This is a genomic window from Variovorax sp. CCNWLW186 (assembly GCF_037203865.1).
Lineage (GTDB): Bacteria > Pseudomonadota > Gammaproteobacteria > Burkholderiales > Burkholderiaceae_C > Variovorax.
Map to the genome: position 1 here is coordinate 1 of NZ_JBBCBO010000028.1, position 53,792 is coordinate 53,792.

Consider the following 53,792-nt stretch of genomic DNA (forward strand, 5'->3'; position numbering starts at 1 on the left):
GAAATAAAGGAGGAGCCGAAGGCGGGGGACATTCGCGGAGGGGAGTACCCGGTGGCCTTTGCACAAGCCCTGAACAAGAACAACAGCGCCAAAAACGAAGAGCAATGAGCCCTTGACATGCCCCATCTCTCTTACGTCAACGTCTTCGCCAAAGACGTGGTCGCACTCAGCGGCTTCTACCAGCGCGTGTTCGGATTCCCCGAGATCGAGGCCATCCGCTCGCCGATCTTTCGCGGGCTCGACACCGGCAAGTCGAGCCTCGGCTTCAACGCGCTAGACGCCTATGAGCTGCTGCACCTGGCCGAATTTTCCGACACGCGCGGCGTCAAGTTCTTGCTGAACATCGACGTCGACAGCAAGGACGACGTGGACCGCATGGTGCCCGTCGCGCTCGAGGCCGGCGCCACGCTGGTGAAGCCGCCTTACGTCACCTACTACAACTGGTACCAGTCGGTGCTGCTCGATCCCGAAGGCAACGTGTTTCGCATCAACTTCATGATGTGACGCGCGCGGCACCTCCGTCTTCAACGCTTCTTCCCTGACTTGCTTCTCACGAAAGGTCGCTCCATGCTGCGCACTCCCACCCACGGCTTCACCTCCGGCCTTGCCCTGGCCCTTGCAGCCGGCGGCGCATTCGTCTCGCTGCCCGCGGCAGCCGCCGACGGCTTCACGCTCAAGGACAAGCCCAAGATCGCGATGCTCTACTTCGGCCCGAAGAACGACGGCGGCTGGACGCAAGCCTTCGACGAAGCACGCGTGAAGATCGAGAAGGAAATCGGCCAGAAGATCCAGTTTGTTGAGAACGTTCCCGAAGACGCCTCGGCCATCAAACCTGCGGCCGAGAAGTTCATCCAGCGCGGCGCCAACATCGTGATCGGCACCGCCTTCGGCTACTCCGACAGTTTCAAGGACCTGGCCGCCAAGTACCCGGGCGTGGCCTTTCTCAACGGCTCGGGCACCACCAACGGCAGCAACCTCGAATCGTTCTACGGCCGGACCTACGAGAGCCAGTATCTCTGCGGCATGGCAGCGGGCGCAGCCTCCAAGACCGGCAAGCTCGGCTTCGTTGCGGCCAACCCTTTCGGCGTGGTGAACTGGACCATGAACGCCTTCGCGCTCGGTGCGCAGAAGATGAACCCCAACGCCACCGTCAACGTCATCTACACAGGCGCGTGGAACGACCCCGTGAAAGAACGCGCCGCTGCGGCCGCGCTGATCGACCAGGGCGCCGACGTGATCGGCCAGCACGTGGACTCGCCCACGCCGCAGATCGTGGCGCAGGAGCGCGGCGTGTACGGCACCGGCCACCACCGCGATCTGCGCCAGTTCGCACCCAAGGCCACGCTGTGCTCGTCGGTGTGGGTGTGGGACCGCTTCCTGACGCCCGAGCTCAAGAAGATCATGGCCGGCAACTGGAAGCCCGGCCAGTACGGCGCCTTCATCGAGATGAAGGACGGCGGCACCGACATTGCAGGCTTCGGCCCCGCGGTGCCCAAGGACAAGGCCGCGGCCATTACCGCCGAGCGCGACGCGATCATGAAGGGCAAGCACGTCTACGCCGGCCCGCTCGCCGACCGCGACGGCAAGGAGCGCGTGGCCAAGGGCGCGGTGCTGTCGGATGCCGATCTGTGGAAGATGGACTGGTTCGTCAAGGGCGTGGTCACGCAGAAGTAACCCGAGAGAAAAAAAACAAGGCGATCCGGCATGCCCAACGCGCTCGAACTCACCGGCATCCGCAAGAGCTTCGACGGCTTTGCGGCGCTGACCGACGCACACTTTGCCGCGCGCTGGGGCGAGGTGCATGCGCTGCTGGGCGAGAACGGCGCGGGCAAGTCGTCGCTGATGAACATTGCGGCCGGGCTCTATGCACCTGAAGCCGGCCAGCTGCTGGTCGACGACAACGTGGTGCGCTTTGCCGGCCCGGCCGACGCCGCAAGGCAACGCATCGGCATGGTCCACCAGCACTTCAAGCTGGTGCGGCCGTTCACCGTGGCAGAGAACATTCTGCTCACCGCACCGCCCGCGCCCGAGTTCCAGAGCCACGGGGAACGGCTTCGCGAGATCACGCGCAGCATCCGCAACAAGGCCTCGGAGCTGGGCTTCGACATCGACCCCGCCAAGCGCGTCGATTCGCTCTCGATTGCCGAGCAGCAGCGCGTGGAAATTCTCAAGGTGCTGCTCGCGGGCGCGCGCATCTTGATACTCGACGAGCCCACCGCAGTGCTTACCGACCAGGAGGCTGCGCGCCTGCTGCAAACCGTGCGGGGCCTCGCGCGAAGCGGCTCCGCCGTGGTGCTGGTCACGCACAAGATGGCCGACGTGAAAACGTATGCCGACCGCGTGACCGTCATGCGCGGCGGCCGCACGGTGGCCACGCTGGCGCCAGATACAGCATCGGTGGCCGAGCTCGTGAAGCTCACGGTGGGCGAATCGATTGCCACGCAGGGCTTCCAGGCGGCAAAGTCGCCGCGCGGCGCTGTGCGGCTCGCGGTGCGCGGCCTGCGCTCTGCGCCGTCGCCAGAAGGCCGCCGCGTGCTCGACGGTGTCGACCTCGAACTGCATGCGGGCGAAATCTATGGCCTGGCCGGTGTCGGCGGCAACGGACAGGGCGAGCTGGCCGGCGCCATCATGGGGCTGCCTGATGCGGGCGGCCCGCTCGAAGGCGAGATTCACCTCAGCGGCCATGGCGACCTCAAGACCATGAGTGCACCAGAGCGCCGCACCGTGGGCATTGCCGCGATACCGGCCGACCGCTATGGCCTTGCGCTGGCCGGTGGCCTCTCGGTGGCCGAGAACTACGCCATCGGCCGCGTGCACACGGGCCGCTACGGCCCGGCATGGCATCTTCGGCGCAGCCGCATCCAGGCCGATACGCAGGAGGCGGTTCGCGCCTTCGACGTGCTGGGGGTGCGCTCGGTGGCGCAGAAGGCCGCGCTGCTCTCCGGCGGCAACGCGCAGAAGCTGGTGCTCGCGCGGGAGTTCGGCAAGTCGCCCTCGCTGGTGCTCGCGCACAGCCCGAGCCGCGGGCTCGACGTGCGCGCGAGCGCCGAGGTGCATGCCCGCCTGCGCGCGGCGCGCGACGGCGGCGCCGCGGTGCTGCTGATCAGCGAAGACCTCGACGAGGTGCTGCAGCTGGCCGACCGCGTGGGCGTGATGACGCGCGGGCGCATTGCCGGCGAATTCGCACAGCCTGCCGACCGGCAGGCGATTGGACAAGCGATGGTGGACCATGGTTGACGCAACGCTTGCGGCCATCGCCCAGCCGGCGCAAACCGATGCGGACGCCGCTCACCGGGCGCGGCGCCAGCCGCTGGCGCAACGGCGCTACGCGCTCGAGATCCGCCAGCACATGGGGTGGCGCCTGCAGGCGCTGATCCTTGCGGCGGCGCTGTTGGTCGGCCTTGCGATTTCCGCTGCGATTCTGGTGGCGGCCGGCGTTCCCGCGGACGAACTCGCCAACGAGTTCGTGACGCAGACTTTTTTCGACGGCCAGAACTTTCGCGCCGTGCTGTTCCAGGCCGCGCCGATGATCCTTGTCGGCCTGGCGGGCTCGCTGGCGTTTCGCGCACGCTTCTGGAACCTGGGCCTCGAGGGACAGATGATCTGGGGCGCCATCGGTGCCACGGCCGTCTCGATGTGGCAGGTCGGCCCCGAGTCGCTGCGCCTGCCGCTGATGTTCGCGGCCGCCATCGGTTGCGGACTGCTCTGGGTGCTCGGCCCCGCATGGCTGAAGATCAGGCTCGGCGTGAACGAGATCATTTCCACGCTGATGCTCAACTACATGGCGGCCAACTTTCTGCTGCACCTGGTGTACGGCAGCTGGAAAGACCCGAAGGACAACTTTCCCTATTCACCGCAGTTCCGCGCCTTCGAGCGGCTGCCCGAACTTGGCGCCGGCGTGAGCAGCGCCATCGTGCTGGCAGCCGTTGTGGCGCTCTTCGCATGGTGGCTGGTGGGCGTGAGCCGGGCCGGGCTGTACCTGCGCTTTGTCGATGCCAATCCGCGCGTGGCGCATGCCAATGGCGTGCCGGTGCGCCGCACCATCTATGGCGCCGTGCTGCTGTCGGGCGCGATGGCCGGGCTCGCAGGCTTTGCGGTGGCCTCGGGGCAGGAAGGGCGGCTCACGCAGGCCTTCTACCAGGGCTATGGCTTCTCCGGCATCCTCATCGCCTTTCTCGCGCGCAACAACCCGCTCGCGGCCACTGTGGTGGCGCTGCTGGTGGCGGCGCTGTTCGTCACCGGCCGCAGCCTGCAGGTGTTCTACCAGGTGCCGTTCTCGATGGTGCAGCTCATCCAGGCCATCATCGTGGTGAGCGTGGCGTCGAGCGATTTCTTCATTCGCCACCGGCTGCGGCGCGTGGGTGGGGAGCAAGCGGAATGAGCGGAAGCATCGTTCTCAACTGGCTCGCGAGCACGCCCGACTTCGCGGTGCCCTATGCGCTTGCCGCGCTGGGCCTGATCATCAGCGAGCGCGCAGGCGTGCTCTCGCTGGGCGCCGAAGGGCTGATGCTGGTGGGCGCGCTCGCGGGCATCGGTGCGCAAATCGCCCTGGGGCAACCGGGCGTGTCGCTGGTGCTTGCCATGCTCGCGGCCAGCGCGGTGTCGCTGCTGTTCGCGGTGATGGTGATCTGGCTGCGCGTGAACCAGGTGATTGCGGGGCTGGCACTGGTGTTCTTCTGCCAGGGCTTCACGGCACTGGTCGGCTCGCTGGCCGAATGGACCAACCACGCCACCGAAGGCATCGGCTCGATGGCGCTGTGGCCGCTGTCCCTCTTGCCCGGTGCCGGCCGCCTGTTCGAGCAGAACGCAATGGTGTGGCTCACGCTGCCGGTTTTTCTTGCCGTGGCCTGGTTTCTCTCGCGCACCTCGGCCGGGCTGCGCTTGCGCGCGGTGGGCGAGAACCCGCAGGCGGCCGATGCCGCCGGCATCCGCGTCACCCTGTGGCGGCTTGCCGCGGTGCTCGCAGGCTCGGCGCTGGTGGGCCTGGCCGGCGCGTACATCTCCGTGGTCAGCACCAAGCTGTGGATCGCGGGCATGACCGGCGGGCGCGGCTGGATCGCCGTGGGGCTGGTGATCTTCGCGCGCTGGTCACCTTGGAAGGCGCTGGTGGGTGCGCTGCTTTTCGGCTGCATCGAGGCGCTCATTCCCCAGCTTGCGGCGGCCGGGGTGCAGCTGCCGCAGTACTTCGTGATGATGACGCCCTATACGGTGACGCTCGGCGTGATGATCTGGGTCGCAGTGGCCCGGCGCGGCGGAGACGATGAGCCTGGTGCTCTGGGCCAACCCTATGTCCGGGAGGAGCGGCGATGAAGGCCTGGGTGTACGGCGAAGAGCGCGAACTCGGCGCGGCGCAGTTTGCAGACTACCTCGATCCGGCCACCACGGCGGTGGTTTCCATTGACATGCACCGCGGCCATCTGGACGACAGCCCCGACTGCCCCTGCCCCGCGCCGCGTGCGCGCGACGTGGTGGCGCCCATCGACAGCTTTCACGACGATGCCCGCGCGCTGGGCGTGCGCATCGTGCATGTCAAGTCGGTGCTGCGGCCGGGCGGCGAGGACGACATCCACGGCATTCCGGCGGCGTGGCGCCGCACCTTTCCGCTGCACGTGGGCGCCATACCGAATGCCGACGCGCACGCCATCGAAGGCTCGCGCTGGACCGAGTGGGTGACGCGCGTCGAGCCCGGCGACATGCGCGTGGAGAGCAAGCGCCGGCTGTCGGCCTTCTATCCGACAGACCTCGACTTTCTGTTGCGCAACCAGCGCATCGAAACCGTGGTGCTCAACGGCGGGTTTACCGACTGCTGCGTGCTCAATACGGCCTTCGATGCCAACAACCACAACTACCGCGTGATCGTGCTGCGCGACCTGGTACGCGGCACCGATGCGCATCTGGAGAACGCCGCGCTCAGCATGGTGTCGCTGCATCTGGGGCTGGTGGTCGACTCGGCCGAACTGCTGCGCCAGTGGCGCGGCACCGCCGCAAGCTAGTCGGCAAGACCCAGCCAGCGCCGCAGCACGGGCTGCATCTCTTTCTGCGCCGCCTCCCACACCAGCTCCGGCGCGGCCACGTGCACGCCTTCGGGTGCGATGCGCAGCGCCAGGTCGACCAGCTCGGCCACCTTGGAGGGCCGCACCGGCTGCTCGCTCGTCGGCACCATGAAGCGCATGACCGACAGCATCCACGCGGCCAGCCTTTCGGCGGGGTTTGCCAGCTTGGCGTTGAGCGGCTTGCGGGCGGAACGCAAGAGGATTACGCGCTCGAAGCCGCTGGCGACCACGGCCTGCTCGTCGAGGCTCGCGAGGCCGCGCTTGAGCGCCTCGGGCAGGCGGCCCTGGTCGTGCGGCTGCACGATGGCGAGCGTCTGCACGCCGCAGGCGCGCAGCCAGCGCGAGAGCTCGGGCAAATCGGAAGGCTGCGGCACCCACAGCGCGCGCTCGCGGCCGTGATAGAGCCGGGGCGGATCGAAGGCGATGACCGCGGTATCGGCGGACGTGGGGCCCCATTGCGCGATCGGCAGGTCGGGGCAGAGGCAGGTCTCGACCCCGCGCATGCCGTCGCGCATGGGTTCGCGCGACAGCACCCGCACGTGGGCAAAGCGGTGGCCGCCCGCGAGCCGGCGCAGCAACTCCTGGCCCAGGGCGCCGGTGGCGCCGGCAATCAGCAGCGTTCCGGCCGTTGCGGCGGAAACGGCGGTTGCAGGCGGCACCGCGCGGTTGGCAGCCTGCAGGGCTTGAAGGGGATCGAGGGCCATGGAGACATCTATGCTAACTTCCGGCTCTTCTGCGGAGGTAATGCAAATGATGATGAAACGCTGGCTCTTGATTCTTGCTGCGGTCCTGTCCCTGAGCGGATGCGGCTACAACCAGTTCCAGTCGCTCGACGAGACGAGCAAATCGGCCTGGAGCGAGGTGCTCAACCAGTATCAACGGCGTGCCGACCTCGTGCCGAACATCGTGGCCACCGTGAAGGGCGAGGCCAGCTTCGAGCAGGACACGCTCACCAAGGTGATCGAGGCGCGCGCCAAGGCCACGTCGATCCAGGTGACGCCCGAGACGCTGAACAACCCCGAGGCATTCAACAAGTTCCAGCAGGCGCAGGGCGAGCTCTCGTCGGCGCTGTCGCGGCTGATGGTGGTTTCCGAGCGCTATCCGGAGCTGAAGGCCAACCAGGCTTTCCGCGACCTGCGCGTGACGCTGGAAGGCACCGAGAACCGCATCACCGTGGCGCGCAACCGCTACATCCAGACGGTGCAGGAGTACAACGTGCTGGCGCGCAGCTTCCCGACGAACATCACGGCCAAGATCTTCAGCTATGAGCCGAAGCCCAACTTCTCGGTGCAGAACGAAGCGCAGATTTCGACGCCCCCCACCGTCGACTTTTCTACTCCGAAGAAGTAAGACGCTCGATCGATGACCGTTGCCCTGATACGCCGCGTGCTGGCCGCCGTTCTGCTGGCGGGCACGGCGTGGGCCGGTCTTGCGGCAGGTGCATGGGCGCAAGACCTGCTGCCGGTGCCCACGCTCACGGCGCGGGTGATCGACCAGACGCAGACGCTGGCTGAACCGGAGCGCGCCGACCTCGAGGCCAAGCTGGCCGCCTTCGAGCAGCGCAAGGGCTCGCAGATGGTGGTGCTGATGGTGCCCACCACGCAGCCTGAAGACATTGCAAGCTATGCCAACCGCGTGGGCAACGCCTGGAAGATCGGGCGCAAGGACGTGGGCGACGGCATCCTGGTGATCGTGGCCAAGAACGACCGCAAGATGCGCATCGAAGTGGCCAAGACGCTCGAAGGCGCGGTGCCAGACCTGGCAGCCATTCGCATCATCGACGAGGAGATGAAGCCGCGCTTTCGCAACAACGACTTTGCAGGCGGGCTTAACGCGGCGGTCGCCCGGCTCATCGGGCTGGTCGACGGCGAGGCGCTGCCCGCGCCTTCCAGCGGCGGCGACGAAAGCGCCGGTGACGGCATCGACTGGGAGAACCTTGCGATCTTCCTGTTCGTCGGCGTCTTCGTGGCGGCGCCCATCGTGCGATCGGTGGTCGGCAAGAAGCTCGGCTCGGTGGTCATGGGCGGCGGCATCGGCGTGACCGCGTTCTTCATCACGACCAGCATCGTCATTGCGGTGCTCGCGGGCTTCGTGGCGCTGATGGTGTCGCTGTTCTCGGCGGTTGCGGCAACCGCTCCCGGGCGCCGGGGCGGCGGTGGCGGCGGCTTTGGCGGCTGGAGCGGCGGCGGTGGGGGTGGCGGCTGGAGCAGTGGCGGCGGTGGAGGCGGCGGTTTCAGTTCCGGCGGCGGCGGTGATTTCGGGGGCGGCGGCGCCTCGGGGGATTGGTAGGCATGGCAACGCTTTTCTCCAGGCTTGGCCGCATCTGGCGCCACCAGTGGATGGACGAGGCCGATGTGCGCCGCGTGCTGCCCGATGCCGCCATGGAACGCCTTGCCGCGCGCGTGGCTGCAAGCGAGCGGCGCCACAGCGGCGAGATCCGCATCTGCGTCGAGGCGGGCCTGCCCCTGTCTTACCTGCGGCGGGATGCCTCGGCGCGCGAGCGTGCCGTCACCATGTTCGGCAAGCTGCGCGTATGGGACACCGAGCACAACAACGGCGTGCTCATCTACCTTTTGCTGGCCGAGCATGCGATAGAGATCGTGGCCGACCGCGGCATCAGCGCGCGGGTCAGTGCCGCCGAATGGTCTGCGATGACGCAGCGCATGGGCGCGGCATTCCGCGAAGGGCGCTTCGAGGACGGGCTCACGCAGGCGCTGGAAGAAATGTCGGCCTTGCTGGTTGCGCACTTTCCGCTGGCGGACGACCAGCCCGACACGAACGAGCTGCCCGACGCACCCGTGGTTCTTTGACTTTTTTTTCTCCCTCCCCTTCCGGGGGAGGGTTGGGGTGGGGGCAAGCGGCGTTGGCATGGGCACGCCCTGCCTGCCCCCATCCCAGCCTTCCCCCAGAGGGGGAAGGAGCCGCCCCCTCAATCCGGTGCGGGCAGCGCCCACACGGTTTCGCCACCTACAGCGTAGAAGCGCCTGCCGGGCGCCCGCTCCACCAGCCACCCGCCCGTGAACTCGCCGAAAGCCGGTAGCACCGCCTGCTGGTCGTCGCTCATGAAACACGGCAACCGCACGCTGTCCCGCCCCAGCCCGTAGAGCCGGCACACCGGATGCAGGTGCCCGGCGAGCACGAAGTGCGTGGAATGCGATTGCGGATGGTGGCAGCAGGCGAAGGGCCCGAGCAGATAGGGCTCGTCGACCACCTCGATGTCCAAGGCCGCAGGCGGATCGCCCGCGCGGCTGTCGTGGTTGCCGCGCACCAGTGTCATGCGGACGGCCCCATGCGCCGTGCGCCAGTCGGCGAGCGCGGCCAGCACTTGGGGTGTGCGCGCCTGTGCCGCATGCATGAAGTCACCGAGAAACACGATGCGTTGCGGCGCATGCGCGGCAATCAGCGCATCGAGCCGCGCCAGGTTCTGCTGCGTGGTGCCGCCCGGCACCGGCTGCCCCAGCGCGCGGTAGGTCGCGGCCTTGCCGATGTGCAGGTCGGCGATGAAGAGCACACCGCTCGCCGGCCACCAGATGGCGCGTTCGGGCAGCAGATGAACCCACTCGCCGGCCCATCGGACCGGCAGGGCCGATGCGGAAAGTTGCGGGGAAGTCACTGGCACCAAGTGTCGCAAAAGCCGGTGCGCATGGGCGGCCGTCACTTGCAATTCACCCCTGCGGACCCCAGTTCTTCGGTATGACCGAAACGCCATCGCTGCACATCGTCTGTCCGCACTGCCACACGACCAACCGCGTGCGCGCGGCACAGCTGGGCAGCGCGCCCGATTGCGGCAGTTGCCACCGCCCGCTGTTCGCCGGCCACTCGACTGCGTTGCCGGACGAAAAGACCTTCGACCGCCACATTGCACGCAATGAAATTCCGGTGCTGGTGGACTTCTGGGCACCGTGGTGCGGCCCGTGCCGCCAGATGGCGCCGGCCTATGAGCAAGCCGCGGCCCAGCTGGAGCCGCGGGTGCGGCTGGCCAAGGTCGATACGGAGGCCGTGCCCACCCTGGGCGCGCGCTTCAACATCCGCAGCATTCCGACGCTGGCGTTGTTTCGCGGCGGCCGCGAGGTGGCACGGCAGGCCGGTGCCATGGGTGCGGCGGACATCGTGCGCTGGGTCAAGGCGCACGGCGCCGGCTGAGCCGGACGGCTCACTCCTCACTTCACAGCGGCGGCAACGGCCGCGAGCGGCGCGAGGGCGGCCTGCGCTGGCGCTGCGGCGCGGGTGGCTTGCCCGGCCCTTCCTGGCCGAACGCGAGCGTGCTCTTCACGCGTTCGATCCCGCCAGCGGTGACGATGCCGCCCGCGGCTTTTTCGAGCTGCTCGACCATGCGCGCGATGCGGTCGGCCACGTTCTCGTTCGACAGTTTTTCGCGGAACAGCTCGACCATGAGCGGGAACGAAAAAGGCGTCGGCCGCTCGAGCGGCTTCAGCACCAGCTGCTGAGTCGCCATGCGCGCGAGGCTGGCGCGCAGGCGGCCTATTTCGAGCTCCTGCGCGAGCAGTTCCTGCTCGGCCTGCAGCAGCAGCTTGTTGGCCGGGTCGTACTTGCGGAACACCTCCCAGAACAGTGCCGACGAGGCCTGCAGCTGCCGGTTGCTGCGCTTCTCGCCGGGGTAGCCCTGGAAGATGAGGCCCGAGACGCGCGCAATTTCCCGAAAGCGGCGCTGCGCCAATTCGCCCGCGTTGAGCGAAGCCAACGCCTCGTGCAGCAGTTCGGCATGCGCATCGTCGCCTTGCGGCAGGCGCAGCACCTGCGGCAGCAGCGTGGGCCAGTCGACCGGCACGGCACTCAGCAGTTCGAAGCCGTAGTCGTTCACCGCAATGGAGAAGGTGCGCGCATCGTGCTGCGCCACGCGCCAGGCCAGCAGGCTTGCAAGCCCCAGGTGCACGTGCCGCCCCGCGAAGGGATAGAGAAACAGGTGCGAGCCTTCGCGTGTCGTCAGCGTTTCGGCCAGCAGGGTTTGCGGCGTTGGCAGGGCCGACCATTGCTGCTGGATCTCCAGCAGCGGCCGCACGCACTGCAGTTCGGGTGAGTCATAGCGGCCTTCCCCGGCCAGCGCGAGCTGCTGCACCACGGCATCGGCCAGCGTGGTCGACAGCGGCATGCGCCCGCCGTTCCAGCGCGGCACCGCGGCGCGCTTGCCGGTGGCGCGCCGCACCCAGGCCGTCATGTCGTGGATGCGCACGAGCTCCAGCAGCCGGCCGCCGAACAGAAAGCAGTCGCCGGGCTTCATGCGCGCAACAAAGCCTTCTTCGACGCTGCCGATCTTCGCGCCGCCCATGTACTGCACCGCCATGCTGGCATCGCTCACGATGGTGCCGATGTTCATGCGGTGCCGCCGCGCGAGCCGCGCGTCCGGCACGCGCCAGACGCCTTCGGCATCGGGCACCGCGCGGCGGTAGTCCGGGTAGGCGGCCAGCGAAGGGCCGCCCTGCGAGACGAAGTACAGGCACCACTCCCAGCTCTCCCGCGACAGCCCCGCATAGGCCGCGGTGCCGCGCACCTCCGCATACAGGTCTTCGGGCACGAAGCCGCCGCCGAGCGCCACCGTGACGAGGTGCTGCACCAGTACGTCGAGCGGCTGCACCGGCGTATGCCGCGCCTCGATGTGGCCTGCCGCAATGGCCGCGCGCGCCGCGGCGCCCTCGACCATCTCGATGCTGTGCGTGGGCACGAGCGTGATTCGCGACGGCCGGCCGGGTGCATGGCCCGAGCGCCCCGCGCGCTGCAGCAGCCGCGCGACGCCCTTGGGCGAGCCGATCTGCAGCACGCGCTCGACCGGCAGGAAATCGACGCCCAGGTCGAGGCTCGATGTGCAGACCACCGCCTTGAGCTCACCGCTCTTCAAGCCGAGTTCCACCCACTCGCGCACCGCACGGTCGAGCGAGCCGTGGTGCAGCGCAATGGTGCCCGCCCATTCGGGCCGCGCCTCGAGCATGGCCTGGTACCAGATCTCCGATTGCGAGCGCGTGTTGGTGAACACCAGCGTGGTGCTGCTGGCGGCAATTTCATCGAGCACCTGCGGCAGCATCGTGAGGCCCAGGTGGCCGCCCCACGGAAAGCGCTCGGCGCGGCCGGGCAGCAGCGAATCGACCACCAGCTTCTTGGGCACCGCGCCCTGCACCAGCACGCCCTCTTCATCGCCGAGCAATGCGCGCATGGCCTCCTGCAGGTTGCCCAGCGTGGCCGACATGCCCCACACCGCGAGCCCCGCATTCCAGCGCCTGAGCCGCGCGAGGGCCAGCTGCACCTGCACGCCGCGCTTGTTGCCGAGCAACTCGTGCCATTCATCGACCACCACCATCTTCACGCGGCCGAGCACCTCGCTGGCATCGGCGCGCGCGAGCAGCAGCGAAAGGCTCTCGGGCGTGGTGACGAGCACGGTGGGCAGGCGCTCGTTCTGCGCCGCGCGCTCGGCCGACGAGGTGTCGCCGCTGCGCGCGCCGGCGCTCCACGGATGCACCTCGGCGCCCAGCGCTTCGAGCGGCTGCTTCAGCGCGCGCAGCGTGTCGGCCGCAAGCGCGCGCATGGGTGTGAGCCACAGCACCGTGAGTGGCGGCGCGGCGGGGCGCGCGGTTTCTTTTTTGGCTTGCGAGAAGACCTGCAGCGCGCCGAGCCACACGGCGTAGGTCTTGCCCGCGCCGGTGGTGGCGTGCAGCATGCCGGACTTTCCTTGCGCGATGGCTTTCCACACATCGCGCTGGAACTTGAAGGGCTTCCAGCCGCGTGCGGCAAACCATGCATCGAGCGCCGCCTTGACTGCTGTCCTGCTCCTTCCCCCGCTGGGGGAAGGCTGGGATGGGGGCACGCGGCCTTCGACAGGCAGCTGATCCTTGATACGCCGCTTGCCCCCACCCCTGCCCTCCCCCGGGAGGGGAGGGAGAGATGCGGGGTCCACCGGCGCAGTCATGACGGCAGCAATGCGGCCAGCGTCTGCAACGTATCCGCCTCCGCCACCGGCTTGTCCTCGCGCCAGCGCAGCATGCGCGGAAAGCGCACGGCAATGCCGCTCTTGTGGCGCGTGCTGCGCGCAATGCCCTCGAAGCCGAGCTCGAACACCAGCGTCGGCTCCACGCTGCGCACCGGGCCAAAGCTCTCCACCGTAGTCTTGCGGATGATCGCGTCCACCCGCGCCATCTCGGCATCGGTCAGGCCCGAATAGGCCTTGGCAAAGGGCACGAGCTTGCGGTCTTCCTGCCCGGGCGGGCCGTCCCACACCGCAAAGGTGTAGTCGCTGTAGAGGCTCGCGCGTCGGCCGTGGCCGCGCTGCGCGTAGATGAGCACGGCGTCGATGCTGAGCGGGTCGATCTTCCACTTCCACCACACGCCAACGTCCTTGGTGCGGCCCACGCCGTACTGCGCGTCGCGGCGCTTGAGCATCATGCCTTCCACGCCCATGCTGCGCGCGGCTTCGCGCTGGCGCGCCAGGTCGCTCCATTCGATGCCGGTGAGCATCGGACTCGGCAGCAGCGACGGGTGCTGCATGCGCGTGACGAGCTCGTCGAGCAGCGCGCGGCGCTCCCACTGCGGCAGCGCGCGCAAGTCGCGGCCTTCCCATTCGAGAATGTCGTAGGCCAGCAGCACCACCGGTATTTCGCGCAGCAGCTTCGCGCCCAGGGTCTTGCGGCCGATGCGCTTTTGCAGTTCCGCAAAGGGCTGCACCTTGTCTTCGCGCCAGACGGCGATCTCGCCATCGAGCACCGTGCCGTCGGGCAGCGCCTCGCCCAGCACGGCGAGCTCGGGAAAGCGCTCGGTCACCAGCTCTTCGCCGCGCGACCACAGCCAGACCATGCCCGCGCGCTTCACGAGTTGCGCGCGGATGCCGTCCCACTTCCACTCGACGACCCAATCGGCCGGCAGACCGAGCGCCGCATCGAACTCTTCAAGCGGCAGGTTGAACGCATGCGCCAGAAAGAAGGGGTATGGCTGCCCGCTGGTCTTTTGCACCTGCTCCGCACCCGACTCCGGCGCGATGAGCGCGCGGTAGTCGTCGGCCCGCGGTCGGCCGCCGATGTGGGTGTAGCCCATGAGCCGCTGCGCCACGCGCTTGGGGTCGATGCCGCCCACCGCCGCGAGGGCCTGCGTGACCTGCAGCTTCGACACGCCCACGCGAAATGCGCCGGTGATGAGCTTGAAATACACCAGCCGCTCTTCGGCCGCAAGCTGGCGCCATTGCGCGCGCAGCCGTGCGGGCAGTTCATCGGGCGCCGACTTGCCGGCTTCGCGCAGCGGCAGCAGATGCTCCTCGACCCAGCGCGCCAAGCCGAGGTCGTGCGCCTCGGTGGGCGGCGGCAACAGCAGCGCGATGGTTTCTGCAAGATCGCCGACCGCTTCATAGCTTTCGTCGAACAGCCATTCGGGAAGCCCCGCGGCCTCCTGCGCAAGCAATCGCAGCAGCTTGGTGGGCACGAGCTGGCGCGGCTTGCCGCCGGCCAGGAAGTACACGGCCCAGGCCGCATCGGCAGGATCGGCTTCGCGCAGGTAACGCTGCAGCGCGGCCTGCTTGGCAAGGCTCGAGGTGCTGGCGTCGAGCTCGCGGTAGAGCGCGGCGAAGGCTTTCATGTATCGGCTCCTTCCCCCTCTGGGGGAAGGTTGGGATGGGGGCTGGCAGCGTCCCCATCGGGCGCCGCTTGCCCCCTCCCCGGCCCTCCCCCGGAAGGGGAGGGAGTCTCCTGGTCGTCCTCATCGCCGTATTCGGTCTTGAAGCCCTGCGCCTCCAACCCGTTCTCGGTGAGCCAGCGCACCATGACCGCCACGCTGCCGTGGGTGACGAACACCCGGCTTGCGCCCGTGCCCGCTATGGCCTGCTGCAAGCCGGGCCAGTCGGCGTGGTCGGACATCACGAAACCGCGGTCCACACCGCGCCGGCGCCGCGTGCCGCGCAGCTGCATCCAGCCGCTTGCGAAGGCGTCGGCGTAGTTGCCGAAGCGGCGCATCCACGGCGTGCCCTGCGCCGAAGGCGGCGCCAGCACCAGAGCGCGCTTCAAGAGCGCGGCGTCCACGCCCGGGTCGGTCACGCGCAGCGTCTCGGGCAAGGCCACGCCCGCCGCGCGGTACACCGCATTGAGCGGCTCGACCGCGCCGTGCACCACGATCGGCCCGATGGAGGCATCCACACCGTGCAGGATGCGCTGCGCCTTGCCGAACGCATAGCAGAACAGCACAGATGCGCGGCCGGCCTCCGCGTTGGCGCGCCACCATGCATCGATCTCCGCGAACAGTGCCGCCTGCGTGGGCCAGCGATAGATCGGCAGCCCGAAGGTCGATTCGGTGATGAAGGTGTCGCACGGCACAGGCTCGAAGGGCGTGCAGGTTCCATCGGGCTCGGTCTTGTAGTCGCCCGAGGCCACCCACACGCGCCCGCCGTGTTCGAGGCGAACCTGCGCCGAGCCCAGCACATGCCCGGTCGGATGCAGCGAGACGCGCACGCCATGGTGCTCGATGGTTTCTCCGTAGCCGAGCGTCTGCAGCGCGATATCGCTGCCGAGGCGGGTGCGCAGCGTACCGGCGCTGTCGGTATGCGCCAGGTAGTGCGCATGGCCCACACGCGCGTGGTCCGAATGGGCGTGCGTGATGACGGCGCGCGCCACCGGCCGCCACGGGTCGATGTAGAAATCGCCCGGCGGGCAATACAGCCCCTCCGGGCGTGCGACGACGAGATCTTCTTCCTTCGCGGCCATGGCCGCATCGTAGGCGGTGGCTGGCTTTCGCGTTGCCGAACGCGGGCCGCGAAGCGCTGTGGGCCGGCGCCTACTTCTTGCGCCCGCCCGCCATTTCGAGCACGTTCATCTTCATGCCGTTGGACATGATCATGTCGCCGGGCTTCTGGCCGGCCTTGCAGGGGCCGATCCACTTGGCCTCGATGACAGCGGAGCCTTCGGCGCGGCCCATCAGCGGCGGGCTGTAGGTCGACTTGCTTTCCATGCGATAGGCCGAGCTGAAGTCGCCGCTCATCACGGCGTGCGAAGTGGCGGTGGTGGAGCCGATCTTGCAGACCGAATCGATGACCAGCTTGCCGCCCTCGTTGCGCAGCTCCTGCTTGGAGCACGTGTCCTTGCCCATGCCCTGGCCCATGTCGCGCAAGGCCTTGTCGCTGGCCGCGTCGATGCACTGCTGGATGGTCTGGCTGGCCCCCTTGGCGGCGGTGCCGTCGCCGGTCTGGATTTCCCAGAGGCCGGGCTTGCGCGCGGGGTAGTCGATGGCCATGGCGGGCATGGCGGCCGCGCAGGCCAGCGTGAGAAAGGCAATGGCGGTCTGGCGAATCTTCATGGCGGGCTCCGTGTCGGTTCGAGAGAACGATGCCCGGTTTTTACCGCAGGCGCCGGCCGTGAGGAATAGCGCAATCGGCCTACGCCGGCTCCGCCTGCACAGCCGCTGCCGCAACGGCTTGGCGTGGCCGCGAAGCCAGCCCGGACCCGATGCCCAGTGCCAGCCCGCCGAGCACGTCGATCAGCACATGCTGGCGCACCGCCATTGTCGAATAGACGATTCCGAATGCCCATGCGATGTTGAGCATGCGAAGCCACGTGGGCGCCGCCACGTCGCGCAATTGCCTCGCAAGCACCACGCAGGCAAACACCGAGAACGACACGTGCAGCGACGGAAACGCGTTGCCGGCCGCATCGATCGTTTTCAGCAAGTGAAGCGACGTGCCCGGGCTGGTGTCGATGGTGAAGTTGGGTATGGCCGTGGGCATGAACCAGAACACCGCGAGCGCGATGCACGTCATGAAGGCGCAGCCCAGCGCAAAGTTCGAGAGCTCCCGCCGGTCCTTGGCCAGGAACACCGGCAGCGCGATGTAGAGCCAGAGCGAAAGATAGACCGGCAGCAGCGCCGGCCAGAACGCGATCAGCCGGTCGAACGCGGTAAGCGGCAACGTCCAGGGCTGGCCGGCGTTCTTCATGATCCAGAAGTACAGCGGGAAGAAGCCGATGGTGGCCACCGTGTTGCCGACGAGCTTCAGCGGCCAGAGCGCGAGGCAGCGCCGGACCAGGGCGCGAAGCCACGGTGGTGGGCCGGAAGGCGGCAGGTCTCGAAAGGAAGAAGGTGTCATGGGCGCCAGGCGCCGTGCGTTGCGTGCCCGCGGGTGCGGGCATGCGGCACGGCTACCAGGGCGTCCACTTTAATTCGCTTTTCGACGATGCCACCGTGCGCTCGATGAAGCGGACGCCGCGGGCGCCGTCTTCCACGCGCGGATAGTCGGCCGCGATGGCGTCGGCCTGCTGGCCCGCGATGCGTGCGCGGATGTCGGCCGCTACGCCGCCATAGATGTTGGCAAAGGCCTCGATGAAGCCTTCGGGGTGCCCCGCGGGCAGGCGGCTCGCGCGCTGCGCCGATTCGCACAGCCACGGAGAACCACGCGTGAGAGTGCGCTTGGGGCCGTCGTGCGGCAGGTGCAGCAGTTCGCTCGGCCGCTCCTGGCGCCATTCGAGCGTGCCCAGCGCGCCGGAGATGCGCAGCCGCAGGTCGTTCTCCAGCCCGGTGTTGATCTGCGAGGCGATCAGCACGCCGCGCGCGCCGCCCTTGAAGCGCAGCAGCAGGCTGCCGTCGTCGTCGAGCATGCGGCCCGGCACCAGCGCGCTCAGGTCGGCGCAGAGGCTTTCGATTTCCAGCCCGGTCACGCTTGCGACGAGGTTCTCGGCATGCGAGCCGATGTCGCCGATGGCGCCGGCCGCGCCGCTGCGCGCCGGGTCGGTGCGCCAGTCGGCCTGCTTGTTGCCGGCGTCTTCGAGCTGGCTCGCGAGCCAGCCCTGGTTGTATTCGACGGCCACTTTGCGCAGCTCGCCGAGCTGGCCCGAGCGGACCATCTCGCGCGCCTGCCGCACCATCGGGTAGCCGGTGTAGTTGTAGGTCACGCCGAAGACCGTGCCTTGCTTTTTCACGGTGGCCACGAGCGCATCGGCCTGCTCGCGCGTGTGCACCAGCGGCTTGTCGCACACCACGTGAAAGCCCGCCTCGGCAAAGGCCTGCGCCACCGGAAAGTGCACGTGGTTGGGTGTGACGATCGAGACGAAGTCGATGCGCTCCTCGGGCGGGCGCTTCAGCTCGTCAGCCAGCAGCGACTGCCAGTCGCCGTGGTTGCGGTCGTCGGCCAGCCCGAGATCGCGGCCCGAGGCGCGCGCCTTCTCGGGGCTCGAAGACAGCGCGCCGCCCACGAGTTCGATCTGCCCGTCCAGCGCCATGGCCTTGCGGTGCACGGCGCCGATGAAGGCGTCGCGCCCGCCGCCGACCATGGCGCAGCGGAGCTTGCGAAAAGCGTTCTCGGTCACCTTAGAACGGCGAGTTCGGGTGGTAGAAGTCTTTCGCGTTTTCCTTGGTGATCAGCACCGAAGGAATGATCGTCGTCGCGGGCAGCTTCTCGCCCTTCAGCCGCGCCTCGGCCGTGAGCTTGATGGCGTCGTAGATGAACTTGGGCGAGTAGCTCACGTCGGCGCCAATGCGCTTGTCCTTGCCGTCCATGATGGTCTTGACCATGCCCTTGGCGCCCGCGCCGCCGAAGACGATCTTGATGTCGTCGCGCTTGGCCTGCTCGATGGCCTTGAGCACGCCCACGGCCATGTCGTCGTCGGCGGCCCAGATGGCGTCGATCTGCTTGAAGCGCGTGAGGTAGTCCTGCGTGACCTTGAAGGCGTCGTCGCGGTTCCAGTTGGCGTACTTGGCGTCGAGCAGCTTGATGTCCGGATGGTTCTTGAGCACCGCGTTGAAGGCGTCCATGCGCTCGTTGTCGAGCGTGGTGGCAATGCCGCGCAGGGCGACCACGTTGCCCTTGCCGCCGAGCTGCTTCGCGATGTACTCGGCCGGAATGCGGCCGAACGCGGTATTGTCGCCGGCCACGTACGCATCCTGCGCACTGGTGTCCGTCAGGCCGCGGTCGACCACGGTCACGTAGGCGCCCTTGGCCTTGACTTGCGCCACCGGCTTGGTCAGCGCGGCCGATTCGAACGGGAAGACCACGAGCGCGTTGATCTTGGTGACGGTCGAAAGGTCTTGCAGCTGGTTGGCCTGCTCGGGCGCGTTGGCCGCGGTCTTGATCGTGATCTTCAGGTCCTTGTGCTGCTTCTCGAGGTCCTTCTTCGCCTGGTTGGCCCAGTAGTTGATGCCGCCCATGAAGCTGTGCGTGGCCGCGGGAATCGAAACGCCGAGGTTCACTTTCTCGGCGGCGAGCGCGGGCAGGCTCGCGAGCGCTGCTGCGGCCACGGCCGTGAGTGCGATGCGGCGGGTGAAGCTTGTCATGCTGGATGTCTCCTTGTGGTTGATGGTGAAGCGGAACGGGAACGAACTAGCGGCGCCCTCTTTGGAGGAACGCAACGATGATGATCACAAAGCCCTGCACCGCGGCGTTGAGGTACACGCTGATGATGCTGGTGAGATTGAGGATGTTGCTGATGACCGAGAGCAGGATCGCGCCCACCACGGTGCCGGTGATGCTGCCTGCACCGCCCTTGAGCGCGGTGCCGCCGACGATGACCGCGGCAATCGCCTCGAGCTCCCACAGGAGCCCCGTGGTCGGCGACGCCGAGCCCAGGCGCGGCACATACAGCAGCGTGGCAATGCCCACGCACACGCCCAGCAGCACGTAGGTCAGGATCTTCACGCGGTCGACGTCCACCGCCGCATAGCGCGCGACCTGTTCGTTGGAGCCGATGGCCTGCACATAACGCCCATAGGCCGTGCGGTTCAATATGACGCCGCCGATGATCGCGACGATCACGAACACCCACACCGGCACCGGAATGCCAACGAGGCTTGCGTAGTACACCGGCGCGTAGAGGTCCGACAGGTCGTTGTCGAGCGTGAGCGCGCCGCCGTCGGCAAAGTACGTGAGGTAGGCGCGAAAGATGCCGAGCGTGCCCAGCGTGACGATGAAGGGCTCGATGCGCCCCTTGGTGATGAGCAGGCCGTGCGCCAGGCCGAACAGCGCGCCCAGCACCACCGCGAGCACCGCGCCCATCACCACCGCCATGAGCGGCGAACCCGAGGCCGGCCCGGCCCAGTTGATGAACATGATCACGCTGCCCGCGATGAGCGCCGCCATCGAGCCCACCGACAGGTCGATGCCGCCCGAGATGATCACGAAGCACATGCCCACCGCAATGATCCCGATGAAGGCCGTGCGCGTGAGCACGTTCATGGCGTTGTCGACGGTGGCAAAGTCGCTGTTCAGCAGCGTGCCGCCGATGCACAGCAGCACAAGGCCGATGACGGGGCCGAGGCCGTGCAGGCGCTCGGTCCAGCGCGGCTTGCTTTCGCTGCGGTGCTGCGCGGCTTCAGGCTGCGGCATGGGTGTCTGCTGTTCCGGTGGCATGAGCGATGAGCTCCTCTTCAGTCAGGTTGTCGGCGTTGAGCGTGGCGACGAGGCGCCCCGCGCGCATCACCGCCACGCGGTGGCACAGGCCGATGAGTTCCATCAGTTCCGACGAAACGACGATCACCGCGAGCCCTTCACGGGCGAGTCGCTGGATCAGGAAATAGATGTCGCGCTTGGCGCCGATGTCCACGCCGCGCGTGGGCTCGTCGAGCACCACCACCTTGGGCTTGGGCTGCAGCACCTTGGCGAGCGCGAGCTTCTGCTGGTTGCCGCCCGAGAGCGACGATGCGCGCACGTCGAGCGAGCCGGTGCGAATGCCGTAGTCCTTCACGGCCTCGGCCAGCGCGCCGCGTTCGGCATCGGGCTGGAGCCATGGGCGGGTGTAGCGCTCGAGCGCCATCAGCGTGAGGTTCTGGCGCAGCCCGAAGTTCACGTGCAGGCCCTTGCCCTTGCGGTCTTCGCTCAGGTAGGTGAGGCCGTGCTTTGCGGCGTCGCGCGGATTGCGCCAGCCCTTCTGGTCGGGCACCGCCTTGCCGAGCATCTCGACCTGGCCGCTGGCCGGCCGGAGTCCCAGCAGGCCTTCGAACAGTTCGGTGCGGCCCGCGCCGACCAGGCCCGCAAAGCCGAGGATCTCTCCGGGGCGCACTTCAAAGCCGACGTCGTTCGCCCAGCCGGGCACGCTGAAGTTGCGCACGCGCATGGCGGGCGCGTCGGCGGCCACCACCACATCGCGCGGCGGGTACAGGTCGGCCAATTCGCGGCCCACCATCAGGTTGGCCATCTGCTGGCGCGAGACCTCGGGCGTGGGCGCGCGGGCGACAAAACGGCCGTCGCGCATCACGATCACCTCGTCGGTCACCTGCTCGACTTCGTCGAGCTTGTGCGAGATGTAGACGATGGTCACGCCGTCGGCGCGCAGCTGCGCAATGAGCTTGAAGAGCCGCTCGGTCTCGCCGGGCGTGAGCGTGGCGGTCGGCTCGTCCATGATGAGCAGTCGCGCGCGCCGTGCGATGGCCTTGGCAATTTCGACGAGCTGCTTCTCGGCGACGATGAGCCGACGCACCTTGGTGCGCGGATCGACCTGCAGTCCGACGGCAGCGAGTGCTGCTGCGGCGTCACGCTCCATCGACGTGTCGTCGAGCAGCCAGCCCTTTTTCTTCTCGTGGCCGAGGAAGATGTTCTGCGCCACGCTCAGGTCTTCGGCGAGATTGAATTCCTGGTGAATCAGCACGATGCCCAGCGCCTCCGCATCGCGCGAGCTCGCGAAGTGCCGGGGCTCGCCGTTGATGCGCAGCGTGCCGCCGGTCGGCTGTTCGTAGCCCGAGAGAATCTTCATCAACGTGGACTTGCCCGCGCCGTTTTCGCCGAGCAGCCCGTAGACGCGGCCCGGCTGCAGCGCAAAGCTCACGCCGTGCAGCACCTGCACGGGGCCGAAGGCCTTCACCACATCGGCAAACTCGACTGCAACGCTTCCCTTGGTTTCTGCTGCGGTCATGGCGCCACTCCGCGGACTTTCAACGTTTCGTGCATCGCGAGCACGCCGGCGCCGATCAGCCCGCCCTGCACGCCCAGCGGCGTGTACTGGATCTCCAGGTGCCGGGTCGAGAGCGCGAGCGAGCGCTGGTAGACGCTCTGCCGCACGGCCGCCAGAAACAGCGGCCCGATGCGCGTGATGCCGCCGCCGATGAACACGTGCGACGGATTGAAGAAATTCACCACCGACGCCAGCATCTGGCCGATGAGGTTGCCGGCGTTCTGGATGATGCCGTTGGCCGCCGTGTCGCCCGCGCGGCTCGCCTGGCCGACGTCGACGGCCTCGATGCGGCCATGCACCCGCAGGCATTCGGCGAGCATGGCGCTTTCGCCGGCTTCGGCCGCCTGCACGGCCATGCGCGTGATCGCCGGCCCCGCCGCCATGGCTTCCACGCAGCCCACATTGCCGCAGTGGCAGCGCGGGCCTTCCTGGTCGACGCAGATGTGGCCCACGTCGCCGGCCGAGCCGGCGGCGCCGCGGTAGACCTCGCCGTGGCAGACGATGCCGCAGCCGATACCGGTGCCGATCTTGATCACCAGAAAGTTGTTGAGCGAGCGCTTGAGCCGCCAGAGCTCGCCGAGCGCCATCAGGTTCACGTCGTTGTCGACGAAGACGGGCGCCGCGTAGTCCTCGCGCAGATAGTCGCGGATCGAGAAGCTGTCCCATGCGGGCATCAGCGGCGGGTTCACGAGTTGCCCAATCTCGAAGTTGACGGGGCCTGGCACACCGATGCCAATGCCGAGCACGTTCCTGGCGCTGCTGTTGCAGCGTGCGAGCAGCTCGCGCATCAGCACGCGCACGCGGGCCAGTACCACGGCGGGGCCTTCGCGCACGTCGGCGGGTTCGTCATGCTGAGCAAGCACGGTGAGGTCCGGGCGCAGCACCGCAACGTCGAGGCTGGTGGCGCCAATGTCGATGCCGACCAGCACGCCCAGGCCGGCATGCAGCTGCAGGTTTTCGGCACGCCGCCCGCCGGATGAGCGCTGGAGACCAGCTTCGGCCAGGAGGCCTTGTTCGACGAGGCCCGCAATCAGCGCATTCGCCTTGCTCTTGGAGAAGCCGAGCTGTTCGGCCATGGCATGGCGCGAGCCGCCGGCCGACCAGAAGGTGGTCTCCAGCAACCGCATTTCGTCCGCAGTGATGCCGCTCCAGCGTGTCACGCGTTGTTGTCTCCGTCTTTGTTGCCTGCTGCCCCAAGGCTCGCCGCAGGTGAATGAACGCGAATACTAGAGGCAGGTCTTCAGCCGGACAAGGCTGAACTTCGACCAAATTCAGATCGAAGACATCGGGAGGTCGAACTTTGCGGACGAAAAAAAGCCGCCCGGAGGCGGCGTTCTTCTGGCGGAGCCCTGTGGGGGCTACCGCGGTATTTACTTCTTCTGGCGGTACTTGCGAAGCGCCGCGATCTGGGCAGCCATGACGGCGAGTTCGGATTGCGCCATGGCAATGTCGATGTCGCTCTTGGCATTCTTGAGCGCTTCCTCGGCGGCGGCCTTGGCCTGGTTGGCCTTTTCGTCGTCGAGGTCCTTGCCGCGAATGGCGGTGTCGGACAGCACGGTGACGGTGTCGGGCTGCACTTCGAGAATGCCGCCAGCCACGAAGACGAACTCTTCGCCGCCGTCGGCCGTTTCGATGCGCACTGCCCCCGGGCGGATGCGCGTGATCAGCGGCGTGTGGCGCGGATAGATGCCGAGCTCGCCGGCTTCACCGGGCAGCGCGACGAACTTGGCCTCGCCCGAGAAGATCGACTCTTCTGCGGAGACCACGTCGACGTGAATGGTGTTTGCCATCTTTTTTCCTTTGCCGTTCTATGGAGAACTTCGGAAAGCAAGCAGTCGGCCGGCTGGTGAGGCGCCGCGCGCAGCCGTACAGAAGTACGGCGAGCACGGCAACGAAGCCAGACGGTCGAATGCGCCGCTTTACGCGACCTTCTTGGCCTTCTCGAAAGCCTCGTCGATCGTACCGACCATGTAGAACGCTTGTTCCGGCAGGTGGTCGGCTTCGCCGTTCACGATCATCTTGAAGCCGCGGATGGTTTCGGCCAGCGGCACGTACTTGCCAGGCGAGCCCGTGAACACTTCGGCCACGTGGAACGGCTGCGACAGGAAGCGCTGGATCTTGCGGGCGCGGGCCACGGCAAGCTTGTCTTCCGGTGCGAGTTCGTCCATGCCCAGAATTGCGATGATGTCGCGCAGTTCCTTGTAGCGCTGCAGCGTGCCTTGCACGGCGCGGGCCACGTTGTAGTGCTCTTCGCCGACCACGTTCGGGTCGAGCTGGCGCGAGGTCGAGTCGAGCGGGTCCACAGCGGGGTAAATACCGAGCGAAGCGATGTCGCGCGACAGCACCACGGTGGAGTCCAGGTGGGCGAAGGTGGTGGCGGGCGACGGGTCGGTCAAGTCGTCGGCTGGCACGTACACGGCCTGGATCGAGGTGATCGAGCCAACCTTGGTCGAGGTAATGCGCTCTTGCAGGCGGCCCATTTCTTCGGCCAGCGTCGGCTGGTAGCCCACGGCGGACGGCATGCGGCCCAGCAGTGCCGACACTTCGGTACCGGCCAGCGTGTAGCGGTAGATGTTGTCCACGAAGAACAGCACGTCGCGGCCTTCGTCGCGGAACGACTCGGCAATGGTCAGGCCGGTCAGGGCCACGCGCAGGCGGTTGCCCGGGGGTTCGTTCATCTGGCCGTAGACCATGGCCACCTTCGAGTCCTCGAGCTTCTCGAGGTTCACGACGCCGGAGTCGGCCATCTCGTGATAGAAGTCGTTGCCTTCGCGGGTGCGTTCACCCACACCGGCGAACACCGACAGACCCGAGTGAGCCTTGGCGATGTTGTTGATGAGTTCCATCATGTTCACGGTCTTGCCCACGCCGGCGCCGCCGAACAGGCCCACCTTGCCGCCCTTGGCGAACGGGCAAACCAGGTCGATCACCTTGATGCCGGTTTCCAGCAGGTCTTGCGAGGGCGACAGTTCGTCGTATGCGGGTGCCTTGCGGTGGATCGAAGCGGTGAGCTCCTGGCCGACCGGGCCGCGCTCGTCGATGGGCGCGCCAAGCACGTCCATGATGCGGCCCAGCGTGGCCTTGCCGACCGGCACGGTGATGGGCGCGCCCGTGTTGGTCACGATCAGGCCGCGGCGCAGGCCGTCGGACGAGCCGAGTGCAATGGTGCGCACCACGCCGTCGCCGAGCTGCTGCTGGACTTCGAGGGTCAGCGCGCTGCCTTCGAACTTCAAAGCGTCATAGACCTTCGGCATCTGGTCGCGCGGGAACTCCACGTCGACCACAGCGCCGATACATTGAACGATCTTGCCTTGCACTGCGTTTGCTTGAGCCATGTGTGCTCCGATAAAAATTGTTTGTAGGGGGACGACCGTGAAACTGGCTTACACGCCCGCGGCTGCCGCCGCGCCCGAGACGATCTCGGAGAGTTCCTTGGTGATGCCGGCCTGACGGGTCTTGTTGTAGACCAGCTTGAGCTCGCTGATCACATTGCCGGCGTTGTCGGTTGCAGCCTTCATCGCAACCATGCGGGCCGAGTGCTCGGACGCCATGTTCTCGGCCACGGCCTGGTAGACCAGCGACTCCACATAGCGCACCAGCAGCTCATCGATCACGCTTTCAGGATCGGGCTCGTAGATGTAGTCCCACGAGTGCTGGCCCTCTCCGACCTGCAGCGATTCGGCCGCGAGCGGAAGCAGGGGCTCGACGATCGGCTCTTGCTTGATGGTGTTGATGAACTTCGTGTAGCACAGGTACACCGCGGACAGCTTGCCTTCGGCATAGGCGTCGAGCAGCGTCTTGACCGGGCCGATGAGCTTGTCCAGGTGAGGCGTGTCGCCCAGATGGGTGACGTGCGCGACCACGCGGGCGCCGATGCGGTTCAGAAAGCCCAGGCCCTTGCTGCCGATGGCCACCGACTCGATGGCCGTGCCGGCCGCCTGCGCTTCGCGCAGCTTGGTGGTCACGGCGCGCAGCAGGTTGGTGTTCAAGCCGCCGCACAAACCTTTGTCGCTCGTCACGATGATGAAGCCGATGGCCTTCGCCTCGTTCGTCTTCATGAACGCGTGAACGTATTCGGGGTTTGCACGGCCCAGGTTGGCCGCGATGTTGCGAATCTTCTCGCTGTAGGGGCGCGCGGCGCGCATGCGCTCCTGCGCCTTGCGCATCTTGGAGACCGAGACCATTTCCATGGCCTTGGTGATCTTCTTGGTGTTTTCCACCGATTTGATCTTGCCGCGGATTTCCTTACCAGCTGCCATGGGGGCTCCTTGTCAGGTCGATCAGGCGAACGACTTCTTGAACGCGGTGATCGCGCTCGTCAGTTCGGCCTCGGCGTCCTTGTCGAGCGCCTTGGCTTGCTCGATCTTGTCGAGCAGGGGGCCGTGGCTGGTCTTCAGGAACTGGTGCAGGCCGTGCTCGAAGGACAGAACCTTCTTGATGTCCAGGTCGTCCATGAAACCCTTGTTCACGGCAAACAGCGTGGCACCCATCAGCGAGATCGGCAGCGGGCTGTACTGGGCCTGCTTCAGCAGTTCGGTCACGCGGGCACCGCGGTCGAGCTGCTTGCGGGTGGCTTCGTCCAGGTCGGAGGCGAACTGCGCGAACGCAGCCAGCTCGCGGTACTGCGCGAGGTCGGTACGGATACCGCCCGACAGGCCCTTGATGATCTTGGTCTGGGCCGCCGAACCCACGCGCGACACCGAGATACCGGCGTTGATGGCGGGGCGGATACCTGCGTTGAACAGGTTGGTTTCCAGGAAGATCTGGCCGTCGGTGATCGAGATCACGTTGGTCGGCACGAAAGCGGACACGTCGCCGGCTTGCGTTTCGATGATCGGCAACGCGGTGAGCGAGCCGGTCTTGCCCTTGACTTCACCCTTGGTGAAGGCTTCCACGTAGTCGGCGTTGACGCGCGCGGCGCGCTCGAGCAGACGGCTGTGGAGATAGAACACGTCGCCGGGGTAGGCTTCGCGGCCTGGCGGGCGGCGCAGCAGCAGCGACACCTGGCGGTACGCAACGGCTTGCTTGGAGAGGTCGTCATAGACGATCAGCGCGTCCTGGCCGCGATCGCGGAAGTACTCGCCCATGGTGCAGCCCGAGTAGGCCGACACGTATTGCATGGCTGCCGATTCGGAGGCCGATGCGGCCACCACGATCGTGTAGTCCATGGCGCCCACTTGCTCGAGCGCGCGCACCACGTTCTTGATCGACGAAGCCTTCTGGCCGATCGCGACGTAGATGCAGGTCACGCCCTGGCCCTTCTGGGCAATGATCGCGTCGATGGCCACGGCCGTCTTGCCGGTCTGGCGGTCGCCGATGATCAGCTCGCGCTGGCCGCGGCCGATCGGCACCATCGAGTCGATGGACTTCAGGCCGGTTTGCAGGGGCTGGTCGACCGACTTGCGGGCGATCACGCCCGGGGCGACCTTTTCGATCACGTCGGTCATCTTGGCGTTGATCGGACCCTTGCCGTCGATCGGCTGGCCCAGTGCGTTCACCACGCGGCCGATGAGCTCGGGGCCGACCGGCACTTCCAGGATGCGGCCGGTGCACTTGACCGTGTCGCCTTCGGAGATGTGCTCGTATTCGCCCAAGATCACGGCGCCGACCGAGTCGCGCTCGAGGTTCAGCGCCAGGCCGAACGACGGCGTGCCGTCAGCGCTCGGCGGGAATTCGAGCATTTCGCCTTGCATCGCGTCGGACAGGCCGTGCACGCGCACGATGCCGTCGGTCACCGAAACCACGGTGCCTTCATTGCGGATGTTGGCACTGACGCCGAGACCCTCGATGCGGCTCTTGATCAGTTCGGAAATTTCTGCGGGATTGAGTTGCATGACTCTTTCCTTCTTTCTGTAAATGGGGCCAACTGGCTGCCGGCCGCCGTCAGGCGGTCAGCGCCGCTTTCATTTGTTCGAGGCGCGCCCTGACCGAGGTGTCGAGCACTTCGTCGCCAACCACGGCACGGATGCCGCCGATGAGCGAGGGGTCGAGTTCGACCCGCGTCGTGAGCTTGCGCGCAAAGCGCCGCTCCAGCGCCGCGCCAACCTCTTGCAGCGCCGCGTCGTCGATCGGAAAAGCGCTGTAGATCACGGCATCGGCAGCCCCGCTGCGCGCATTGCACAAGGCACGGAACTGGATTGCCACTTCGGGCAATGCAGCCAACCGTCCGTTGTCGATGACGGCGCGCAGAAAGTTCTTGCCCGCATCGGGCAAGGGCTGCTTCGAAAGCCCGGCGATCAGCTCGAACACCTGCTCGGGCGGCACCTTCGGGTTGGCCGCGAACTCCAGGAGCTGCGGGTTGCCGGCGACGGACGCCAGCTGGTCGAGCCAGCCTGCCGTGCCTTCGAGGTCGCCGGAGCACGCCTTGAACAGCGCCTCGGCGTAGGGACGGGCAATGGTCGCGAGTTCGGCCATGTCGTCCTCAGAGCTCGGTCTTCAGGCGGCTGAGCAAGTCGGCATGAACGCCGGCGTTGACTTCCTTGCGGAGAATCTGCTCGGCACCCTTGACGGCCAGTGCGGCCACCTGCTCGCGCAGCGCCTCACGCGCACGCACGGACTGCTGGTTGGCCTCTTCGCGCGCGGCGGCCACGATCTTGTTGGCCTCCTCGGTTGCGCGGCTCTTGGCCTCTTCGATGATCTGCTGGGCACGGCGCTCGGCATCGGCCAGGCGATTGGTGGTCTCGTTACGAGACGCCACCAGTTCCTGCTCGACACGCTGGTTGGCGGAGGCCAGTTCGGCCTTGGCCTTCTCGGCGGCCGCCAGGCCCGCAGCGATCTTTTGTGCTCGTTCGTCCAAGGCCTTCGCGATCGGCGGCCACACGAATTTCATCGTGAACAGCACAAGCAGCAGGAAGACGATGGCCTGAACGAACAGGGTCGCGTTGATACTCACGGCAACACCTTTCTGGAGTGGCGTTGAACGGAAATTACTTCGGCAGAGCGGCGATGAACGGGTTGGCGAAAGCGAACAGCAGGGCAATTGCCACGCCGATCAGGAACGCAGCGTCGATCAGACCGGCCAAGATGAACATCTTGGTTTGCAGTTCGTTCATGAGTTCAGGTTGACGAGCCGACGACTCGAGGAACTTGCCGCCCATCAGTGCAATACCGATGGAAGCACCGATCGCGCCGAGACCGACGATCAAACCACAAGCCAGAGCGACGAGACCGAGAACGTTTTCCATGATGACTCCTTAATACAGATTGAAAGCAAACGAAAAGAAAAAAGAAAACTCAATGCGCTTCATGAGCCTGGCCGAGATAGATCAAGGTCAGCATCATGAAAATGAATGCCTGAAGCGTGATCACCAGGATGTGGAAGATCGCCCAGACGGTACCGGCAATGACGTGCCCGATGGGCAGCATCACTCCCGAGAACGAAGCCGCCATCGCACCACCCATGAGCGCGATCAGCATGAAAACGAGCTCACCCGCATACATGTTGCCGAACAACCGCATGCCGTGCGAGACGGTCTTGGCCAGGTATTCGATGACTTGCATCAGCAGGTTGATCGGCCAGAGCACCGGGTGCGCACCGAAAGGCGCAGTGATGAGCTCGTGACCCCAGCCGCCCAGGCCCTTGATCTTGATGCTGTAGAACAGGCACAGCAGCAGCACCGAGGTCGACAGGCCCAGCGTGGTGGACAGGTCGGCCGTGGGAACGACGCGCATGTAGGCGTGGTGCGGATCGTGTCCGGCTGCCTCGAAGACCTTGGCCCACAGCGAGGGCAGCAGGTCGACCGGCAGCATGTCCATGGCATTCAAGAGGAAGATCCAGACGAACACGGTGAGCGCCAGAGGCGCAATGAACTTGCGGCTTTTTGCGTTGTGGATGTTCGACTTGGCCTGGTTGTCGACCATTTCGACGAGCATTTCGACCGCGGCCTGGAACCGGCCGGGTACGCCCGGCGTGGCCTTGCGCGCAGCCAGCCACAGCACGAAGCAGCCCAGCGCACCGACGATCAGCGCATAGAGCACCGAGTCGAGGTTGATGACATTGAAGTCGACGATGGCCTTCTGGACCACGGGATTGAGGCTCCAGTCAACTTGCCAGTGCTGGAGGTGGTGAACGATGTATTCACTCGCGGTCGGGGCGTGTCCTTCGGCGGCCATCTTTCAGCGTCTCTTTTTTAAACAGTCAAATCCGGTTCAACAATCCGGGCCGCACCAGCAGGGCCACCCAGTACATTTTCATGGCGACCACCACGCCGGCCAACAAGGCCAGCCAACTGATGCCCTCGATCAGCCACGGTGCCGCCGCCAGCAAGGCAACGGTCAACGCGATCTTGATCAACTCCCACACAAAAAACCGCAGCATGACAGCAGATTGCGACACGGCACCCCGTGCCCGCCGCACACCCCGCACGAACAACGCCGCCGGGATCGCTACCGCCATGGCTCCGTAAAACGCCGACACCGCGGCACCCGGCCGCTGAGTCCACATCCATGCCACTCCGGCCACAAGAATTCCCATGGCCACCTGGGCCCCAATCACCCACCAGGGCGACATTTCGGGATTTTTCTCGCGAAGCCGCTGGGCCTCTTCGGCGGTCAGCGGCTTGAAGTCGGAGACTTCAGCATCGATCTCGGAGACAGGAGCGCTGGTTGTCATTGGAATGCCGCTCGCGTTGTCAGCCGTGAATTTAACAAAGCCATTGATTATAAGTAGAAACCCAGCCTGCCCGGCCACCTGAACTGTCACGTTTGCAAAACGAGGCCTCGTTGGCTGACCGGAACCCGACCTGGCGCACACAACCATAATTCCCGCATGCACCCTCTTACTGCCGCTCTCCCCACCACGCTCTGCTACCTCGACGGCGAGTTCACCGCCCTTCGGGATGCGAAGATCAGCGTTCTCGACCGTGGCTTCATTTTCGGCGACGGCATCTATGAAGTCGTCCCTGTCTACGGCGGCCAGCCTTTCTGCTTCGAAGAACACATGGCGCGGCTCGATCGCTCGCTGGCCGAGCTTCAGATTGCCAATCCGCTCACGCTCGCCCAATGGCGCGACATCGTGATGCGACTGGCCGAACCCGGCGGCGATGCGCCCCAGGCCGTGTACTTTCAGATTACCCGCGGTGTGGCGCCGCGCGATCATGCCATGACCAAGGGCGTGCGCCCGACGGTGTTCGTGATGGTGAATCCGCTGCCGCCGATGTCCGACGCCGTGCGCGCCAAGGGCGTGGCCTGCGTGACCGCGGCCGACTTTCGCTGGGAGAAGGCGCACATCAAGAGCACCAGCCTGCTGGGCGCGGTGCTGGCGCGGCAGATCAGCGTGGAAGCCGGTGCGGCCGAAACCGTCATGTTCAGGGGCGAATGGCTGAGCGAAGCCTCGTCGAGCAACGTGTGGATCGTCAAGGACGGCCAACTCATCGGTCCGCCCAAGGACAACCTGGTGCTGACCGGCATCCGCTACGGCCTGCTGGAGCGCCTGTGCGCCGAGCGCGGCATTCCATTTGCCCTGCGCCGCGTTTCGCGCGACGAAGTGTTCGGCGCCGATGAGTTGCTGCTCTCGTCGGCCAGCAAGGAAGTGCTGCCGGTGGTGACGCTCGACGGCCAGGCCATTGGGAATGGCCGGCCCGGCCCCATCTACCAAGCCTTGTACGCGGCTTACCAAGAGGCCAAGCAGCGCAACGCAGAGAAGCCACAGAAACAAGGAGTGACCCCCGCATGACCGACAGCACCACCGACACGAGCACTCCGATTCCCGATCCGCGCAAGGAGTCGCTGATCGAGTACCCCTCGCAGTTCCCGATCAAGGTCATGGGCGTCAAGGCCGACGGCTTCGTGCATGCCATCACGCAGATTGCGGAACGCTTCGATCCGACCTTCGACGCCACCACGGTCGAGCTGCGCGACAGCAAGGCGGGCAACTACCTGGGCGTGACGATCACCGTGACCGCCACCAGCCGCGAGCAGCTCGACGACCTGTATCGCGCGCTGTCGACGCATCCGTCGGTCAAGGTCGTCCTCTGACACCAAGGCGCTGATGACGGTCGCAGAACACGCACCCGCCACCGCCATTGCCGCGCAATGGCTGGGTCGCGTCGGCTATGCCGAGACCTTCGAGGCAATGAAGCGGTTCACGCTCGAGCGCGAGGCTGAAACGCCCGATGCGCTATGGATGTGCGAGCACGCGCCCGTGTTCACGCAAGGCATCGCAGGCAAGCAGGACCACATCCTGAACCCAGGCGACATTCCGGTGGTGCAGACCGACAGGGGCGGGCAGGTCACCTTCCACGGCCCGGGCCAGGTGGTGGGCTACCCGCTCATCGACCTGCGCCGCGCGGGCTACTTCGTGAAGGAATACGTCTACCGCATCGAGGAATCGGTGCTGCGCACGCTGGCGCATTTCGGCGTGACGGGGCACCGCGTGGCGGGCGCGCCGGGCATCTACGTGCGGCTGGACGACCCGTTCTCCCATGCCGCGCTGACCGGCCCGCTGCCCGCGGCCGACCCGTTTCGGGGCCTGGGCAAGATCGCGGCGCTGGGCATCAAGGTGAGCCGCCACGCCACCTACCACGGCGTGGCGCTCAACGTTGAAATGGACCTCGAACCCTTCTCGCGAATCAACCCTTGCGGCTACGCAGGGTTGCAAACGGTCGATCTTTCTACAATCGGGGTCCAAACCACATGGGAAGACGCTGCCCGGGTCCTGAGCCAGAAGCTCACCACCTATCTGGCGCCCTAGCAATCCAATGAGCACCACCGAAGTCGTCCGCGACGCGCAAAGCGCCGAAAACTACAACCCGCTGGCCAAGCAGAAGGCCGCGGCCAAGCTCTCGCGCATCCCCGTCAAGGTGGTTCAGGGCGAAGTGCTCAAGAAGCCCGAGTGGATTCGCGTGAAGGCCGGCAGCCCCACCACGCGGTTCTACGAAATCAAGCAGATCCTGCGCGAAAGCAACCTGCACACGGTCTGCGAAGAAGCCTCGTGCCCGAACATCGGCGAATGCTTCGGCAACGGCACGGCCACCTTCATGATCATGGGCGACAAGTGCACGCGCCGCTGCCCGTTCTGCGACGTGGGCCACGGCCGCCCCGACCCGCTCGACAAGGACGAGCCGCTCAACCTTGCCAAGACCATCGCCAAGCTGCGCCTGAAGTACGTGGTGATCACCAGCGTCGACCGCGACGACCTGCGCGACGGCGGCAGCCAGCATTTCGTCGATTGCATCAAGAACATTCGCGAGCTCTCGCCGATGACGCAAATCGAGATCCTCGTGCCCGACTTCCGCGGCCGCGACGATCGCGCGCTCGAGATCTTGAAGGCCGCGCCGCCGGACGTGATGAACCATAACCTCGAGACCGCGCCGCGCCTTTATAAAGAAGCGCGCCCCGGCAGCGACTACCAGTTCAGCCTGAACCTGCTCAAGAAGTTCAAGGCGCTGCACCCCGATGTGCCGACCAAGAGCGGCATCATGGTGGGCCTGGGCGAAACCGACGAAGAGATCCTGCAGGTGATGCGCGACATGCGCGCCCACGACATCGACATGCTGACCATCGGCCAGTACCTGTCGCCGTCGGGCTCGCACCTGCCGGTGCGCCGCTACGTGCACCCGGACACCTTCAAGATGTTCGAGGAAGAGGCCTACAAGATGGGCTTCAGCCATGCGGCGGTTGGCGCGATGGTGCGCTCCAGCTACCACGCGGACCAGCAGGCCCACGCCGCCGGGGTTTAACAACTGATGCGGCCACGGCGGCAACCAGTCCGTCGCGTGCAGCTCACCCGGTCCGGCGCTTCTTCGCTATCCTGCCGTCTGGCCAAGACGAAGGATCGATTTTGCAAAAGCACCCCGCCATCCAAGCCGCGATGGAACGCGATTTCGGCGCCATTGCCGACCTGGTTCGCCTCCATGCGCAACACACGCCCGACCACCCCGCCCTGGCGGATGCCCATCACACGCTGAGCTACGGCGCGCTCGACGCACTGATGGACCGCATCGCGGCCAGCCTGCAGCAGGGCGGCCTCGAGCCCGGCGACGCCATCGCGGTTTGCGCGGCTTCGTCGGTGAACTACGCGGCGGTCTTCCTCGGTGCATTGCGCGCGGGTGTGGCGGTTGCGCCGCTCGCGCCCGGCTCCACGCCGGCCAGCCTGGCCCGAATGATCGAAGACGCGGACGCGCGCATTCTTTTCACCGACGCCGCGGCGGCCGAGGTTGTCGGCCCGGCCAAGGATGGCGGCATTCCGCGCGTGGCGCTCGACGGCTCCGCCGCCGGGCAAAGCCTGGAGAGCTGGCTGGCATCCGTGGGCGCACGGCCCACGGCGATCGAGACGCAGCCTTCCTGGCCCTTCAACATCATCTATTCCTCAGGCACCACCGGCGAGCCCAAGGGCATCGTGCAAGGCCACGGCATGCGCTGGGCCCATGTGCAGCGCGGTGCCAAGTACGAGTACGGCCCGGACACCGTCACGCTGCTGTCGACCCCGCTTTATTCGAACACCACGCTGGTGGTGTTCTTTCCCACCATCGCCTTCGGCGGCTGCGTGGTGCTGATGCCGAAGTTCGACGCGCTCGGCTATCTGCAGCTGGCCGAGCAGCGCCGCGTGACGCACACCATGCTGGTGCCGGTGCAGTACCAGCGGCTGATGGCGCATCCGCGCTTCGATGCGCACGACCTCTCGTCGTTCCGCTTCAAGTTCAGCACCAGCGCGCCCTTCAACGCCGCACTCAAGGCCGACGTGCTCAAGCGCTGGCCGGGCGGGCTGATCGAGTTCTACGGCATGACCGAGGGCGGCGGCACCTGCATCCTGGAGGCCCACCTCAACCCCGACAAGCTTCACACCGTGGGCCGCCCGGCCGAGGGCAGCGACATCCGGCTGATCGACGAAGACGGCCATGAAATCCCGCGCGGCAACACCGAGCTGGCCGGCGAGGTGGTGGGGCATTCGGCCGGCATGATGACCGGCTACCACCGCCAGCCCGCCAAGACACGCGAAGCCGAATGGTTCGACGACACCGGCAAGCGCTTCATCCGCACGGGCGACGTGGGCCGCTTCGATGCCGATGGCTTCCTGACGCTGTTCGATCGCAAGAAGGACATGATCATCAGCGGCGGTTTCAACATCTACCCGAGCGATCTCGAAACCGTGGTGCGCGGCCATGCGGCGGTGGCCGACGTGGCCGTGGTGGGCGTGCCTTCCGAGCAGTGGGGCGAGACGCCGGTGGCCTTCGTGGTGCGCCGCGAGGGTAACGACACCACCGAGGCCGCGCTGCTGCAATGGACCAACGACCAGCTCGGCAAGACGCAGCGCCTGGCGCGCCTGCATTTCATCGACGAGCTTCCGCGCAGCGCGATCGGCAAGGTGCTCAAGCGCGAGTTGCGTGACCTCGTCGGCCGCTGAAGCCAAGGCCGCGCCGCCGGTAGAACAGGGCGGCGGCAACGGCCTGCTGTGGGTGCTGGTCGCCGTGGCGGTGGCGTTCGCCTTCATGCGCCCGCGCGCGCCCATGGACTGGCTGCGGCTGGTCGACTGGGAGACCGTGGGCGCGCTGGCGGGGCTGCTGGCCATTACACAGGGGGTGGAAAAAAGCGGCATGCTGCAGGCCACCGCGCAGCGCCTGCTCGCGCGCACGCACAACCAGCGCAGCCTTGCGTTGCTGCTGACCGCGAGCGCGGCCTTTCTCTCGGCGCTGGTGACCAACGACGTGAGCCTGTTCCTGCTGGTGCCGTTGACGCGGGTGCTCGCCAACCAGGCGCACCTGCCGCTCGCGCGGCTCGTGGTGCTGGAGGCGCTGGCGGTGAATGCGGGCTCGGCGCTCACGCCCATCGGCAATCCGCAGAACCTCTATCTCTGGCACCGTTCGGGCGAGAGCTTCTTCGCCTTCATGGCCATGATGGGGCCCACGGTGGCGGTGATGCTGTTCTGGCTCTTCGTGGCCGTGTGGCTGCTGGTGCCGCGCACACCTATTGCGCTCAAGCCCGAGGCCGAGGCCACGCCGGTGCAGCCGCGCCTGCTGGCATTGGCGGGCGTGCTGTTCGTCGGCTTCGTCGTCGCGCTCGACCGGCATTGGCTGCTGGCGGGCCTGGGCGCGGTGTTCGGCGTGTTCCTGGTCGCGTATCCGCGCGTGCTGCGCGGCATCGACTGGGCGCTGCTTGCGATCATCGCGCTGATGTTCGTGGACCTGCGCCAGCTGGCCGAACTGCCCGCCGTGGTGGCCCTGCTGAACCATTGGCCGATTACCGAGGGGTGGCGCGCCTACCTTGCCGCCATTGCCGCTTCGCAGCTCATCAGCAACGTGCCGGCGGCCATCCTGCTCGACGGCCATGTGCGCGATCTGCCGGCACTCGCCGCCGGGGTGAGCGTGGGCGGCTTCGGCTGCGTGCTGGGTTCGCTGGCCAACCTGATCGCGCTGCGGCTCGCCCGGGTGCCGCATGGCCTGCGCGAGTTTCACCGCATCAGCATTCCGTTCCTGCTGGTGTGCGCGGCTTCTGCGCTGCTGCTGCGGCTGGGGTGACAGCTGCAGTGCGCGGAACGACAATCCGACGGCCCATGCAAACGCCCGCAACACGCTTCCACGCAGAACCGGGCAACCTTTCGCTGCGCGACTACGGAGACTCGCGCGGCAGCCACGCGCATGACCATTTCCAGGTGCTGATCGGCCTGGCGGGCGTGCTCGACCTCGAAGTGGAAGGCCGCGGAGCGCGCGTCGGCGCCGGCGAGTCGCACGTGGTGGTGCCCGGTGACCGGCACGACTTCGAATCCCGCGGCGGCAGCCAGTGCCTCATTCTGGATACCCACCAGCCACAGTGGGCGCGCTGCGCAGGGCGCCCACCGGTGGATGCGTCGCGGCTGCATGCCTTGGCAAAGTACCTCGCGCAATGTGCGCAGCATCCGCACGCGTCCGCCTTGGCCCTGCAGCACGGCCCTGCGCTGCTGCTGGAAGCTTGGGGAGCGGCAGCGCCGGCCCACGGTCGCGGCCGCGCCATCGACTGGACCGCGCTCGCGGCCTGGGCCCGTGCTCGCTGGCATGAGCCGCTGGGCGTCGCCGATCTCGCACGCGTGGCGTGCCTGAGTCCGAGCCAGTTCGCGCAGCGCTGCCGCGACGAGCAAGGCATGAGCGCGATGCACTGGCTGCGCGCGATGCGGCTCGCGCATGCGCGCGAACTGCGGCTGGCCGGCGTGGGCGTGGCCGAAACGGCGCGCCGCACGGGCTACCGCTCGCCCTCCGCGCTCACCGCGGCATTGCGCAGGCTTGGCAGCTTCTAAGCCGCACCGAAGATCGTCGCCGCGCGACGATGCACCGGCGCTGCGCGACGACCGCGCCGCTTAAGCTCGGAGCGATGTCTCCCACGCTCCTCGCCCTGATCGCCATCGCGCTTTGGGCCACGCTCGCTTCGCTGGGCACGGCGCTTTCGCACCTGCCGCCCTTCCTGCTCACAGGCCTTGCTCTGATCATCGGCAGCATTCCGAGCTGGCCGCTGGTGCTGCGCGACCGCAACGCCTGGCGCGTGCCGCCGCGCACGCTGGCGCTGGGCATCTATGGCCTGTTCGGCTTTCACTTCCTGCTGTTCATCGCGTTGCGGCATGCCCCGCCGGTCGAAGCCAATCTGGTGAACTACCTGTGGCCGCTCTTCATGGTGGTGCTCGCGCCGGTGCTGCTGCCAGGCATGTCGCTGCGGCCGCTGCATGTGGTGGCCGCCTTGCTGGGCTTCGCGGGCGCCGCCATTGCGATTCTCGGCGCCCGCGAAGGCGCCGCTTCCACCTCGGGCGCCGCGGGGCAGTACTGGGGCTTTCTGCCGGCGCTGGGCTCGGCTTTCATCTGGGCCAGCTATTCGCTGTGGACGAAGCGCGTGTCCGCGTTTCCGACCTCGGCCATCGGCCTGTTCGGCCTGGTCTCGGGCGTGCTGTCGCTGGCTTGCCACGCGCTGCTCGAAGCCTCGGTCGTGCTCTCCGCCAAGGACTGGCTGCTGGTCGCGCTGTGCGGCCTGGGCCCGCTCGGTGCGGCCTTCTTCGTCTGGGACATGGCGCTCAAGCGCGGGGATGCGCGGCAGATCGGCATCCTGAGCTACATCACGCCGCTGGGCTCCACCGCGCTGCTGCTGGCGGTGACGGGACGCCCGCTCACCTGGAGCATCGCGCTGGCCGCGGCGCTGATCATCTCGGCCGCCGTGATGGGCACACGCGCCCGCTGAATACGTCCGCGTCCGACGGATTGGCGCCGTTTTTATGGCTAGAGTGGAAGCTCCGGAAAAAAGGAGCCCACCCATGGACAACAAGAACAACAACGAAAATTTCGAGATCACCCCCAAGCTGGTGTTCGACCTGAACCTGGCGCTGTACCTCGACCTGGTGGCCGCGCTCCAAGGCGCGGGCGCCATCACCTACCGGCAAATGGCGGCCCGGGTGCTCAACATCAGCATGGACGCCCGCGCAGACGGCGAGACCGGTCTCTCGACGGTGCTCGAAGGCATTGCCAAGGGCTTTGCCGGGCACGGCGACGGCCTGTCGATCGAAACACTGAAGGCCGCCCGGGGCCTGCGCGAAGACGAGGCGATGGGCGACATTCCGATGCGGCCCAGCGAGCCCTGAGCTCTGCTCAGTCTTCCGCCACCTGCAGCACCAGCTTGCCGAAGTTCTCCCCGGCAAACAGCTTGTTGAGCGACTCGGGGAAGGTGTCGAGCCCCTTCACGACGTCTTCCTTGCTCTTCATGCGGCCGTCCTTCAGGTAGCCGGCGAGTTCCGCCACGGCAATGTGGAAGCGGTCGGCATAGTCGAACACCACAATGCCTTCCATGCGCGCGCGGTTCACCAGCAGGCTCAGGTAGTTCCTGGGGCCGGCGCCCGGCATGCTGTTGGCATTGTTGTACTGGCTGATGGCGCCGCAGATGATCACGCGGGCCTTGCGCGCGAGCCGCGCCAGCACCGCGTCGAGGATTTCTCCGCCCACGTTGTCGAAATAGATGTCGACGCCCTTCGGGCAATGCGTCTTGAGGCCTTCGCGCACCGCACCCGCGCCGGCCTTGTAGTCGATGCAGGCGTCGAAGCCGAGCTCTTTCACCACCCAGTCGCACTTGGCGGCACCGCCGGCAATGCCGACCACGCGGCAACCCTTGATCTTGGCCAATTGGCCCACCGTCTGCCCCACGGCGCCGGCCGCGCCGGAAACCACCACGGTTTCTCCCGGCTTGGGCTGGCCCACGTCCATCAGGCCGAAGTAGCCGGTCATGCCCGGCATGCCGAGCACGTTGAGCCATTGGGTGATGGTGCCGACATTCAGGTCGATCTTCACAAGGCCGTTGCGCTTGATCTGGTCCTGCGGAATGAGGATGTATTCCTGCACGCCAAGCGTGCCGTAGACCGCATCGCCCACCGCGAATTGCGGGTTCTTCGAGGCAACCACGCGGCCGACGCCCCCGGCGCGCATCACTTCGTCGATGGCCACGGGTGCGATGTAGCTCTTGGCGTCGTTGAGCCAGCCGCGCATGGCCGGGTCGAGGGACAGCGACAGCGTCTTGACCAGCACGCCGCCTTCGGCCGGCTCACCGACGGGTTCGGTCGTGAACTTCCAGTTCTCGCGCGTGGCCGCGCCTTCCGGGCGCTTGGCAAGGCGAACCTGGTGGTTGGTAAGTGAGCTGCTCATGGTGTCTCCTGGATTGACGGGGCGCTGGCACGGAGGCGCATCGTAGCGCCGCACTTCGCGCCACTTGGTAGCGCAGGCGACACCCCAAAAATGCGGCGAGCGAACTACAGCCTGACGACGATCCGCAGGCCCGGATGCGCGTTGCGCACGGTCAATGTGCCGCCATGCGCCTCGGCAATCAGCCGGCACAGGTACATGCCCAGCCCCACGCCGCCGGTGGCCCGCGCCCGCGCGCCGTCGGTGCGGTAGAAGGGCTCGGTGAGCCGCTCGACCTGTGCTTCGTCGACGCCAGGTCCGTAGTCCCGCACCTCGAGTTCCACGCCCTGCACCTTGCCGTCCACCACGGCCCGCAGCGACACGCACGGCGGCCGCGGCGCACCGGTGCTGTAGCGCAAGGCGTTGTCCAGCAGGTTGCGCACCAGCAGGCGAATGCGCATGCGGTCGATGGCATGCGGCGGCAGGCCTTCCGCCAGGTCGAGATGCACGTTCTGAGCGCCGGCCATTTCGGCCACGATTTCGCGCACCAGCACGGCCAGGTCGACCGGCTCGCGCTGCAGCGCCACATGCGGACTTGCGAGGCGCTCGCTTTCGAGCAGGTCGCTGATCAGGTCGCGCATCTCGTTCAGGTCGCGCAGCAGCGCCTCGCGCTCGGCCGCTCCTTCGGGCGTGGCCGGCAGCAGCTCGGCATTGAGCCGGGCGCGCGTGAGCGGCGACCGCAGTTCATGACTCAGCGCGAGCAACAGGCCGCGCTTGGCGTCGAGCATGGCCTGGATGTCGTCGGCCATGGTGTTGATGCGCTCCGCAAGGTCGCCAAGGTCGTCGTTCCGGCGCACGGGAATGGGCTGCGTGAACTCGCCGCGGCCGAAGCGCTGCGCGCCCTCGCGGATATCGATCAGTGGCCGCAACAGGCGGCTCACATAGGCATAGCCCAGCACCACAAGCAGCAGCAGCGCGCCGAGCGTGGCCCAGGCCACGGCACGCGGCGCGAGCTTCCAGAGCTTGGGCGCCCAGCCGAAGATCACGCGGTGGCCGTCGGCCGTGGGGCGGATGAACCACTTGTCGTTCCACGGCTCCTCGTCGCGGTCATGCATCCAGCCGCCGCGGCCGTTGCTGCCGCCGGGGTTGGAGTCCCAGTTGACCGTGGGCCCCACGATGCGGATGGTGATGGGCAGCCGGGCCACCAGCGCCTGCGCGCGCGCAATGTCGGGCGGCGTGCCGATCTCGGCGACGAGCCGGTCGGCATAGTCCACCAGCATCGGCTTGGCGGCCTCGGCCCATCCGGTGGAGAAGGATCTCTTCATGCCCCCCATGAACACCACGGCCATGACCAGCGCCAGCAGCACGAACATCATCACGAGCCGGATGCGCAGCGAGCGGCGCCAGCGGCGCTTGCCCTGCACCTTCTCGTGCCACTGCTCGTGCCATTGCCTACGCAGCTCGGCGCGGCGGCAAGTCATTTCGCGCCAGGCGTTGCGCAAGCCTCCCCGGCGAGCCCTCATGCGGGCTCGCTGCGCGCCACGGCCAGCGCATAGCCGGCGTTGCGAAGCGTCTTGATGCAGTCCAGCGGCTCGAGCTTCTTGCGCAGGCGGCTCACCACGATGTCGACCGCGCGCGTGTAGAGCTCGGCTTCGTGGCCGCGCAGGCGGTTGAGGATGTCGTCGCGGCTGAACACCTTGCCGGGCTCGGCCGCGAGCAGCGCGAGCAGTTCGAATTCGGTGCCGGTCAGCTCGACGCGCTCGCCATGGCGCAGCACCTGGCGCCGGTCGAGGTCGATCGACAGGCCGTCGAACACGCGGTGCTGCGTGCCGTTGCCGTTAGGCGCAGCAGGCGTCGTGCTGCGCTGGCGCCGCAGGATGGTCTGCACGCGCGCCACCAGTTCGCGCGGCTCGAAGGGCTTGGGCACGTAGTCGTCGGCGCCGAGCTCCAGGCCGACCACCCGGTCCATCACCTCGCCGCGCGCGGTGAGCATCACGATGGGAATGTCGTTTTCCTTGCGGATCTCGCGGCACAGCGCAAAGCCGTCCATCTCGGGAAGCATCACATCGAGGATCGCCGCGTCGTAGTGGCCGGCTCGCAGCATGGCCAAGCCTTCGCTCGGCCGGGCGGCACTTTCGAGCGTGCAGCCAAAGCGTGCGAAGTAGGTGGTCAGCGGCGCGGCGAGGTGTTCGTCGTCGTCGATCAGCAGGATGCGCGGCATGGCGGGATTGTGCCTCCTGGCGAACAATTGGCTGACGATCAGGCCGGCGGGCATCGCACCGCCGCTGTCGTCGTTTCTGTTTGCATTGCCAACGGTGGTGCGCGCCATCGTGCGTGCCTCACCACGGATCGGCCCGCCCGATGCGGCCCAGGTGCGTGGCGCCAAAGTCGGAGCCGTACTTGAGCCCGTAGCCGAGCGCCCGGTCCAGGCCGATGTGCGCGCACCAGATCAGGCCGCCGGCCACGGCCCAGGGCATTGCGGCCAGCACGCCGAGCACCAGCAATGCCACCGCGCCGGCGTACGAATGGGCCGCGTTGTAGAGCGCCGCGCCCGCGCGCGGGCCCGCAAGGTAGCCGAGCACCGCGAGGTCGGGCGCGAGCAGCAACAGCGCGAACATGCCCCAACCCACGCCGAACTGCGCATAGGCCGCCACCGCCGCGGCCAGCACGACCGCGCCTTCGAGCCGCAGCAGGGTGCGCACACCGCCCGAGACCGCTTGTTCGCGAGACAGCGTGGAACCGGCTTCGCCGGTCCACAGAGGCCGCCCCCTGGAAAGGGGCTGGCGAGGCGACACGAAGTGCGCGAAGCCCGGGGATGAATCGAGTTCAGCCACGATGGCCCCAGCGGCGGCCGCCGCGATCCATGAAGTCGCGCACCTTCTGCTGCTGCGCGGCGTTCAGGCTGTCGAAGAAATCAGCGGCGGCAGCGATGATTTCCGGACTGCCGTTGCGTACGGCCGTGGTCTTCTCGTCGACGAGCCGCGCGGCACCGGCCTGGTCGAGCTTGTTGCCCGCAAACAGCGCCTTGAACTGCGAACGCGGATCGCCCGCACCGCCTGCGCCCCGCATGGCTTGGCGCTGCGCCTGCAGCTTCTCCGCCAGCACGGTGAGCTTCTGCTTTTGCGAAGCGTCGAGCTCCAGCTTGCTGCCGACACGCTCGACCATCTTGGTGCGGAACTCGGCGCTGTCGCCGCTGCCCCAGCCGTGCCGATGGCCGCCGCAGCCGGCAATGCTGCCAGCCACGACCGCAAGGCCGGCAAAACCGAAGAGAGTGCGTTTGATCCAGTGTTTCATGATGTTCCTTGCGGGCCCCAGGGATGCCCTGCGGCGGGGTCTTAAAGCTTGTTGCTGTTGCCGGCGGCTGCGGCACGGGCGTCGACCGGGTTCTGCAGCGTGGAGACGACCTTGCTGTTCACGCGCGAGCCCGAGGTCACGTTCTGGTCGGGCGCGGCGGCGGTGCGCATGGCTTCGAAGACAACGCCGGCGCGGTCCCTCGACGTAGCCATGGTCTCGGCGCCGCGCGAGCCGCGCACCACGTTCTGGTCGGGTGCCGAAGCCGTGCGCATGGCTTCGGCGTTGACTTCGGCGCGGCTCTTGGCCGAGGCGAGCGGCTGGACGCCTTCGTAGGTTTCCGCCTTGGCGCCGGCGGCGGCGAGCAAAGCGAACGAGCCGACGGTGACGATCTGGGTGAGGGAGAGAGCTTTCATGATCAGGCCTTTCTGTTGTGGAAGAGGAGACCTGATGGTGCTTGCCGCGGCGCGACAAGTCCTTTCACTGCCGTTTCGGCGTGTTTCGTTTTATTTCTCTTCGCCCCTGCCTTTGAGCGAATTGAAGCCGGAAGAACTAGTTTCCAGCGAGAACCGACGCCGGATCGTCCGACTCGAGCACGCTCTTGGCCCACGCTTCGAGCTTGCCGGTGTCGGCACGCAGCACTTCCTGCTTGACGGCGAGGATGCGCGAGGGATGCATCGAGAAGCTGCGCAAGCCAAGGCCGAGCAGCAGCCGCGTGAAGGCCACGTCGCCGGCCATTTCGCCGCACACGGCCACGCCCTTGCCCTGGCGGCGGCATTCGGCAATGGTGTCGGCCACGAGCTTCAGCACTGCCGGGTGGGCGGGGTCGTAGAGATGGGCCACGGCCTCGTCGGCGCGGTCGATGGCCAGCGTGTACTGGATCAGGTCGTTGGTGCCGATCGACAGGAAGTCGAAGTACTTCAGGAAGGTCTTGAGCGTGAGCGCGGCGGCCGGAATCTCGATCATGGCGCCGAGCTTCACTTTGCCGTACACGGCGCCCCGGTTGTCGAGCTCGGTGCGCGCAAACTCGATCAGCGAGAGCGTCTGGCGAATTTCGCTGGCATGCGCGAGCATGGGAATCAGCAGGTGGATTTCGCCGTGCGCCGCCGCACGCAGGATGGCGCGCAACTGCGTGAGGAACATCGCCGGATCGGCCAGGCTCCAGCGAATGGCGCGCAAGCCGAGCGCGGGGTTCAGGTGCTCCTGCTTGATGCCCGCCTTGCCGTCGAGCGGCTTGTCGGCGCCCACGTCGATGGTGCGAATGGTGACCGGCATACCCTGCATGCCCTCCACCGCGCGCTTGTAGGCCTGGTATTGCTCTTCTTCGTCGGGCAGCCGGGTCTGGCGCTGCGACTCGCGGCCCATGAACAGGAACTCGCTGCGAAACAGCCCGACGCCGACCGCACCGGCCTTCATGGCGCCGGCCGTGTCCTCGGGCATCTCGATGTTGGCGAGCAGCTCGACGCGCTGGCCGTCGAGGGTGACCGCGGGCTTGTGGCGCAGGCGCGCGAGCCGGCCGCGCTCGAGGTCGCCCTGGCGCTGCTTGAAGCCGTACTCTGCAAGAATGATGGGCGATGGGTCGACGATCACCACGCCGGCATCGCCGTCGATGATCACCCAGTCGTCCTGGCGCACCAGCTGGCTCGCGGTGCGCGCGCCCACCACGGCCGGAATGTCCATGCTGCGCGCGACGATGGCGGTGTGCGAGGTGCGCCCGCCCACGTCGGTCACGAAGCCTGCGAACACGCTCTTCTTGAACTGGAGCATGTCGGCCGGTGACAGGTCGTGCGCAATCAGCACCAGCGGCGCATCGATGCCGTCCCCCGCGGTCGGGTCATCGTCGTCCTCGGCGGCGGGGCGCTTGCGGCGCGGCGGGCTCGGCGCGAGCACCGCGGCCGTGCCCTTCATGCGGTGCAGCAGCCGCTCGACCACCTGTTCGAGGTCGGCCTTGCGCTCGCGCAGGTACTCATCCTCCATCTCGTCGAACTGGCGCGCGATGATCTCTAGCTGCGTGGTCAGCGCCCACTCGGCGTTGTAGAGGCGGTCGGTAATCCAGTGCTTCACGCCGCCGGTGAGCGCCTCGTCCTGCAGCAGCATCTGGTGCACTTCGAGCAGGGCCGCAAGCTCGTGCGGCGCGTCGTTCGGGCCCATCTGCGCGACGCTGGTCTGCAGCTTGGCGAGCTCGTCGGCCACCGCGTTGCGCGCCGTGCGGACACGATCGATCTCGGTCTCGATCTCTTCGGGCTTGATGAAGTAGTGGGCCACGTCGATGCGGCTCGACACCACCAGCACCGCGCGGCCGATGGCAATGCCACGGGCGACGGGAAGACCGTGGACTGCGAAGGTCATGGAAGCTGGCCGAAGGTTACCGGCCGCCGCCGGGCCGCCCCAAGACGGCCGAGCCCCTCAGGGGCAGCGGCGACGCGCAGTGTGGAGCGTGAGGGCCACATCGGCCGCCGCCGGGCCGCCCCAAGGCGGCCGAGCCCCCTCGGGGGGCAGCGACGACACGCAGTGCGGAGCGTGGGGGCCACATTCATTCGCCTTCGCCGAACTTGTCGTTCATCAGCTGAACGATGGCGTCCATCGCTTCTTCTTCCTGCTGGCCGTTCGTTTCGAGCTCGACGGTCGAGCCCAGCCCGGCGGCGAGCATCATCACGCCCATGATGCTCTTGGCATTGATGCGGCGGTCGCCGCGCGAGAGCCACACCTCGCAGGGAAAGCTGCCTGCGAGTTTGGTGAGCTTGGCGGATGCGCGTGCATGCAAGCCCAGCTTATTGCTGATGGTCACGGATTTCTTGATCACTGTGCTTTCTCTTCGCCTGGTTCTGGGGTGCGGCCACGGCCACCTGCATGACGCCGGCGGTGCCGCCCGCGATGGCGCGCTGCACCAGCGTATCGAGCGGCTCGTGGCGATAGGTTACCGCCCGCAGCAGCATCGGCAGGTTGACGCCCGCCACCAGCCGCGAGCGGACGCCGTCCACCAGCTTCTGGGCCACGTTGCAAGGGGTTGCGCCGAATACGTCGGCCAGCACCAGCACCTGCGAGCGAGGCGCGCTGAGCTGCTGTTCGAGCGTGATGCGGGCCGCGGCCAGCGTTTCTTCGGGCGACACGTTGGGCAGCACGTCGAGCGCAACCACGGCCTGCTCGCAATCGGGGAACACATGCAGCGCGCACCGCCGCAGCGCCTGCGCGAACGGTGAGTGGGCAATGATGAGAATGCTGTTCATGCGGGTCCGGGAACTACGCGCCGATTATGCGGGGGCGCCCAAAGGAAGTAGGTATACGACATAACGCAGCAGGCCAGGAAAACGGCCAAGGCCGCGCGGAAGGAGCCGACGGTGTCGAGCCCGGCGCGGGCAAACAGGTCGATCAGCAAGCCGATGCCCCACTGCACGACGAATACACCTGCGAAAACCACCAGGTTGTAGGCCGACAGCGCACGCCCCGCGAGGGCGGGAGGCAAGGCAAGGGCCACGGCGGGCTGGGCCAATGTGACCACCGTGGAAATGCACAGAAAGCAGATCCAGGCGACGGTGCCTGCGGCGGGGCCAGCTATCAAAACAAGAGCAAGTGCGAGCATCGCGAGCGGCATGCCCCAAGTCAAAAGCCGGGTCGCCGGAATGCCGCGGTGCGCGAGCCTTGGATTGGTCACGCCCCAGAGCCAGTAAGTGGCAAGCAGCGCGATGCTGATCCAGAACAGGGCGCCGGCCGCCTCTTGTGGCGTGTAGCCCGCCACACGGGTGAGCCAGGGCACCACCCAGAGCGTCTGCATGGCAACGAACCCGCCATAGTTGAAGAAGCCGACCGGCGCGAGCTTGCGGAAAAACGGGTCGCGCCACACGGCGGCGTATCCGCCTTGCGCCGGCTCACTCCCGTTGGCCCCCTCTTTGCGAGCATCGGCGGCGCTCTCGCCCTGCCATGCGGGCGCAGCCCAGGCAATCAGCGCCATCGACACCACGATGCCCGCCGCCAGCAGCCAGAACAGCGGCCGCCATCCCAGGAACGGCATCAGCCATTGCACCGGAAGCGTGGCGCCGACGAGGCCGAAAGAGCCCACCATCAGCATCCACGAGTTGCTGCGCAGCTGCATTGGCGGGGTCAGCCAGCGGCGGTAGCCGGTGAGCGGCGCCATCAGGCAGGCGCTCACGCCGACACCGGTCAGCACGCGTGCGGCGAGCAGCAGCGGGAAATTGGTCGCCGCGGAAAACAGCAGGCAGCCGATGACCGCGACGGCCAAGAAGCAGACGATCACGCGCTTCGGGCCGTGCCGGTCGAGCCAGGTGCCCATGGGAAGCTGCGTGAAGGCAAAACCCAGGAAGTAGCCGCCGGCCAGCAGGCCGAGATCGCGCGATTCGAGTTCGAACTCGGCGGTGAGCGTCGGCGAGAGCGTGGCGGTAATGGCACGCACCAGCGTCGAAAAGAAGTAGGCGACGGCAAAGGCCAGGAAAACGGTGGCAATCCGCCGCCGTCCGGCGAGCAGGCCGCCGTTCAGGGAACTCGCGGCGTTCACGGAAGACGCAGGCCGTCGAAGAAGGTTGCGGCCGCGTCGGGCGCGGTGGGCCGCCCGAGCACCGTGGCCTGGTAGAGCGAAACACGGCCGTCTTTTTGCGATTGGGCAAACCAGAGAACCTGGACGGGTGCGGCGCCCTGCTGCGGCGGCTGGGCGTCGAGCCTTACCGGTGCGGGCGACGCGGTGGCGCGTTTCAGCGTTGCCGGCGCTTCCGTCACCTGCGCATTGCCCAACTGGCTCCGGGTGGCCGCGCGCCATGCAGTGAGCCAGGTCTCGGCCTGCTCGGGACTGCCGGCGGATGCATGGGCAATGGCAAAGGTTGCGCCGCCCGCTTCGCAGCCCGCCATATCGACCTGGACGGACTCGGCGCCAAGGGGCAAGGCGCGATGGGCGCGATCTGGCTTGCAGGGCAGCAGCGCGACCAGACCGGCGTCGGCAATCGGCGTCTCGCGCCAGTTGAAGGTCGGGCTGCAGGCGGCAAGCGCAACGGCGGCGGTGGCCGCGAACAGCGCAGGCCAGGAGCGGAGAACGGGCGACGGCATCGGAGAGCGATTATCGAGCCGCTTGAGGCAGGCTCCAGCGCGATCGGCCCGGCGGAACTAAAATCGCGCCGCCCTCCTCTTTCAGTAGCCATGAAAAAATACATCGCCGCCGCAGCAGTCGTCCTTGCAATGGCCGCCGGCGTGGGCGTGTACTTCGGCTCCGGCGCCACGGCGGCGCCGGCATCGACCTTCGTGCTGCTCGACGGCAGCAAGAAGAGCACCGACGACCTGAAGGGCAAGGTCACCCTGGTCAACTTCTGGGCCACCAGTTGCGTGACCTGCGTGGCTGAAATGCCGAAGGTCATCGCGACCTACGACAAGTACAAGTCAAAGGGTTATGACACGCTGGCCGTGGCCATGAGCTACGACCCGCCGAGCTACGTCGTCAATTTTGCCGAAACGCGCAAGCTGCCGTTCAAGGTGGCCATCGACAACACCGGCAGCGTGGCGCAGGCCTGGGGGGACGTGAAGCTCACGCCCACCACCTACCTGGTCAACAAGAAGGGTGAAATCGTGAAGCGCTACGTGGGCGAGCCCGATTTCGCCGAGCTCCACAAGCTGATCGAGAAACTGCTCGCGGAGGCTTGAAGCTCACTGGTTGCGGAAGCTGTCGTGGCAGGCCTTGCAGCTGCCGGCGGTGGTGCCGAACTGGGCCTTGAGCGCGTCGATATTGCCGGCCTTGGCGGCGACAGCCAGTTTGCCGGTTTCGGCAACCATCTTGTCCTGGTGTTCCTTGAACTTGGCGGTTTCCTTCCAGACCTCGGGCTTGCTCTTGCCGCCCTCGGTGCCGGCGCCAAATGCGGCCCAAGGCAGCTTGGCCATTTCGGCCACGACGTCGGCATTGGCCGCTGCGGCCGCCGCGTCGAACGGAACACGCCCATTGGCCATGGCGCCGATGCGGCTGAAATGCTGGCCCATCACGAACAGCGCGCTCTGGCGGTACTTGATGGCGTCCTCAGGCTTGGCGAACTGGGCCGAGGCCGGCAGGGAAATCGCGGCGCAGACAGCGGCCAGCGCAAACGAAGCAAGTCGAATCATCGGGGGTCCTTGTAGTTGGTTCGGCACCGCCGACAGCGGCGCCGCGCCGAGTGTAGGGGCGGCCTTGCGGCCTGCATAGCAACAACCCGATGCATGCGGCGGCCCAGACTTTGCTAATCTGCGCCTTCCGCAGTTTTTGCGCACTTTTCCTCTTCGATGACCGACTCCTCCGTGGCCGCCATGCGTGCCGCAGCGCCTGACACCCCTGTGCGGGCGCGCATCTGGGATCTGCCAACGCGTGTTTTTCACTGGGCGTTGAGCGTTGCAGTCATCGGCCTGATCGCTACCGGGCTGGGCGGCGTCATGGAATGGCACTTCCGCCTGGGCTACGCGGTGCTTGCCCTGCTGCTGTTTCGCTTGCTGTGGGGCTTCGTGGGCGGACGCTGGTCGCGCTTTGCCTCGTTCTTCTACGGGCCGGGCTCCGTCGTCGCCTATCTGCGCGGGCGGGCTCATCCGGACCACGTGATCGGCCACACGCCGCTTGGCGCCCTGTCGGTATTTGCCGTTCTCGCGGTGCTGGCCCTTCAGGTTGCCACCGGGCTGGTGGCGGACGATGAAATTTCCGCGGCGGGCCCGCTCACGCGCTTTGTGTCAGGCGAGGTAGTGAGCCTTGCAACCGGCTGGCACAAGGGGCAGGGAAAAACGATCGTGATCGCGCTGGTCAGCCTGCATGTGCTGGCGGTGCTGTTCTATGTGCTGGTCAAGCGGCATCGACTGGTGCGGCCCATGGTTTCGGGCGACAAGCTGATCAGGCCGGCCGGCAGCCAAGTGGCGCCCAGCCGGGACGACGCCGCCTCCCGCGGACTCGCGCTGGTTCTGTTCGCGGTGTGCGCGGGCGTGGCGTACTGGGTTGCGTCGCTGCGCGTATGAGCTTTTCGGTTTCACGCCCTCTGCCGCTGGCCGACACGCCGGCCGTCGTGCTCCTCGCGCCCGACGAAGCCCATGAGCTCGATGCGGCACGCGCGATCTTTCGCGACTACGCGGCTTCGCTGGGCATCGACCTGTGCTTCCAGAATTTCGAAGAAGAAGTTGCCACGCTTCCGGGCGACTACGCGGAGCCGCGCGGTGCCCTGCTGCTGGCCTTGGTCGACGCGGCTCATATCAAGGAAGCGGCGGGACAACAGGCGCCCACCCTGATGCGTCCCAACGGAACGCTGGCGCACGTGGCCGGCTGCTGTGCCCTGCGCCCGCTCGACAATGCCGACTACGCAAATGCCGCCGAAATGAAGCGCCTGTTCGTGCGACCCGGCTTTCGCGGACTGGGTGTCGGCCGCCAGTTGGCCGAAGCCATCCTGGATGCGGCACGCGGCGCGGGTTATGCCTGCGTGCTGCTCGACACGCTGGACGACATGGAATCGGCCCGCGCGCTCTATGAAGACCTGGGCTTCGAGGAAGTGCCGCCCTACTATCACAACCCGATTGCGGGCGCGCACTACCTCAAGGTCGATCTCTAGCTAACTACTCAGCCGCGGGCTTGCGCCAGCAGCGTCTCGGCGTTGCTGACCTCGAACTTGCCCGGTGCCTCGACGTTGAGCGCCGCGACCTTGCCATCCTTCACGAGCATCGAATAACGGTTGCTGCGCAGGCCCATGCCGCGGGCGGTCAGGTCGAGCGTGAGGCCGGTCGCCTTGGCGAAATCGGCGCTGCCGTCGGCCAGCATGCGCACCTTGGTGCCGGTTTTCTGGTCGCGCGCCCAGGCGCCCATCACGAATGCGTCGTTCACACTCACGCACCAGATCTCATCCACGCCAGCGGCCTTGAAGTCGTCGAAGTGCTGCACATAGCCGGGCACGTGCTTGGCCGAGCAGGTGGGCGTGAAGGCGCCCGGCAGCGCGAACAGCGCAATGGTCTTGCCAGCCGTGGCCTTGCTCACGTCCACCGGGTTCGGGCCGATGCTGCAGCCTTCGCCCTCGACCTCGGAATATTCCTGCAGGGTTGCCGAAGGAAGGGTGTCGCCGACTTTGATCATCTAGATGCTCCTGAAAAAGAAAAACGGCCCACATTGTGGGCCGTTTCGAGTTGGGTTGCCTTTTGCGAGGCTTCCCGATGCAGTTCAACCAGCGATCAGACCAGCACGGCCTTTTCGACCAGACGGGTCACGACCCAGTTCTTGGTCTTCGAGATCGGACGGCTTTCCGTGATCTCGATGGTGTCGCCCAGCTTGTACTCGCCCTTTTCGTCATGGGCGTGGTACTTGCTCGTCTTGGCCACGATCTTGCCGTAGAGCTCGTGCTTCACACGGCGCTCGACCAGCACGGTCACGGTCTTGGCACGCTTGTCGCTGACCACCTTGCCGATCAAGGTGCGCTTGAGGGATTTTTTAGCTTCCGTCATGTTCACTCCTTACTTGGCGGCTTGGGTTTCTTGCTGCTTCTGAGCAAGAATGGTCTTGGCGCGCGCGATGTCGCGGCGCGTCACGCGCAGCGTCGAGGTGTTCGACAGCTGTTGCGTGGCTTTCTGCATGCGCAGACCGAAATGGGCCTTCTGCAGGTCCTTGATTTCAGCTTGCAGGCCTGCGACGTCCTTCGTGCGCAGCGTTGCAGCCTTGGTCACCTTGGCCGGAGCCGCGGTTTCTTTTTTCTTACGTGTTGCCATGGATGTTCTCCTCTCAGGCGCCGAGCTGGCGAGCGACGAACGTCGTACGCAGCGGAAGCTTGGCGGCGGCCAGGCGGAACGCTTCGCGGGCGAGTTCTTCGGGCACGCCGACGATCTCGAACACGATCTTGCCAGGCTGGATTTCAGCGACGTAGTACTCGGGGTTGCCCTTACCGTTACCCATCCGCACTTCGGCGGGCTTGGTAGAGATCGGCTTGTCCGGGAACACGCGGATCCAGATACGGCCACCGCGCTTCACGTGACGCGAAATCGCGCGGCGAGCGGCTTCGATCTGGCGCGCCGTGAGGCGGCCGCGGTCGGTGCATTTGAGACCGAAGTCACCGAACGCAACCGAGTTACCCGTGGTTGCGATGCCGGTGTTGCGGCCCTTTTGTTCCTTGCGGAACTTTCTGCGTGCAGGTTGCAGCATTTTTAATACTCCGTAGTTCTAAGACCGATCACTCGGTCTTGGCACCGTCAGCTGCTGCAGCTGGCGCGGCTTTGCGGACGCGCTTAACGGCGGGTTTCGAGTCTGCACCCGGAGCAGCGGGAGCTGCGCCAGTAGCTTCTGCGGGCTTGTCGCTGCCGTCGGCCGGTGCGGTGTTGCCACCGATCGGGCCACGGGCACCGGCGCGCGGGCCGGGACCACGACGATCCGAACCTGGACGGTCGCCACCAGGGCGGCCATCACGGCGGGGACCACGCGGACGACGCTCTTCGTCGGGACGCGGCGTTTCGACGGCCGGCAGGTCGTTACGACCCAGCGTGTCGCCCTTGTAGACCCAGACCTTGACGCCGATGACGCCGTAGGTGGTCTTGGCTTCCGAGGTGCCGTAGTCGATGTCGGCGCGCAGCGTGTGGAGGGGCACGCGACCTTCGCGATACCACTCGGTACGAGCGATTTCGATACCGTTCAGGCGGCCAGCCGACATGATCTTGATGCCTTGGGCACCCAGACGCATGGCGTTTTGCATGGCGCGCTTCATGGCGCGGCGGAACATGATCCGCTTTTCGAGCTGCTGCGTGATGCTGTCGGCGATCAGCTGGGCGTCGATTTCGGGCTTGCGCACTTCTTCGATGTTCACTGCCACCGGCACGCCGAGCTGCTTGCCCAGTTCGCGCTTGAGGTTCTCGATGTCTTCGCCCTTCTTGCCGATCACGACGCCCGGACGAGCCGAGTAGATCGTGATGCGTGCGTTCTTGGCGGGACGCTCGATCATGACGCGCGACACCGAAGCGTTCTTCAGCTTCTTCTTCAGGTATTCGCGGACCTTGATGTCTTCGGCCAGCATGCCCGCGAAATCGCGGTCGCTTGCGTACCAGCGGCTGGACCAGTTACGGGTAACCGCAAGGCGGAAGCCGGTCGGATGGATTTTCTGTCCCATATTTCTTCCAGGCGTTCTTAGTTGCCAACCGTCACGTACACATGGCACGTGGGCTTGCTGATGCGGTTACCGCGACCCTTGGCTCGCGCGGTGAAGCGCTTGAGCGTTGCGCCCTGTTCGACGTAGATGGTCTTGACCTTCAGTTCGTCGATATCGGCGCCATCGTTGTGCTCGGCGTTGGCAATTGCCGACTCGAGCACCTTCTTGATGATCACAGCGGCTTTTTTCTGCGTGAATTGCAGAACGTTGAGCGCTTGATCAACCTTCTTGCCGCGGATCAGGTCAGCGACCAGACGGCCCTTGTCGACCGAGAGGCGGACACCGCGGAGGACTGCACGTGTTTCAGACATGGTCGTTCCTTACTTCTTCTGGACTTTCTTGTCCGCGGGGTGCCCCTTGAACGTGCGCGTGAGCGCAAATTCGCCGAGCTTGTGGCCGACCATTTGATCGGTAATGTAGACAGGCACGTGCTGCTTGCCGTTGTGCACGGCAATGGTCAGGCCGATGAACTCGGGCAGAACCATCGAGCGGCGCGACCAGGTCTTGATCGGCTTCTTGTCCTTCGTCGTCACTGCCTTGTCGGCCTTGGCCACGAGGTGATGGTCAACAAACGGACCCTTTTTGAGAGAGCGAGTCATTTGCTATCCCTTACTTCTTGCGGCGCGACACGATGAAGACCTGCGTGCGCTTGTTGTTACGGGTACGGTAGCCCTTGGTCAGGTTGCCCCATGGGTCGACAGGATGGCGGCCTTCGCCGGTCTTGCCTTCGCCACCACCGTGCGGGTGGTCGACCGGGTTCATCACCACGCCGCGAACGGTCGGGCGAATACCCATGTGACGCTTCACACCGGCCTTGCCGAGTTGGCGCAGGCTGTGCTCTTCGTTTGCGACTTCACCGATGGTGGCGCGGCATTCGATGTGGATGCGGCGCACCTCACCCGAACGCATGCGGACCTGGGCGTAGACGCCTTCGCG

63 protein-coding genes (1 of these 63 running past the window's edge) are annotated in these 53,792 nt (G+C 66.7%); 22 read left to right on the forward strand and 41 right to left on the reverse strand.

The window, feature by feature from the left end:
- Window positions 1-117: 117 nt before the first annotated feature.
- The 6 genes from V9K97_RS24280 to V9K97_RS24305 all read left to right on the forward strand — a co-directional run bounded on the left by V9K97_RS24280 (window position 118) and on the right by V9K97_RS24305 (window position 5,993).
- Complete coding sequence (locus tag V9K97_RS24280) at window positions 118-504, forward strand: VOC family protein (RefSeq protein ID WP_337315329.1); 387 nt, start codon at window positions 118-120, stop codon at window positions 502-504.
- 63 nt (window positions 505-567) lie between these two features.
- A complete protein-coding gene (locus V9K97_RS24285) occupies window positions 568-1,674 on the forward strand; it encodes a BMP family ABC transporter substrate-binding protein (protein WP_337321212.1) in 1,107 nt (368 codons plus the stop codon).
- 30 nt (window positions 1,675-1,704) lie between these two features.
- On the forward strand, window positions 1,705-3,237 hold the full coding sequence (locus V9K97_RS24290; protein WP_337321214.1) for an ABC transporter ATP-binding protein: 1,533 nt from the start codon (window positions 1,705-1,707) through the stop codon (window positions 3,235-3,237).
- The gene (locus V9K97_RS24295; protein WP_337321217.1) at window positions 3,230-4,381 is read left to right on the forward strand and encodes an ABC transporter permease; all 1,152 of its coding nucleotides are present in this window, start codon (window positions 3,230-3,232) and stop codon (window positions 4,379-4,381) included. The genes V9K97_RS24290 and V9K97_RS24295 overlap by 8 nt, the downstream gene beginning before the upstream one ends.
- Complete coding sequence (locus V9K97_RS24300; RefSeq protein WP_337321219.1) at window positions 4,378-5,310, forward strand: ABC transporter permease; 933 nt, start codon at window positions 4,378-4,380, stop codon at window positions 5,308-5,310. The genes V9K97_RS24295 and V9K97_RS24300 overlap by 4 nt, the downstream gene beginning before the upstream one ends.
- On the forward strand, window positions 5,307-5,993 hold the full coding sequence (locus V9K97_RS24305) for a cysteine hydrolase family protein (RefSeq protein WP_337321222.1): 687 nt from the start codon (window positions 5,307-5,309) through the stop codon (window positions 5,991-5,993). Before V9K97_RS24300 ends, V9K97_RS24305 begins: the two co-directional genes overlap by 4 nt.
- Here the strand turns inward: V9K97_RS24305 and V9K97_RS24310 are convergent.
- Window positions 5,990-6,757, reverse strand: coding sequence for a hypothetical protein (locus tag V9K97_RS24310; protein ID WP_337321224.1), 768 nt, complete (start codon window positions 6,755-6,757; stop codon window positions 5,990-5,992). The genes V9K97_RS24305 and V9K97_RS24310 overlap by 4 nt on opposite strands.
- A 46-nt stretch (window positions 6,758-6,803) precedes the next feature.
- Between V9K97_RS24310 and V9K97_RS24315 the strand changes: the two genes are divergently transcribed.
- Genes V9K97_RS24315 through V9K97_RS24325 form a run of 3 tightly spaced genes read left to right on the forward strand, consistent with a single transcriptional unit; the run spans window position 6,804 to window position 8,863 of the window.
- Window positions 6,804-7,403 (forward strand): LemA family protein, encoded by a 600-nt coding sequence (locus tag V9K97_RS24315; RefSeq protein ID WP_431769289.1) that lies wholly within the window; start codon window positions 6,804-6,806, stop codon window positions 7,401-7,403.
- 12 nt (window positions 7,404-7,415) lie between these two features.
- Window positions 7,416-8,342 (forward strand): TPM domain-containing protein, encoded by a 927-nt coding sequence (locus V9K97_RS24320; protein ID WP_337321226.1) that lies wholly within the window; start codon window positions 7,416-7,418, stop codon window positions 8,340-8,342.
- A 2-nt stretch (window positions 8,343-8,344) separates the two neighbouring features.
- Window positions 8,345-8,863: a TPM domain-containing protein gene (locus V9K97_RS24325; protein ID WP_337321228.1), complete on the forward strand. Its 519-nt coding sequence runs from the start codon at window positions 8,345-8,347 to the stop codon at window positions 8,861-8,863.
- A gap of 119 nt (window positions 8,864-8,982) precedes the next feature.
- On the opposite strand, the gene pdeM is transcribed toward V9K97_RS24325, so the two are convergent.
- Window positions 8,983-9,666, reverse strand: a complete 684-nt coding sequence (pdeM, locus tag V9K97_RS24330; protein WP_337321230.1) for a ligase-associated DNA damage response endonuclease PdeM — start codon at window positions 9,664-9,666, stop codon at window positions 8,983-8,985.
- An 80-nt stretch (window positions 9,667-9,746) separates the two neighbouring features.
- Between pdeM and trxC the strand changes: the two genes are divergently transcribed.
- The gene (gene trxC / locus V9K97_RS24335; RefSeq protein ID WP_337321232.1) at window positions 9,747-10,196 is read left to right on the forward strand and encodes a thioredoxin TrxC; all 450 of its coding nucleotides are present in this window, start codon (window positions 9,747-9,749) and stop codon (window positions 10,194-10,196) included.
- A 22-nt stretch (window positions 10,197-10,218) separates the two neighbouring features.
- Here trxC and V9K97_RS24340 read toward each other — a convergent pair whose 3' ends face one another.
- The 19 genes from V9K97_RS24340 to V9K97_RS24430 form a co-directional block, all read right to left on the reverse strand.
- Window positions 10,219-12,969 carry a ligase-associated DNA damage response DEXH box helicase gene (locus tag V9K97_RS24340; protein WP_337321234.1) on the reverse strand — a complete coding sequence of 917 codons (2,751 nt, stop codon included), beginning with the start codon at window positions 12,967-12,969 and terminating at the stop codon, window positions 10,219-10,221.
- Complete coding sequence (locus V9K97_RS24345) at window positions 12,966-14,621, reverse strand: ATP-dependent DNA ligase (protein WP_337321236.1); 1,656 nt, start codon at window positions 14,619-14,621, stop codon at window positions 12,966-12,968. Before V9K97_RS24345 ends, V9K97_RS24340 begins: the two co-directional genes overlap by 4 nt.
- Window positions 14,618-15,739 (reverse strand): ligase-associated DNA damage response exonuclease, encoded by a 1,122-nt coding sequence (locus V9K97_RS24350; protein ID WP_337321238.1) that lies wholly within the window; start codon window positions 15,737-15,739, stop codon window positions 14,618-14,620. The genes V9K97_RS24345 and V9K97_RS24350 overlap by 4 nt, the downstream gene beginning before the upstream one ends.
- Before the next feature lie 70 nt (window positions 15,740-15,809).
- On the reverse strand, window positions 15,810-16,328 hold the full coding sequence (locus V9K97_RS24355) for a DUF3617 domain-containing protein (protein ID WP_337321240.1): 519 nt from the start codon (window positions 16,326-16,328) through the stop codon (window positions 15,810-15,812).
- Between the two features lie 79 nt (window positions 16,329-16,407).
- On the reverse strand, window positions 16,408-17,112 hold the full coding sequence (locus V9K97_RS24360) for a phosphatase PAP2 family protein (protein WP_337321242.1): 705 nt from the start codon (window positions 17,110-17,112) through the stop codon (window positions 16,408-16,410).
- Window positions 17,113-17,164: 52 nt separating this feature from the next.
- On the reverse strand, window positions 17,165-18,292 hold the full coding sequence (locus V9K97_RS24365; RefSeq protein WP_443304140.1) for a Gfo/Idh/MocA family protein: 1,128 nt from the start codon (window positions 18,290-18,292) through the stop codon (window positions 17,165-17,167).
- Window positions 18,293-18,329: 37 nt separating this feature from the next.
- Window positions 18,330-19,292 (reverse strand): substrate-binding domain-containing protein, encoded by a 963-nt coding sequence (locus V9K97_RS24370; RefSeq protein ID WP_258502650.1) that lies wholly within the window; start codon window positions 19,290-19,292, stop codon window positions 18,330-18,332.
- Window positions 19,293-19,338: 46 nt separating this feature from the next.
- Window positions 19,339-20,340, reverse strand: coding sequence for an ABC transporter permease (locus tag V9K97_RS24375; RefSeq protein WP_126749150.1), 1,002 nt, complete (start codon window positions 20,338-20,340; stop codon window positions 19,339-19,341).
- A complete protein-coding gene (locus V9K97_RS24380) occupies window positions 20,327-21,862 on the reverse strand; it encodes a sugar ABC transporter ATP-binding protein (protein WP_337321246.1) in 1,536 nt (511 codons plus the stop codon). Before V9K97_RS24380 ends, V9K97_RS24375 begins: the two co-directional genes overlap by 14 nt.
- Window positions 21,859-23,028, reverse strand: coding sequence for an ROK family protein (locus tag V9K97_RS24385; RefSeq protein ID WP_337315331.1), 1,170 nt, complete (start codon window positions 23,026-23,028; stop codon window positions 21,859-21,861). Before V9K97_RS24385 ends, V9K97_RS24380 begins: the two co-directional genes overlap by 4 nt.
- Window positions 23,029-23,271: 243 nt before the next feature.
- The gene (locus tag V9K97_RS24390) at window positions 23,272-23,691 is read right to left on the reverse strand and encodes a F0F1 ATP synthase subunit epsilon (protein WP_126749114.1); all 420 of its coding nucleotides are present in this window, start codon (window positions 23,689-23,691) and stop codon (window positions 23,272-23,274) included.
- A 129-nt stretch (window positions 23,692-23,820) separates the two neighbouring features.
- The gene (atpD, locus tag V9K97_RS24395; protein WP_126749115.1) at window positions 23,821-25,236 is read right to left on the reverse strand and encodes a F0F1 ATP synthase subunit beta; all 1,416 of its coding nucleotides are present in this window, start codon (window positions 25,234-25,236) and stop codon (window positions 23,821-23,823) included.
- Window positions 25,237-25,284: 48 nt separating this feature from the next.
- Window positions 25,285-26,160: a F0F1 ATP synthase subunit gamma gene (gene atpG / locus V9K97_RS24400; protein ID WP_258502655.1), complete on the reverse strand. Its 876-nt coding sequence runs from the start codon at window positions 26,158-26,160 to the stop codon at window positions 25,285-25,287.
- Between the two features lie 21 nt (window positions 26,161-26,181).
- The gene (gene atpA, locus V9K97_RS24405) at window positions 26,182-27,735 is read right to left on the reverse strand and encodes a F0F1 ATP synthase subunit alpha (RefSeq protein WP_126749117.1); all 1,554 of its coding nucleotides are present in this window, start codon (window positions 27,733-27,735) and stop codon (window positions 26,182-26,184) included.
- Window positions 27,736-27,784: 49 nt separating this feature from the next.
- A complete protein-coding gene (locus V9K97_RS24410; RefSeq protein ID WP_126749118.1) occupies window positions 27,785-28,315 on the reverse strand; it encodes a F0F1 ATP synthase subunit delta in 531 nt (176 codons plus the stop codon).
- A 7-nt stretch (window positions 28,316-28,322) separates the two neighbouring features.
- Window positions 28,323-28,793, reverse strand: a complete 471-nt coding sequence (locus V9K97_RS24415) for a F0F1 ATP synthase subunit B (RefSeq protein ID WP_157616184.1) — start codon at window positions 28,791-28,793, stop codon at window positions 28,323-28,325.
- 34 nt (window positions 28,794-28,827) lie between these two features.
- Complete coding sequence (atpE, locus tag V9K97_RS24420; protein WP_124958928.1) at window positions 28,828-29,085, reverse strand: F0F1 ATP synthase subunit C; 258 nt, start codon at window positions 29,083-29,085, stop codon at window positions 28,828-28,830.
- A gap of 49 nt (window positions 29,086-29,134) precedes the next feature.
- Window positions 29,135-30,013 (reverse strand): F0F1 ATP synthase subunit A, encoded by an 879-nt coding sequence (atpB, locus tag V9K97_RS24425; RefSeq protein ID WP_126749120.1) that lies wholly within the window; start codon window positions 30,011-30,013, stop codon window positions 29,135-29,137.
- A gap of 25 nt (window positions 30,014-30,038) precedes the next feature.
- On the reverse strand, window positions 30,039-30,512 hold the full coding sequence (locus tag V9K97_RS24430; RefSeq protein WP_258502660.1) for an ATP synthase subunit I: 474 nt from the start codon (window positions 30,510-30,512) through the stop codon (window positions 30,039-30,041).
- Window positions 30,513-30,668: 156 nt separating this feature from the next.
- On the opposite strand from V9K97_RS24430, the gene V9K97_RS24435 reads away from it, so the two are divergent.
- From V9K97_RS24435 to V9K97_RS24475, 9 genes are all read left to right on the forward strand, one after another.
- A complete protein-coding gene (locus tag V9K97_RS24435; protein ID WP_337321247.1) occupies window positions 30,669-31,574 on the forward strand; it encodes a D-amino acid aminotransferase in 906 nt (301 codons plus the stop codon).
- The gene (locus tag V9K97_RS24440) at window positions 31,571-31,876 is read left to right on the forward strand and encodes a YbeD family protein (RefSeq protein ID WP_258502666.1); all 306 of its coding nucleotides are present in this window, start codon (window positions 31,571-31,573) and stop codon (window positions 31,874-31,876) included. Before V9K97_RS24435 ends, V9K97_RS24440 begins: the two co-directional genes overlap by 4 nt.
- 13 nt (window positions 31,877-31,889) lie before the next feature.
- The gene (gene lipB / locus V9K97_RS24445) at window positions 31,890-32,591 is read left to right on the forward strand and encodes a lipoyl(octanoyl) transferase LipB (RefSeq protein WP_258502668.1); all 702 of its coding nucleotides are present in this window, start codon (window positions 31,890-31,892) and stop codon (window positions 32,589-32,591) included.
- Between the two features lie 7 nt (window positions 32,592-32,598).
- On the forward strand, window positions 32,599-33,579 hold the full coding sequence (lipA, locus tag V9K97_RS24450; RefSeq protein ID WP_337321250.1) for a lipoyl synthase: 981 nt from the start codon (window positions 32,599-32,601) through the stop codon (window positions 33,577-33,579).
- A 131-nt stretch (window positions 33,580-33,710) separates the two neighbouring features.
- The gene (locus V9K97_RS24455) at window positions 33,711-35,243 is read left to right on the forward strand and encodes a class I adenylate-forming enzyme family protein (protein ID WP_337321252.1); all 1,533 of its coding nucleotides are present in this window, start codon (window positions 33,711-33,713) and stop codon (window positions 35,241-35,243) included.
- Window positions 35,224-36,354: an SLC13 family permease gene (locus V9K97_RS24460; RefSeq protein WP_337321254.1), complete on the forward strand. Its 1,131-nt coding sequence runs from the start codon at window positions 35,224-35,226 to the stop codon at window positions 36,352-36,354. The genes V9K97_RS24455 and V9K97_RS24460 overlap by 20 nt, the downstream gene beginning before the upstream one ends.
- Before the next feature lie 35 nt (window positions 36,355-36,389).
- Window positions 36,390-37,106 (forward strand): AraC family transcriptional regulator, encoded by a 717-nt coding sequence (locus V9K97_RS24465; protein WP_337321255.1) that lies wholly within the window; start codon window positions 36,390-36,392, stop codon window positions 37,104-37,106.
- Window positions 37,107-37,180: 74 nt separating this feature from the next.
- Complete coding sequence (locus V9K97_RS24470; RefSeq protein ID WP_337298423.1) at window positions 37,181-38,032, forward strand: DMT family transporter; 852 nt, start codon at window positions 37,181-37,183, stop codon at window positions 38,030-38,032.
- 73 nt (window positions 38,033-38,105) lie between these two features.
- Window positions 38,106-38,429, forward strand: a complete 324-nt coding sequence (locus tag V9K97_RS24475; RefSeq protein WP_126749130.1) for a hypothetical protein — start codon at window positions 38,106-38,108, stop codon at window positions 38,427-38,429.
- 7 nt (window positions 38,430-38,436) lie between these two features.
- On the opposite strand, the gene V9K97_RS24480 is transcribed toward V9K97_RS24475, so the two are convergent.
- The 11 genes from V9K97_RS24480 to V9K97_RS24530 form a co-directional block, all read right to left on the reverse strand.
- Window positions 38,437-39,480 (reverse strand): NADP-dependent oxidoreductase, encoded by a 1,044-nt coding sequence (locus tag V9K97_RS24480; RefSeq protein WP_337321256.1) that lies wholly within the window; start codon window positions 39,478-39,480, stop codon window positions 38,437-38,439.
- Window positions 39,481-39,584: 104 nt separating this feature from the next.
- Window positions 39,585-40,937, reverse strand: a complete 1,353-nt coding sequence (locus V9K97_RS24485) for a HAMP domain-containing sensor histidine kinase (RefSeq protein WP_337321257.1) — start codon at window positions 40,935-40,937, stop codon at window positions 39,585-39,587.
- Between the two features lie 38 nt (window positions 40,938-40,975).
- Complete coding sequence (locus V9K97_RS24490; protein ID WP_258508149.1) at window positions 40,976-41,677, reverse strand: response regulator transcription factor; 702 nt, start codon at window positions 41,675-41,677, stop codon at window positions 40,976-40,978.
- Between the two features lie 118 nt (window positions 41,678-41,795).
- Complete coding sequence (locus tag V9K97_RS24495; protein ID WP_337321259.1) at window positions 41,796-42,290, reverse strand: DUF4260 domain-containing protein; 495 nt, start codon at window positions 42,288-42,290, stop codon at window positions 41,796-41,798.
- Window positions 42,283-42,750, reverse strand: a complete 468-nt coding sequence (locus V9K97_RS24500) for a Spy/CpxP family protein refolding chaperone (RefSeq protein ID WP_337321260.1) — start codon at window positions 42,748-42,750, stop codon at window positions 42,283-42,285. The genes V9K97_RS24495 and V9K97_RS24500 overlap by 8 nt, the downstream gene beginning before the upstream one ends.
- 41 nt (window positions 42,751-42,791) lie before the next feature.
- The gene (locus tag V9K97_RS24505; protein WP_337321261.1) at window positions 42,792-43,163 is read right to left on the reverse strand and encodes a DUF4148 domain-containing protein; all 372 of its coding nucleotides are present in this window, start codon (window positions 43,161-43,163) and stop codon (window positions 42,792-42,794) included.
- A 136-nt stretch (window positions 43,164-43,299) separates the two neighbouring features.
- A complete protein-coding gene (gene ptsP / locus V9K97_RS24510; RefSeq protein ID WP_337321262.1) occupies window positions 43,300-45,096 on the reverse strand; it encodes a phosphoenolpyruvate--protein phosphotransferase in 1,797 nt (598 codons plus the stop codon).
- Between the two features lie 184 nt (window positions 45,097-45,280).
- Window positions 45,281-45,550 carry an HPr family phosphocarrier protein gene (locus V9K97_RS24515; protein ID WP_258502687.1) on the reverse strand — a complete coding sequence of 90 codons (270 nt, stop codon included), beginning with the start codon at window positions 45,548-45,550 and terminating at the stop codon, window positions 45,281-45,283.
- A complete protein-coding gene (locus V9K97_RS24520) occupies window positions 45,519-45,974 on the reverse strand; it encodes a PTS sugar transporter subunit IIA (RefSeq protein WP_337321264.1) in 456 nt (151 codons plus the stop codon). Before V9K97_RS24520 ends, V9K97_RS24515 begins: the two co-directional genes overlap by 32 nt.
- Window positions 45,971-47,239: an MFS transporter gene (locus tag V9K97_RS24525; protein WP_337321273.1), complete on the reverse strand. Its 1,269-nt coding sequence runs from the start codon at window positions 47,237-47,239 to the stop codon at window positions 45,971-45,973. The genes V9K97_RS24520 and V9K97_RS24525 overlap by 4 nt, the downstream gene beginning before the upstream one ends.
- 14 nt (window positions 47,240-47,253) lie before the next feature.
- Window positions 47,254-47,799: a hypothetical protein gene (locus V9K97_RS24530; RefSeq protein WP_337298418.1), complete on the reverse strand. Its 546-nt coding sequence runs from the start codon at window positions 47,797-47,799 to the stop codon at window positions 47,254-47,256.
- A gap of 90 nt (window positions 47,800-47,889) precedes the next feature.
- Between V9K97_RS24530 and V9K97_RS24535 the strand changes: the two genes are divergently transcribed.
- Window positions 47,890-48,387, forward strand: coding sequence for a TlpA disulfide reductase family protein (locus V9K97_RS24535; protein ID WP_281146695.1), 498 nt, complete (start codon window positions 47,890-47,892; stop codon window positions 48,385-48,387).
- A gap of 3 nt (window positions 48,388-48,390) precedes the next feature.
- Here the strand turns inward: V9K97_RS24535 and V9K97_RS24540 are convergent, their stop codons facing one another.
- Window positions 48,391-48,837 carry a c-type cytochrome gene (locus tag V9K97_RS24540; protein WP_337321266.1) on the reverse strand — a complete coding sequence of 149 codons (447 nt, stop codon included), beginning with the start codon at window positions 48,835-48,837 and terminating at the stop codon, window positions 48,391-48,393.
- 156 nt (window positions 48,838-48,993) lie between these two features.
- Between V9K97_RS24540 and V9K97_RS24545 the strand changes: the two genes are divergently transcribed.
- Window positions 48,994-49,707 carry a cytochrome b/b6 domain-containing protein gene (locus tag V9K97_RS24545; RefSeq protein WP_337321268.1) on the forward strand — a complete coding sequence of 238 codons (714 nt, stop codon included), beginning with the start codon at window positions 48,994-48,996 and terminating at the stop codon, window positions 49,705-49,707.
- Complete coding sequence (locus V9K97_RS24550; protein WP_258502695.1) at window positions 49,704-50,291, forward strand: GNAT family N-acetyltransferase; 588 nt, start codon at window positions 49,704-49,706, stop codon at window positions 50,289-50,291. Before V9K97_RS24545 ends, V9K97_RS24550 begins: the two co-directional genes overlap by 4 nt.
- An 8-nt stretch (window positions 50,292-50,299) precedes the next feature.
- On the opposite strand, the gene V9K97_RS24555 is transcribed toward V9K97_RS24550, so the two are convergent.
- The 8 genes from V9K97_RS24555 to rplB form a co-directional block, all read right to left on the reverse strand.
- Entirely contained in the window at window positions 50,300-50,806 is a 507-nt protein-coding gene (locus V9K97_RS24555; RefSeq protein ID WP_126749144.1) for a peroxiredoxin, read from the reverse strand.
- A gap of 95 nt (window positions 50,807-50,901) precedes the next feature.
- Window positions 50,902-51,171 carry a 30S ribosomal protein S17 gene (rpsQ, locus tag V9K97_RS24560; RefSeq protein ID WP_015867662.1) on the reverse strand — a complete coding sequence of 90 codons (270 nt, stop codon included), beginning with the start codon at window positions 51,169-51,171 and terminating at the stop codon, window positions 50,902-50,904.
- Window positions 51,172-51,180: 9 nt separating this feature from the next.
- On the reverse strand, window positions 51,181-51,390 hold the full coding sequence (rpmC, locus tag V9K97_RS24565; RefSeq protein WP_026284221.1) for a 50S ribosomal protein L29: 210 nt from the start codon (window positions 51,388-51,390) through the stop codon (window positions 51,181-51,183).
- Between the two features lie 55 nt (window positions 51,391-51,445).
- A complete protein-coding gene (rplP, locus tag V9K97_RS24570) occupies window positions 51,446-51,862 on the reverse strand; it encodes a 50S ribosomal protein L16 (protein WP_007838137.1) in 417 nt (138 codons plus the stop codon).
- A gap of 28 nt (window positions 51,863-51,890) precedes the next feature.
- Window positions 51,891-52,817 carry a 30S ribosomal protein S3 gene (gene rpsC, locus V9K97_RS24575; protein WP_028259872.1) on the reverse strand — a complete coding sequence of 309 codons (927 nt, stop codon included), beginning with the start codon at window positions 52,815-52,817 and terminating at the stop codon, window positions 51,891-51,893.
- 17 nt (window positions 52,818-52,834) lie between these two features.
- Window positions 52,835-53,167: a 50S ribosomal protein L22 gene (rplV, locus tag V9K97_RS24580; RefSeq protein ID WP_007838134.1), complete on the reverse strand. Its 333-nt coding sequence runs from the start codon at window positions 53,165-53,167 to the stop codon at window positions 52,835-52,837.
- Between the two features lie 9 nt (window positions 53,168-53,176).
- Window positions 53,177-53,455, reverse strand: coding sequence for a 30S ribosomal protein S19 (gene rpsS / locus V9K97_RS24585; protein WP_007838132.1), 279 nt, complete (start codon window positions 53,453-53,455; stop codon window positions 53,177-53,179).
- Window positions 53,456-53,465: 10 nt separating this feature from the next.
- A protein-coding gene (gene rplB, locus V9K97_RS24590; protein WP_015867666.1) for a 50S ribosomal protein L2 crosses the window boundary here: on the reverse strand, window positions 53,466-53,792 show its 3' portion. It continues 498 nt past the right edge of the window; 327 of the gene's 825 nt are visible here — the last part of the coding sequence; the start codon falls outside the window, past its right edge — the gene reads right to left on this strand; its stop codon occupies window positions 53,466-53,468.

Bases quoted from the DNA above. Each gene is read 5' to 3' on its own strand.
- V9K97_RS24550 (WP_258502695.1), top strand. From the start codon at position 49,704: ATGAGCTTTTCGGTTTCACGCCCTCTGCCGCTGGCCGACACGCCGGCC.
- V9K97_RS24370 (WP_258502650.1), bottom strand. From the start codon at position 19,292: ATGACAAGCTTCACCCGCCGCATCGCACTCACGGCCGTGGCCGCAGCA.
- atpD (WP_126749115.1), bottom strand. From the start codon at position 25,236: ATGGCTCAAGCAAACGCAGTGCAAGGCAAGATCGTTCAATGTATCGGC.
- V9K97_RS24505 (WP_337321261.1), bottom strand. From the start codon at position 43,163: ATGAAAGCTCTCTCCCTCACCCAGATCGTCACCGTCGGCTCGTTCGCT.
- rplV (WP_007838134.1), bottom strand. From the start codon at position 53,167: ATGTCTGAAACACGTGCAGTCCTCCGCGGTGTCCGCCTCTCGGTCGAC.
- atpE (WP_124958928.1), bottom strand. From the start codon at position 29,085: ATGGAAAACGTTCTCGGTCTCGTCGCTCTGGCTTGTGGTTTGATCGTC.
- V9K97_RS24355 (WP_337321240.1), bottom strand. From the start codon at position 16,328: ATGAAGATTCGCCAGACCGCCATTGCCTTTCTCACGCTGGCCTGCGCG.
- ptsP (WP_337321262.1), bottom strand. From the start codon at position 45,096: ATGACCTTCGCAGTCCACGGTCTTCCCGTCGCCCGTGGCATTGCCATC.
- V9K97_RS24310 (WP_337321224.1), bottom strand. From the start codon at position 6,757: ATGGCCCTCGATCCCCTTCAAGCCCTGCAGGCTGCCAACCGCGCGGTG.
- V9K97_RS24485 (WP_337321257.1), bottom strand. From the start codon at position 40,937: ATGACTTGCCGCCGCGCCGAGCTGCGTAGGCAATGGCACGAGCAGTGG.
- V9K97_RS24440 (WP_258502666.1), top strand. From the start codon at position 31,571: ATGACCGACAGCACCACCGACACGAGCACTCCGATTCCCGATCCGCGC.
- V9K97_RS24555 (WP_126749144.1), bottom strand. From the start codon at position 50,806: ATGATCAAAGTCGGCGACACCCTTCCTTCGGCAACCCTGCAGGAATAT.
- rplP (WP_007838137.1), bottom strand. From the start codon at position 51,862: ATGCTGCAACCTGCACGCAGAAAGTTCCGCAAGGAACAAAAGGGCCGC.
- V9K97_RS24375 (WP_126749150.1), bottom strand. From the start codon at position 20,340: ATGCCGCAGCCTGAAGCCGCGCAGCACCGCAGCGAAAGCAAGCCGCGC.
- trxC (WP_337321232.1), top strand. From the start codon at position 9,747: ATGACCGAAACGCCATCGCTGCACATCGTCTGTCCGCACTGCCACACG.
- V9K97_RS24350 (WP_337321238.1), bottom strand. From the start codon at position 15,739: ATGGCCGCGAAGGAAGAAGATCTCGTCGTCGCACGCCCGGAGGGGCTG.
- V9K97_RS24435 (WP_337321247.1), top strand. From the start codon at position 30,669: ATGCACCCTCTTACTGCCGCTCTCCCCACCACGCTCTGCTACCTCGAC.
- V9K97_RS24345 (WP_337321236.1), bottom strand. From the start codon at position 14,621: ATGAAAGCCTTCGCCGCGCTCTACCGCGAGCTCGACGCCAGCACCTCG.
- V9K97_RS24290 (WP_337321214.1), top strand. From the start codon at position 1,705: ATGCCCAACGCGCTCGAACTCACCGGCATCCGCAAGAGCTTCGACGGC.
- V9K97_RS24325 (WP_337321228.1), top strand. From the start codon at position 8,345: ATGGCAACGCTTTTCTCCAGGCTTGGCCGCATCTGGCGCCACCAGTGG.
- V9K97_RS24380 (WP_337321246.1), bottom strand. From the start codon at position 21,862: ATGACCGCAGCAGAAACCAAGGGAAGCGTTGCAGTCGAGTTTGCCGAT.
- V9K97_RS24500 (WP_337321260.1), bottom strand. From the start codon at position 42,750: ATGAAACACTGGATCAAACGCACTCTCTTCGGTTTTGCCGGCCTTGCG.
- V9K97_RS24285 (WP_337321212.1), top strand. From the start codon at position 568: ATGCTGCGCACTCCCACCCACGGCTTCACCTCCGGCCTTGCCCTGGCC.
- V9K97_RS24480 (WP_337321256.1), bottom strand. From the start codon at position 39,480: ATGAGCAGCTCACTTACCAACCACCAGGTTCGCCTTGCCAAGCGCCCG.
- V9K97_RS24305 (WP_337321222.1), top strand. From the start codon at position 5,307: ATGAAGGCCTGGGTGTACGGCGAAGAGCGCGAACTCGGCGCGGCGCAG.
- lipA (WP_337321250.1), top strand. From the start codon at position 32,599: ATGAGCACCACCGAAGTCGTCCGCGACGCGCAAAGCGCCGAAAACTAC.
- V9K97_RS24365 (WP_443304140.1), bottom strand. From the start codon at position 18,292: ATGGTCGGCGGCGGGCGCGACGCCTTCATCGGCGCCGTGCACCGCAAG.
- V9K97_RS24470 (WP_337298423.1), top strand. From the start codon at position 37,181: ATGTCTCCCACGCTCCTCGCCCTGATCGCCATCGCGCTTTGGGCCACG.
- V9K97_RS24430 (WP_258502660.1), bottom strand. From the start codon at position 30,512: ATGACAACCAGCGCTCCTGTCTCCGAGATCGATGCTGAAGTCTCCGAC.
- V9K97_RS24340 (WP_337321234.1), bottom strand. From the start codon at position 12,969: ATGACTGCGCCGGTGGACCCCGCATCTCTCCCTCCCCTCCCGGGGGAG.
- V9K97_RS24540 (WP_337321266.1), bottom strand. From the start codon at position 48,837: ATGATTCGACTTGCTTCGTTTGCGCTGGCCGCTGTCTGCGCCGCGATT.
- V9K97_RS24465 (WP_337321255.1), top strand. From the start codon at position 36,390: ATGCAAACGCCCGCAACACGCTTCCACGCAGAACCGGGCAACCTTTCG.
- V9K97_RS24385 (WP_337315331.1), bottom strand. From the start codon at position 23,028: ATGCGGTTGCTGGAGACCACCTTCTGGTCGGCCGGCGGCTCGCGCCAT.
- atpG (WP_258502655.1), bottom strand. From the start codon at position 26,160: ATGGCAGCTGGTAAGGAAATCCGCGGCAAGATCAAATCGGTGGAAAAC.
- atpA (WP_126749117.1), bottom strand. From the start codon at position 27,735: ATGCAACTCAATCCCGCAGAAATTTCCGAACTGATCAAGAGCCGCATC.
- V9K97_RS24300 (WP_337321219.1), top strand. From the start codon at position 4,378: ATGAGCGGAAGCATCGTTCTCAACTGGCTCGCGAGCACGCCCGACTTC.
- rpsS (WP_007838132.1), bottom strand. From the start codon at position 53,455: ATGACTCGCTCTCTCAAAAAGGGTCCGTTTGTTGACCATCACCTCGTG.
- V9K97_RS24320 (WP_337321226.1), top strand. From the start codon at position 7,416: ATGACCGTTGCCCTGATACGCCGCGTGCTGGCCGCCGTTCTGCTGGCG.
- V9K97_RS24545 (WP_337321268.1), top strand. From the start codon at position 48,994: ATGACCGACTCCTCCGTGGCCGCCATGCGTGCCGCAGCGCCTGACACC.
- V9K97_RS24475 (WP_126749130.1), top strand. From the start codon at position 38,106: ATGGACAACAAGAACAACAACGAAAATTTCGAGATCACCCCCAAGCTG.
- V9K97_RS24520 (WP_337321264.1), bottom strand. From the start codon at position 45,974: ATGAACAGCATTCTCATCATTGCCCACTCACCGTTCGCGCAGGCGCTG.
- V9K97_RS24360 (WP_337321242.1), bottom strand. From the start codon at position 17,112: ATGACACCTTCTTCCTTTCGAGACCTGCCGCCTTCCGGCCCACCACCG.
- V9K97_RS24535 (WP_281146695.1), top strand. From the start codon at position 47,890: ATGAAAAAATACATCGCCGCCGCAGCAGTCGTCCTTGCAATGGCCGCC.
- lipB (WP_258502668.1), top strand. From the start codon at position 31,890: ATGACGGTCGCAGAACACGCACCCGCCACCGCCATTGCCGCGCAATGG.
- V9K97_RS24315 (WP_431769289.1), top strand. From the start codon at position 6,804: ATGATGATGAAACGCTGGCTCTTGATTCTTGCTGCGGTCCTGTCCCTG.
- V9K97_RS24455 (WP_337321252.1), top strand. From the start codon at position 33,711: ATGGAACGCGATTTCGGCGCCATTGCCGACCTGGTTCGCCTCCATGCG.
- atpB (WP_126749120.1), bottom strand. From the start codon at position 30,013: ATGGCCGCCGAAGGACACGCCCCGACCGCGAGTGAATACATCGTTCAC.
- V9K97_RS24280 (WP_337315329.1), top strand. From the start codon at position 118: ATGCCCCATCTCTCTTACGTCAACGTCTTCGCCAAAGACGTGGTCGCA.
- V9K97_RS24410 (WP_126749118.1), bottom strand. From the start codon at position 28,315: ATGGCCGAACTCGCGACCATTGCCCGTCCCTACGCCGAGGCGCTGTTC.
- V9K97_RS24490 (WP_258508149.1), bottom strand. From the start codon at position 41,677: ATGCCGCGCATCCTGCTGATCGACGACGACGAACACCTCGCCGCGCCG.
- V9K97_RS24390 (WP_126749114.1), bottom strand. From the start codon at position 23,691: ATGGCAAACACCATTCACGTCGACGTGGTCTCCGCAGAAGAGTCGATC.
- V9K97_RS24530 (WP_337298418.1), bottom strand. From the start codon at position 47,799: ATGCCGTCGCCCGTTCTCCGCTCCTGGCCTGCGCTGTTCGCGGCCACC.
- rpsQ (WP_015867662.1), bottom strand. From the start codon at position 51,171: ATGACGGAAGCTAAAAAATCCCTCAAGCGCACCTTGATCGGCAAGGTG.
- rpsC (WP_028259872.1), bottom strand. From the start codon at position 52,817: ATGGGACAGAAAATCCATCCGACCGGCTTCCGCCTTGCGGTTACCCGT.
- V9K97_RS24295 (WP_337321217.1), top strand. From the start codon at position 3,230: ATGGTTGACGCAACGCTTGCGGCCATCGCCCAGCCGGCGCAAACCGAT.